Source organism: Pseudomonas sp. GW821-FHT10C09 (assembly GCF_059415465.1).
The window spans coordinates 56,478-111,831 of sequence record NZ_JBWKNG010000023.1 but is presented as its reverse complement, the minus strand read 5'-3'; the positions used below and the strand labels follow the sequence as shown (position 1 = coordinate 111,831).

Genomic DNA, 55,354 nt, shown 5'->3' with positions numbered 1-55,354 from the left:
GGTGGAGAAGACCGTCGGCGACAAAGTCTTTGCCGGCACCATCAATCAGGCGGGGTCTCTGGAATATGCGGTGACCGCAGCGGCCAACAACTCGACTTTGGCGCGCATCATCCACGCGGTCGAACAGGCTCAGGGTGCACGGGCGCCGACCCAGCGTTTCGTCGACCAGTTTTCCAAAATCTACACGCCGGCGGTGTTCATTCTTGCTCTGGCGGTCGCGGTGATTCCGCCGCTGTTCATGGGCGCAGTCTGGTTCGACTGGATCTATCGCGCGCTGGTGTTGCTGGTGGTCGCGTGCCCGTGTGCACTGGTGATTTCTACCCCGGTGACCATCGTCAGCGGCCTCGCGGCGGCGGCGCGCAAAGGGATTCTGGTCAAGGGCGGCGTCTATCTGGAGGGCGGTTACAAGCTCGATTACCTGGCGCTGGACAAGACCGGCACGATCACCCACGGCAAACCGGTGCAGACCGATTACCTGTCGCTCGACTCGACGGCTGACGAATCCGCCCCGGCGATTGCCGCAGCGCTGGCCGGTCGTTCGGATCACCCGGTGTCGCTGGCCATCGCCAACGCGGCTGTGGATAAACAATTCGCGCCGCTGATTGTGGATAACTTCGAAGCGCTGGCCGGTCGCGGTGTTCGCGGCGATATCAACGGTCAGACCTACCACTTGGGCAACCATCGTCTGGTGGAAGAACTGAACCTGTGTTCGCCAGCGCTGGAAGAGAAGCTGTTCGCGCTGGAGAAACAGGGCAAGTCGGTGGTGCTGCTGCTCGACAAGTCAGGCCCGTTGGCGTTGTTCGCCGTGGCGGACACGGTGAAGGAGTCCAGCCGCGAAGCGATCCAGCAACTGCACGACCTGGGCATCAAGACCCTGATGCTCACCGGCGACAACGTCCACACCGCTCAGGCGATTGCCGCGCAAGTCGGCATCGACGAGGCCAAGGGCGACCTGTTGCCGACCGACAAGCTGCAAGCCATCGAAGCCCTTTATGCACAGGGCCATAACGTCGGCATGGTCGGCGACGGCATCAACGACGCGCCGGCACTGGCGCGGGCCGAGATCGGTTTTGCCATGGCGGCGGCCGGTACCGACACGGCGATTGAAACCGCCGATGTCGCCCTGATGGACGACGATTTGCGCAAGATTCCGGCGTTCATCCGCTTGTCGCGCCAGACCTCCAGCATCCTGAAACAGAACATCGCCCTCGCTTTGGTGATCAAGGCGATCTTTCTTGGGGTAACCTTCGCCGGGATCGCTACCATGTGGATGGCGGTGTTCGCCGACATGGGCGTGAGCCTGTTGGTGGTGTTCAATGGTTTGCGCCTGTTGCGCAAATAAGCGATGAGGAGCGGGTGTGCTGAGTGCCGAGCTGAAGGCGTTTTACATGGTGGCCCGGTTGGGCAGCATTACCCTGGCGGCGAAAAAGCTCGGCCTGAGCCAGCCCACGGTGACGACGCAGATCCGCAACCTGGAAAGCCAGTACTCGGTTGAACTGTTCTACCGGGGCGGCCGCCGCCTCAGCGTCAGCGAAGAAGGCGCGCGGCTGCTGCCGATGGTCAAGGCATTGCTGCAGCAGGAAGCCGACATCGAGTTTTTCCTGCGCAACAGCGGCCAGGTCCAGGGCACATTGCGCATCGCGGCTACGGCGCCGTATTACATCCTTGATCTGGTGAAGACCTTTCGCGAGCGTTTGCCGCAAGTGGAGGTGTCGGTGGAAATCGGCAACTCCCAGCAAGTACTCGAAGCGCTGGAGGATTACCGGGTGGATGTCGCGGCGTCGTCGCAATTGCTCGACGATGCGCGGCTGATTCGGCGCGTGCTCGGCAGCGATCCGCTGGTGTTGGCGGTGCATCGCAATCATCCGCTGGCGGTTCATGACCATGTGCCGCTGAGCGCTTTGGCCGGGCATACATTGTTGATGCGCGAATCGGGCTCGACCACCCGGCGTCTGACTGAAGAGTTGCTGGCCGGCACCGGGGTGAGTTTCGGGCCGTTGCTGGAGATTGGCAGCCGTGAATCGATCCGGGAGGCGGTGCTGCGTAACATCGGCATCAGCATCATTGCCCGACAGGAAGTGCCGCACGATCCGCAACTGCGGGTGCTGACCATCGAAAATGCGCCGCAGATCCCCGAGTACCTGTATTGCCTCAAGGAACGCAAAGGCGCACGGCTGCCGGCGGCGTTTCTCGGGTTGGCGCAGGAAATGGCCCCGGCCTGAAATCTCAGGTGTCTATGCCGGCCTCTTCGCGAGCAGGCTCGCTCCCACAGTTGGCCGCATTCCCCTGTGGGAGCGAGCCTGCTCGCGAAGAGGCCAGACCGGGCAACCCAAATCCCTGAATACCACTATCAGCCATTTTTGCCTCACTGCCATATGACGGACGCATTACATCCCTAGGATGGCCTTCATCTGCTTGATGAGGCCTGTCCATGAACCACTCGATCGCAACTGCCCTGACCAACCCCGGCGCCCCGATGAAGGTGCGCGGCGTGCAGAAACGCTTTGGCGCCTTCACCGCGCTGGATAACGTTTCCCTCGACGTGGCGGCCGGTGAACTGGTGTGTCTGTTGGGCCCATCGGGGTGTGGCAAAACCACTCTGTTGCGCTGCATCGCCGGCCTGGAAAAACAGGACAGCGGCGAGTTGTACCTCGGTGATCGCGACGTTTCCCACCTGGCACCCCAGGCGCGGGACTACGGCATTCTGTTCCAGTCCTACGCGCTGTTCCCCAATCTCACCGTCGAAGCGAACATTGCCTACGGCCTCGCCGGCAGTGGTCGCGATGAAGTGCGCAAGCGTGTCGGCCAGATGCTGGAACTGGTCGGCCTGATCGGCAGTGAGAAAAAATACCCCGGCCAATTGTCCGGCGGCCAACAGCAGCGCGTTGCCCTGGCTCGGGCTCTGGCGCCGGCGCCTTCATTACTGTTGCTGGACGAACCGATGTCGGCGCTCGACGCCCGGGTTCGCGAGCATCTGTGCACCGAACTGCGCCAATTGCAGCGCAACCTCGGCATCACCACCCTGATGGTCACGCACAATCAGGACGAGGCCATGCTGATGGCCGACCGCATCGCCGTGATGAACAACGGCAAGGTCGAGCAGTACGCCACGCCGCAGGAAATATACGACCGTCCGGCCACGCCGTTTGTGGCGGAATTCGTCGGCCAGGGTAATTGGCTGCCGTTCCGCCGCAGCAGCGACAGCCACGCCCAGGTCGGCGGGCTGAACATGCGCCTTGCCGATGGCAGCGCTAAAACCGCGTCGGGCCGTTTGTTCTGCCGCCCGGAAGCGATCAACGTCAACCCGCTGGTGCATGAAGAAAACCTGTTCCCGGCCAAGGTTCGCGAGATTACGTTCCTCGGCAACCGCTGCCGCATGAGTTTCGAACTCGACCAATTGCCGGGCCATCCGTTGCTCGCCGAACTGGCGCCGGAAGCCATGCCGCGCCTTGGCGCCCAGCAGATCATGGTCGCCTTGCCGCCGCGCAGCCTGCAGGTGTTTGCCTGATGAGCGCGAACATCGCGCTGCCGATACCGCACAAGCAGGTTCGGCAGACCTCCCGTGCCGAAATCGGCGACCGGGTGTTCGTGGTCGGCGGCAAAATCCTGTTGCTGGCATTGCTCGGCGTCGCTGTATTGATGCCGTTGCTGGCGATCTTCTGGCGCGGCTTCAGCTCCGAAGCCGGGCAGGGCGGTGGCCTGGTGGCTGCACGGGAGTTGGTCACCAGCGAGAATTTTCACTGGCTGTTGGGTAACAGCCTCAAGGTTTCCCTAAGCGTCGCGGCGATTGTCGTACCGCTGGCCTATCTGTTTGCCTACGCCCTGCAACGCACATTGATTCCCGGTAAAGGCATCTGGCGCGCAATTTCGCTGCTGCCATTGATGGCGCCGTCGATGCTGCCGGGGATAGCGCTGGTGTATCTGTTCGGCAATCAGGGAATGTTGCGCGGCCTGCTCTCGGACAATATCTACGGCTTCTGGGGCATTGTGCTTGGCGAGGTGATCTACACCTTTCCACACGCCTTGATGATTCTGCTGTCGGCGCTGTCCCTGGCGGATGCGCGACTGTTCGATGCCGCCTCGAGCATGGGCGCGAGCCCGGCGAAAGCCTTCCGCAGCATTACCTGGCCGGCGACGCGTCAGGCCGTGTTCGCCGCGTTCTGCCTGGTCTTCACGTTGACCATCACCGACTTCGGCGTGCCCGTGGTGGTCGGTGGCGACTACCAGGTTCTGGCGCTGGAAGCTTACAAAGCCGTAGTCGGCCAGCAACAGTTCGGCCGCGGCGCGTTGATCGGCATGGTCCTGCTGTTGCCGGCACTGTTCAGCTTCGGCGTCGATGCGTGGTTGCGTCGACGTCACGGCGACTCCATGAGCGGGCGTGCGCAAGTCTTCAAACCTGCGCCATCGACACTGCGCGACGGCTGCTACCTGGGCATCGTGTTGCTGATCAGCGCGGCGTTGCTGCTGGTGTTCGGCATGGCGATCTTCTCTTCGCTGGTCAAGTTCTGGCCGTACAACCTGTCGCTCTCGCTCAACCACTACCAGTTCAACGACACGGCGGGCGGCGGCTGGCTGGCCTATGGCAACAGCGTGAAGATGGCGTTGTGCACGGCGTTGATCGGCAGCGTGCTGATCTTCACCGGCGCTTACCTGATGGAAAAAACCAAGGGCCAGCGCGGACTGAACCTGACCCTGCGCATGCTCAGTTTCGTACCGATGGCCGTGCCGGGGCTGGTGCTGGGCCTGGGTTACGTCTTCTTCTTCAACCTCACCGGCAACCCGTTGCATGTGCTCTACGGGACCATGACCCTGCTGGTGGTCTGCACCATTGCTCACTATTTGACCACCGCGCAAATGACCGCGACCACCGCGCTGCGTCAGCTCGACGCCGAGTTCGAAGCCGCCGCGCTGTCGCTCAAGGCACCGCTGTATCGGCACTACCTGCGCGTCACCGTGCCGATCTGCCTGCCGGCGCTGCTGGACATCGTGCGCTACCTGTTCGTCTCGGCCATGACCACCGTTTCGGCGGCGATCTTCCTCTACAGCCCCGACACCATCCTCGCGGCAGTGGCGGTGCTGAATATGGATGACGCCGGCAACGTCGGCGGCGCAGCGGCGATGTCGACCCTGATTCTGTTCACTTCGGCGGGCGTGTCCCTGCTGCTGGCCTGGGCCTCGCGCGGTTTGTTGCGCCGCTCCCAAGCCTGGCGGCAGACCGCTCCTGGCCACTGATTCACACCCTCAACTCAACTGCCGGTAAACAAAAGGTAAAACGACATGTTCAAGCCCCTGGCCCTGGCCGCTGCTGTTCTCTCTGCTTTCAGCCTGAACGCCTTCGCGGCGAAAACCGAGTTGACGGTGTACACCGCCCTCGAAGCCGAACAGCTGACCGCTTACAAGGCCGCTTTCGAAAAGACCAATCCGGACGTCGAGATCAAGTGGGTACGTGATTCCACCGGCATCATCACCGCCAAGTTGCTGGCCGAAAAAGCCCGCCCACAGGCTGACGCTGTCTGGGGCCTGGCCGCTTCGAGCCTGGCGATCCTCGATCAACAAGGCATGCTGCAAAGCTACGCGCCCAAAGATTTGGGCAAAATCGGCGGTAACTATCGCGACGCCGCCAACCCGCCAGCCTGGGTCGGCATGGACGTCTGGGCCGCGACCATTTGCTTCAACACCGTCGAAGCCGAGAAGCAGGGCCTGACCAAGCCTGTGAGCTGGCAAGACCTGACCAAGCCTGAGTACAAAGGCAAAATCGTGATGCCCAACCCGGCGTCGTCCGGCACCGGTTTCCTTGACGTCAGCGCCTGGCTGCAAACCTTCGGCGAGAAGCAGGGCTGGCAGTACATGGACGACCTGCACCAGAACATCGGCCAGTACGTTCACTCCGGCTCCAAGCCTTGCAAACTGGCGGCTGCCGGCGAATTCCCGATCGGTATTTCCTTTGAGTACCCAGCCGTTCAGCTGAAGCGCCAGGGCGCGCCGCTGGACATCATCCTGCCGAAAGAAGGCCTGGGCTGGGAGATCGAAGCGACCGCCGTGATCAAGGGCACACCGCACGAAGAGGCGGCGAAGAAACTGGCGGACTTCTCGGCAAGCCCGGCGGCAATGGAGCTCTACAAAGAGAACTTCGCTGTGCTGGCTCAACCGGGTATCGCCAAGCCGCAGACCGAATTGCCGGCCGACTATGAGCAGCGTTTGATCAAGAACGACTTTGCCTGGGCTTCCAAAAATCGCGATGAAATCTTGACCGAATGGCGCAAGCGCTATGACGGCAAGTCCGAGAAAGTGGTTGCCAAGTAAGATCTTCATCGGCTGACAGGGCCTCTTCGCGAGCAGGCTCGCTCCCACAGTAGATCTCCAGTGGATGGAGGTTTGGGATTATCCCCGATCAAATGTGGGAGCGAGCCTGCTCGCGAAAGCGGTCTCGAATTCAGAGCAAAAACTCAATGACACACCACAACGACCTGCTGATCGTCGGCGCCGGCATCCTCGGCCTGTCCCACGCCTATGCCGCCGCCCGACGCGGTCTGAAAGTCACCGTTTTCGAACGCAGCGAAACGCCCTTGGGCGCCTCGGTGCGCAACTTCGGCCAGGCCCTCGTCACCGGCCAGCCACCGGGCCCGATGCTCGAACTGGCCAAGGCCAGCCGCGAGATCTGGGGCCAATGGGCACAACTCGCCGGCCTTCAACTCAAGCGCAACGGTTCTTACCTGTTCGCCCGCACCGAAGCCGAAGAACAGCTGCTGGAAGCATTCTGCGCCGGTCGCGCCGTGGAACACGGTTACCGCGTCGAACTGCTGCGCGGCGCTGCGTTGCGTGATCTGTACCGTGGCCAGTTCACCCATCACCGCGCCGCGTTGCACGGGATGGACGATCAGCAGCTGTATTCTCGCGAAGCCATTCCGGCGCTGATCGACTACTTGCGCCGCGAACTCGGGGTGACCTTTCACTTTTCCACCCTGGTCCGCGACATCGAGCCGGGCCGCTTGCACAGCACCGCCGGCACCTTCAGTGCCGAGCAGATCATCGTCTGTTCCGGCCACGATTATCAGACGTTGCTGGCCGAGCCGATTGCCGCACTTAACCCGCAAATATGTCGCCTGCAAATGCTTCGCGCCCGCCCGCAGATCAACCTCAACCTGCAACACGCGTTGCTCACCGGTTTGAGTTGCGTGCACTACGGCGCCTTTGCCGATCTGCCGGAAGCCGCGGCGGTGCAGGCGCAAATTCTGCGCGACGAGCCGCACCTGCATGACAACGGCATCCATCTGCTGATCAGCCCGACGCCTTACGGCGAATTGATCATCGGCGACTCCCACCATTACGGCAGCGATCCGTCGCCGTTCAACGCCGAGCAAGTGGACGACTGGATGATCGAACTGGCCGAGCAGACGCTGGGCTGCAAGGTGCAAGTGGTCGAACGCTGGCAGGGTGTCTATGGTTCACGGGGGCCGGGGCCGTTTTCGTTCCTGCGTCCGGCACCGGGATTGAGCGTGGCGCTGATGCATACCGGCGTCGGTATGAGCGTCGGGCCAGCGATGGCTGAACGTAATGTGGCGACTTTGTTGGGAGAACATTGATGAGTAACCACGAACAGGTGATTGCCGAAGTGTTCGGTCTGTACGAACGCTTTGGCGACAGCGATTACATCGGAGAACCGGTGTCACAGATCGAGCACATGTCCCAGGCCGCGCAACTGGCGATGGCCGAAGGCTTCGATGATGAAGTGGTGTTGGCTGCGTTTTTTCACGACATCGGACACATCTGCGTCGAAAGCGCCGAGAACATGGGCGGCTTCGGCGTGGTCAGCCACGAACGACTGGGTGCCGATTACCTGCGCCGCGCCGGTTTCGGCGAACGCATGGCGCGACTTGTGGAATACCACGTACAGGCCAAGCGTTATCTGACGCTCAAAGAGCCTGGGTACTACGAGCGCTTGAGCGAAGCCAGCCGTCGCACCCTGGAATATCAGGGTGGGGTAATGACACCGGCCGAGGCTGAAGCCTTCGAGCAGGACCCTCTGTGCGAGGTCAGTTTGCGCATGCGCCAGTGGGACGAATTGGCGAAAGAGATGCGGGTTCCGGTGATCGACCTCGACATTTTGAAGGGCAAGGCTGCCGGTCTGTTATCCCGCGCAATGAGTTGACTTGTCCCACGTGCGATAGAGAACGGGCGCATGGTCCGTAGGACCGAACAGGTCCAGGCTGAGCTTTTCGACCGGAGCGCATGGATGCGTTATCTAAAAGTCATCGCACAGGATCAAAGCGCTAACGGCCAGCCCGATACGCTGTACTTTCGCTTTTATGAAGATGAACAGCTGCAGCGCGAAGCCACGCAAGCGGACCTGCATAAGCTGAAGCGTCTGGGCACCACCTATTTGAAATGTGCCTGGTGCAACGCCGGGGACGATGAGACGCGGCACCTGCGAATCTTCTCGCAAAACCCCAGCGCCGATGGCACCCCGGAAACGGTGCGGTTGCACTTTCATGACGGGGCGCAGATTGCCTATAAGGCGGCGGTTCACGACCTGGATAACGACGGGGCGTACGAGGTGGTGTTGAGTACTGACGTGGACAATGATGGCCGGGCGGATCGCACGGATCGAAACCGGGTCAGAACGTTGGTGCGCGAGTTTTTGAAGGTTGGGTGGTGGTGATCGACGCTTAAACCGAGTCGTGGCCTTCGCGAGCAGGCTCGCTCCCACAGGGGAACGCATTCCAATGTGGGAGCGAGCCTGCTCGCGAAGGGGCCGGTCCAAACACCACAAGCATCAAGGCTTAAAGCTGCTGCGCCAACACCTCAACCTGCTCCTGCCTTTCCGCCTGATTCAACTTCGCCTGCGGATTCAGCGACGACCACTGTGGATGCGCCCGAGCCTTGTTCAGTGCCTCGGGCAACTTGCCTTCGCGCCACGTTTTGTCCTGTGGCGTAGCGACCTGAATGCTGTCCATTGCCGCATGCCCGCGTGCGTTCAGCGCCTGCAACAACTGGCGCTGACGCAACGCCAACAACCGCAGCACACTGTCATCGATGGTCAGTTCTCGCTGGCCTTTGATCTTGCCGATTAACCGGCTGCCATAACTGCGCGCGGTTTGCAGTGCGCCACCGGCAATCGCACCGGCCAATGCTGCCGCACCCAGGGTCAGGCCGCCCACCAGCAAGTCGACCCCGGCCCCTGCTGCCGCGCCGGCCGCGATCCCGCTGCCGACCCGTACTCCGAGCTGCTTCAGGGTTTCCGGGTTAAACAAATCATCGCCCCAACGACCATCGAGCAACGGCAAGTCACTGGCCGCTGCATCCTGTGGGCGAAACGCGTAAAGCTTGAGCAGCGCTTCAACGCAGCGTTGCTCGCGCTGACGCACGGCTTTGTGCAGTTCGCTGATGGCGTGCCGTTCCTGCTCCGCGTCGCTGGCGACACTGCGTCGGCAGGCCGCGCAATCAATCAGCAATTCGGCAATCAACCGGACCGCACTTTGCTGACGGGCGAGACGCTGGGCCTGTTGATCGGCGATCAAGCGTTCAAGCTGTTCACGGGAATTTTCCAGGAGCAGCGCGAGGCTTTCATACAGACGACGTTCGCCATCCTCAGGCGGCGCGACGCTGTCGAAACGCACCAATGCGTGCAAGCCCAGACGGGCCAATGCTTCGCGCCAATCCGGCTCGCGGTGGTTGGCACTGCTGACGAAATTCAGCACCGGCAATAGCGGCTTGCCACAACTGGCCAGCACTTCCAGTTCGTCGCGGTACTTGGCCAGCACCGGTTCGCGGGCGTCGATCACGTAGAGGCCGGCATCGCAGGTGAGCAGTTGGCGCAACACTTTCGCTTCCTGCTCAAAGCGCTGCCGCGCTTCGCTGCCCTCAAGGAATCGCGCCAAGCGGGCCGGGCCGTCGAGGCGTTCGCCGGGACGTTCCAGGCGTTCGAGGTAGTCGAGCAGGGCGATGGCGTCTTCCAGACCGGGCGTGTCGAAGAGGTCGAGCAACGGCTCACCGTCCACCGACAACCTCGCGCCTTCGACATGGCGCGTGGTGCTGGGACGATGGGACACTTCGCCGAAGCCGACATCACGGGTCAGGGTGCGCAGCAATGAGGTTTTGCCGACGTTGGTATGGCCGACCACAGCGAGTTTCAACGGGGCCTTCCAGGCGTTACTCATGACCGGTCTCCAGCCAGTTCATCGGTGCGCAATCGGCGAACGGCAACTCCAGTTGCTGCAATGCGATGTGCCAGTCGCCCAAGCGTTCGGCGTCCAGCGCTTCGCCGGGCGGCGCTTGCAGCAGCCAGACGCGGGTGGCGGCGGCATTGCGCGCCAGTTCGGCGATCAGCGCCAGGCTGCCACGGTCCGGCGAGCGCCGTGGGTCGCAAGCGATTAGCAGGCGTGCGGGCGGAAAGCGGCTCAATTGTTCGAGGAGACGGTGGCGCGATTCACGGCTGTCGAGAATCCCGGCATTGCCCACGGTTTTCGGCAGTTGCGGTGGCCACGGTCGTTGGTCATCGAGTTCGATGGCGACCAACAGGGCGCCGTCGCTTTGCTGGTCGGTGACGCCGCTTTCGACGCGATGCAGTTGCGCCGGTGCCGCATCACTGATGCCCAGGCGTTCGCTGGTGGGCATCAAGCGCTCGCGCAATTGGGCATAGCCGGGCAGGTTCAGGTCCAGATGCAGTTTTGCCTGGCCGGTTTTCCAGCGCCACCGGCAAAACAGCATCAGCAGCAAGCGCGGCAGCACCCCGTAGATCAACAGGACGCCGACCAGCCAAGCGGCCCAGGCCTGTCGAGCGCTTTCGATGTTCAGCGCGGCATCGCCGCTGGCGCGGATCATTTCCACGGTGGGCACGCTGAAGCCGAGCAGGGCTGGAAGCGCGCCGAGTGCCTGGGTCATGGCGACGAAGGTGTCGGCGCTCAGAATGGTGGTTTCCCAGACGAAACCGTAGCGCCGGGTCGCCATCAGCGTCAGCAGAATCACCAGGGCGCTGAGCATCGCCAGCAGCCACAAGCCGTTGACCAGGGTGCCGACCGCCCAGCGATTGAGTTTGTGTCGTTGCAACAGCAGCAACAGGGCCGGGGCCAGTTGCGCGGCTTTGGCATCGCGCGCGAGTTTTTCGCTGAGCCACAACCATAAGCGCCCGAGGGTGGCGCCGTGTTCGCCGGCGAAGACCAGGCCCAGCGCCCAGCTGATCAACAGAATCAGGTTCAGCCCGAGCAGACTGCCCAAGGCCCAGAACACATTCACCGGGGTTTGCCCGTCGCCCATCGCGGCGAAGGCCAGGCCTGCACCGCTGATCACGGCCAGCACCGCCATCACGATCAGCGCCAGTCGCGCACCTTGCAGCCAGTGTTGCAGGGCGTTGGCCAAACCATCGCGTTCGGCCAGCCACACGGCCCGCCGTTGAATCCGTGTCGGCAAGTCACCGCCAGCGCTGCGGGCCAGTCGGTTGGCTTCCATGTCTTCCAGCGGGCCGGCATGTTCTTCACGCAGGCGCACGGTTTCGGTCAGCCAGAGATTTTGCAGTCCAGTCAGTTCAGTCACGCGCGATCCCATCGCTCCATTGAGCTGTGAGCATAACCGCTGTGGCGCTTATCGGGGTACGGATGGCTCTGGTATCCTCGCGGGCATGACTAAATCACTCCCCCTCAGCCTGATCGCAGCCCTCGGTGAAAACCGCGTGATCGGCGTCGACAACAGCATGCCCTGGCACCTGCCGGGGGACTTCAAATACTTCAAGGCCACCACCTTGGGCAAGCCGATCATCATGGGTCGCAAGACCTGGGATTCCCTCGGTCGGCCGCTGCCGGGCCGGTTGAACATCGTGGTCAGCCGTCAGGCGGATCTGGTGCTGGAAGGTGCCGAGGTTTACCCGTCGCTCGAAGCCGCGGTGGTTCGCGCCGAAGCATGGGCGAAGGAGCAGGGCGTCGATGAGCTGATGCTGATTGGCGGCGCGCAGTTGTATGCGCAGGGGATGGCCCAGGCGGATCGGTTGTATCTGACCCGCGTGGCGCTGAGCCCGGAAGGGGATGCGTGGTTTCCGGAGTTTGATCTGGGCCAGTGGAAACTGGTGTCCAACACCCCGAATCCGGCCGAGGGTGACAAACCGGCCTACAACTTCGAAGTCTGGGAAAAAGCCTAAGAGCTTCGCGAGCAGGCTCGCTCCCACAGTGGTTTTGAGGTGAGACTCACATGTGTGAACGCCGCCGAACCCTGTGGGAGCGAGCCTGCTCGCGAAAGCGGTCTAACTGGCGCTACCTAAGCGTGAGCCAGCTCAGAATGCTCATCCGCATCCAGCAACTCTTTATCCGTCTGCTGCATGATCTGGCTGGTAATCGCCCCCGCCGTCATCGACCCACTGACGTTCAGCGCTGTGCGCCCCATATCAATCAGCGGCTCGACCGAAATCAGCAACGCCACCAGTGACACTGGCAAACCCATCGCCGGCAACACGATCAGCGCGGCAAACGTCGCACCACCGCCCACACCCGCCACACCGGCCGAGCTCAGCGTCACAATCGCCACCAACGTCGCGATCCACAGCGGGTCCAGCGGGTTGATGCCCACGGTCGGTGCGACCATCACCGCCAACATCGCCGGGTACAGACCGGCACAGCCGTTCTGGCCAATGGTCGCGCCAAACGACGCGGCGAAGCTGGCGATGGACTGGGGAATACCCAAGCGGCGAGTCTGCGCTTCGATACTCAATGGAATCGTTGCCGCGCTCGAGCGGCTGGTGAACGCAAACGTCAGCACCGGCCAGACTTTGCGGAAGAACCGCAACGGGTTGATCCCGGCGGCCGACACCAGCAGGCCATGCACCACAAACATCAGACCCAGGCCGATGTAGGACACCACGACAAAACTGCCGAGCTTGATGATGTCTTGCAGGTTGGAACCGGCAACCACTTTGGTCATCAGCGCCAGCACGCCGTACGGGGTCAGCTTCATCACCAGGCGCACCAGACGCATCACCCAGGCTTGCAGGGTGTCGATGGCATTGATCACTTTCTGACCTTTCTCGACGTCATCCTTCAGCAATTGCAGGGCGGCGACGCCGAGGAACGCCGCAAAAATCACCACGCTGATGATTGAGGTCGGCTTGGCGCGCGCCAGATCGGCAAACGGGTTTTGCGGGATGAACGAGAGCAACAGCTGCGGCACGTTCAGGTCCGCCACCTTGCCGGCGTAGTCGGTCTGGATGGTTTGCAGGCGCGCCATTTCTTGCGTGCCGGCCACCAGGCCTTCGGCGGTCAGGCCAAACAGATTGGTCAAACCGATGCCGATCAACGCCGCGATGGCGGTGGTGAACAGCAGCGTGCCAATGGTCAGGAAGCTGATCTTGCCCAATGACGACGCGTTGTGCAGGCGGGCCACGGCGCTGAGGATCGAGGCGAACACCAGCGGGATCACGATCATTTGCAGTAACTGCACATAACCGTTACCCACCAGATCGAACCAGCCGATCGAGGCTTTCAACACCGGATTGCCGGCGCCATAAACGGTGTGCAGCGCCACACCAAACACCACGCCCAGCACCAGCGCAAGCAGGACTTTTTTCGCCAGGCTCCAAGTGGTGTGGCGGGTTTGTGCCAGGCCGAACAGCAGGGCAAGGAACACCAGCAGATTGAGGATCAGCGGCAGATTCATAAAAACTCCGATCAGACATGTGCCAGCTACCTTCCGGGGCAGCCGCGAACCGGCAAGCCTAACAGCTTGATATCTAATGAATTAATACCAAAATCGGAGGTGAACTGTCGTTTTTGGAATAAGCCGGTGTCGCTGTCAGGAATGCAGCTGGCGCGATGGGTACGGTAGCGGTCGCTGACAGACGAGGACTGTCACACTTATTTGTTAGCGTGGATGTCTTCCAAATTCAGGGACTTTTAATAAGGAGAAGCAGGTCGATGAAATTCATACCAAAAATACTGGCTGCAGCCATTTGCCTGGGCCTTGCGGGCCAGGCATTCGCCACCGACTTGAAACACTGGCCGGCCGATCAGGCCAAGGCGCTGGACGCAATGATTGCCGCCAACGCCAACAAAGGTAACTACGCGGTGTTCGACATGGACAACACCAGTTACCGCTACGATCTGGAAGAGTCGTTGCTGCCATTCATGGAGAACAAGGGCCTGATCACCCGCGACAAACTCGACCCTTCCCTGAAACTGATTCCGTTCAAGGACACTGCTGACCACAAGGAAAGCCTGTTCAGCTACTACTACCGCCTCTGCGAAATTGACGACATGGTGTGCTACCCATGGGTCGCGCAAGTGTTCTCCGGCTTCACCCTCAAAGAACTCAAAGGCTATGTCGACGAGCTGATGGCGTCCGGCAAACCGGTGCCGGCCACTTATTACGAAGGCGACGTGGTCAAAAAACTCGACGTCAACCCGCCGAAAGTCTTCACCGGCCAGGCCGAGCTGTACAACAAGCTGATGGAGAACGGCATCGAGGTCTACGTGATGACCGCCGCCTCCGAAGAGCTGGTGCGCATGGTCGCTTCCGATCCGAAGTACGGCTACAACGTCAAACCGCAGAATGTCATTGGCGTGAGCCTGCTGCTCAAGGATCCGAAGTCCGGCGAGCTGACCACCGCGCGCAAGCAGATCACCGCAGGCAAGTATGACGAGAAGGCCAACCTCGGCCTCGAGCTGACCCCGTACCTGTGGACCCCGGCGACCTGGATGGCCGGCAAGCAAGCCGCAATCCTGACCTACATCGATGAGTGGAAAAAACCGGTGCTGGTCGGCGGCGACACCCCGAGCAGCGATGGTTACATGCTGTTCCACAGCGTCGACGTGGCAAAGGGCGGCATTCACTTGTGGGTTAACCGCAAGGACAAATACATGACTCAGATTAACGGCATGATGGCCAAGAACGCGGCGGCCCAGGCCAAGGAAGGGCTGGAGGTTACTGCGGACAAGAACTGGGTGATCGTGAAGCCGGAAGAAATCCAGTAAGCCCACACAGATCCAAATGTGGGAGCGAGCCTGCTCGCGAAGACGGTGTGTCAGTTGTCATCTCTGTTTCTGACATACAGCTTTCGCGAGCAGGCTCGCTCCCACAGGGGGTCTACAGTGTTTGGGAGTTTTGATCAGACAAAAAAAATGCCCCGCACTTGGCGGGGCATTTTTATTTCTGCGATTGACGCTTACAGCCCGTCGAGCATCGCCTTGTTACGTACGGCACCCTTGTCGGCGCTGGTCGCCAGCAGGGCGTAGGCTTTCAGTGCGGTGGTCACCTTGCGTGGACGTTTTTCCACAGGCTTCCAGCCTTTCTGATCCTGCTCGGCACGACGCCCGGCCATTTCTTCGTCGCTGATCAACAGGTTGATCGAGCGGTTCGGGATGTCGATCAGCACTTTATCGCCGTCCTGTACCAGACCAATCGCGCCGCCCGCTGCCGCTTCCGGCGAAGCGTGGCCGATGGACAGGCCAGAGGTGCCGCCGGAGAAGCGACCGTCGGTGAGCAGGGCGCAGGCTTTGCCCAGGCCTTTGGATTTCAGGTAAGACGTCGGGTACAGCATTTCCTGCATGCCCGGGCCGCCTTTCGGGCCTTCGTAACGAATGATCACGATGTCGCCGGCCTTCACTTCGTCAGCGAGGATGCCGCGTACGGCGCTGTCCTGGCTTTCGAAGATCTTCGCGTTGCCTTCGAAGACGTGGATCGACTCGTCGACGCCCGCGGTTTTCACTACACAGCCGTCCAGTGCGATGTTGCCGTAGAGAACGGCGAGGCCGCCTTCTTTCGAATAAGCATGTTCGACACTGCGGATGCAGCCGTTTTCACGGTCGTCGTCGAGGGTTTCCCAACGGGTCGACTGGCTGAACGCGGTTTGCGTCGGAATGCCTGCCGGGCCGGCCTTGAAGAAGTGATGCACGGCTTCGTCGTCGGTCTGGGTGATGTCCCACTTGGCGATGCCTTCCGCCAGGGTCTTGCTGTGCACGGTCGGCAGGTCGGTGTGCAGCAGGCCGCCACGGGCCAGCGAGCCGAGGATGCTGAAAATCCCGCCAGCACGGTGCACGTCTTCCATGTGGTACTTCTGGATGTTCGGCGCGACTTTGCACAGTTGCGGCACGTGGCGGGACAGGCGGTCGATGTCGCGCAGGTCGAAATCGATCTCGGCTTCCTGGGCCGCGGCCAGCAAGTGCAGGATGGTGTTGGTGGAACCGCCCATTGCGATGTCCAGCGTCATGGCGTTTTCGAACGCCTTGAAGTTGGCGATGTTGCGCGGCAAAACCGACTCGTCGTTGTCGGTGTAATAACGCTTGCACAGCTCGACGATGGTGCGGCCCGCTTGCAGGAACAATTGCTCGCGGTCGCTGTGGGTGGCCAGGGTCGAACCGTTGCCCGGCAATGCCAGGCCCAGGGCTTCGACCAGGCAGTTCATCGAGTTGGCGGTGAACATGCCGGAGCACGAACCGCACGTCGGACAGGCGCTGCGCTCGTACTCAGCGACTTTCTCGTCAGAAGCGCTGGAGTCGGCGGCGATCACCATGGCGTCGACGAGGTCGAGACCGTGGCTGGCCAGTTTGGTCTTGCCGGCTTCCATCGGGCCGCCGGAAACGAAGATCACCGGGATGTTCAGGCGCAGGGACGCCATCAGCATGCCGGGGGTGATCTTGTCGCAGTTGGAGATGCAGACGATGGCGTCGGCGCAGTGGGCGTTGACCATGTACTCGACGGAGTCGGCGATGATCTCGCGGCTCGGCAGCGAATACAGCATGCCGTCGTGGCCCATGGCGATGCCGTCATCCACGGCAATGGTGTTGAATTCTTTTGCCACACCGCCGGCGCGTTCGATTTCGCGGGCGACCAGTTGGCCCAGGTCCTTGAGGTGGACGTGGCCCGGTACGAACTGGGTGAAGGAGTTGGCAATGGCGATGATCGGCTTTTTGAAGTCGTCATCTTTCATCCCCGTGGCGCGCCACAGTGCGCGGGCGCCGGCCATGTTGCGGCCGTGGGTGGATGTTTTCGAGCGGTAATCAGGCATGAAGCACTCCGGGCGGCTAATCAGGTATCAAAAGGGAAGTGAGCTTCTATTGACGTCTGGAACACTCAGAAATGGCCGTGTGTCCGGAAGTTGCCGATAACTTTGCGGGATCGCCGCGCGCTTCAGCTTGAGCTCATAAACCCGCCGGGGGATGACTGGCGATGAATGTCGCGATTCTACACGGCTGGCGTCAGGAGGGAATGCCGGCAAGCGTTGATCCAGTGCTGACTGCGCGGGCGAGATGACGACTGGCACGTATCACCCGGTATTGAGTGCCTGTTCAGTCTTGTGGTTGATCACGGCGTTCACCCCAAGTCCTGCAACGCTCAGCATCAGGAAGCCCAGGGCCAGAGTCGTGGTCAGGTTGTCGGGCGTCAGATTGATCACCGAACTGATTACACCGCCGAACATGAAAATCAGCATGGCCCCGACCGAGGTGGAGGCACCGGCATTCTCCGGGTGAAGGCTCATCGCCTTGGAGTTGACGATTGGCCTGGCGATAGTGGTGCCGATGGTGCAAACCAGCATCGAAATCAGCACCGTCGCCGTAGAAAGACCGAACTGGCGAGTCAGCCACAGCATGAGCCCGCCTGAAACGGCGATCAGGCCCAGGCCGATAATGATCTGGGTGTTGGCCTTCAGGTATCGATGCAACACGCTGGCTAATACCCCACCGAACACATAAGCCACGCCATACAGCAGCAACGCCCAGGCGAATTCATATGGCGAGAGCGCCAGACGCTCCATGAAAATGATGGGCGAAGAAACGATGAACGAAAAATGGCAAGCGAAGGCCAGGGCTGAAATCAACCAGTAACCCATGAAGCGAACATCCGAACACAAGCGCCAATAAGCACTAAAAACCCCCGTATGCGCAGCCCGGCGCACTGGCGGTATTTGCTTGAGCAGCCGGTAGGTGCCGACCCATGCAACAAATGCCAGTGCCATGAATACATAGAAACTGCCTTGCCAGCCGAGGCACGATTGCAGCCAGGTTCCCAGCAGGGGCGAAATCGAAATGAATACTCCGCCTGCCGTCACCATCCAGATTCTGATGCGCTCTCGTTCACGACCGACGAACAGGTCCTGGATCAGTGCCTGCGACAATGAAAATGATCCGCAGCCGATCGCCTGAACCATGCGAAACGCCAGAAACCAGCGGTAGTCGCTGGCGAACACGCAGCCAACCGCTCCAATTGCCGCGATGGCAATACCTCCCAGCAGCAGCTTCTTGCGCCCCCACGCATCCGACAATGGCCCGACCAGCATCACGGAGAGTGCCAGGCTGATGGCGAACACGCTGACGGACAGGGAAATCCCGGACGACGAGGTCTGAAAGTAATCGCCAAGATCGGGAAAGGACGGGAGCACGACATCGAGGGGAAAGACACCCAGCAGCGTCATGGTCATCAACAGCGTGACCGTGGCCCGGCGTTTGACGCTGGCCGCATCGTTTCCTTCACTCATCAAGAAGCCCGGCCTGGGTGAACAGTTTCCGGTTAGAAGACAGATCGAAGAACCCGGCGTTTTTCAAGGCATCCAGGGTAGCGCTGGCGCCCGAACGGGCCCGTTGCAGAGTGGCTTGCGCATCGGACAGTCCTTCGATGATTTCCAGGCAGGCTGTCTCGCTGAGACCGACACTGCGAAGGCTCGTCCTCAGCCAGCGCTCATCGACCTCAAAGAAAACCCGGATGAGCTCCGGCAGCAGACTGGCGCAGAACAGGCGTTGAGCGCTGGTCAGGTGCAGCCACAGATAATGGAACACTTCGCAGAAATAGCGACTGTGTCGCGCCTCGTCGGCGAGGTGGTCCCTGAGCATTCCCTGAACGCCGTCCACCAACGCATCGCGACAGATGTCGAGCAGATCCTTGGCGATGATCGTCTCGGAGACAAAACCGGTGAGGAACCAGGCCAATGGCTTGTGCCGGTCAGGTGCGCGCTCGAGCAGGGCGTGCAGCCGGCTGATTCGCTGCGGCATGACGGGCCGATCAAACATGCCGTAGAACTTGGCAATCTGCTCGGCGAGGCTGTTGGAAAAGAGCGCGTGATAGCCCTCGTCGGTGTAGAGCTGCAGCGCAGCGTTTTTCATCCGCTGTGGAATGCTCACACCGAGTTCGTCATGGACGATGGTTTCGACCGATCGATTGACGATGCGATGTTCGAGCAAGGTGGTGTAGTCGAGGAAATACACCAGGTGATTGGCTGACAGTCGATGAGTGATCTCCGGGCCGGCGTCTTTGACGGCCAGGTGATTCAAATAAGGCAGGAAGGCCGGCGGGAACCAATGCCGGGTTTCCAGTTGCTGTTCAATATCGGGCGGCAATAAATAGGTGTGTTTGCTGGTTCGCACCGCGGCGCGGTTATCCCAGTCGCCGAGGGTAAAGCGATCGGCCCAGCCAGTGGGAGGCGTTGCCTGTTCAAGGCGCGTGTCGGTCATGATGGCGAGTCCTGACGGTTCAGCAGCGCCTTCAATTCCTTGCACAGCACGTCCCCGTTGCTCTTGCCGCAACCGACAAAAAACAAGGGCTGTTCCGGGCTGTCATTGAGTCCCAGCAGCATTTCAACCTGATCGTCCGTCAGTGCTCCGGTCAGCCAGGTGTTCAGGCCCAGCGAAGTGGCCACCAGCTGAAAGGTCTGGGAGATATGCCCGGCTTCAACGTAGGCCATTCGGTACGCGCGTGAGTGTTCATATTTCCACCACAGCTTGTCGAAACGGCTGGTGATGAATAGTCCCACGGGCAGGTTGTTGATGAAGTGCTGCCCGCACAGAAGTTGCCCCAACGGCCAACCGGGCAGTGGGTTGACGAATCTCAGCGCATGCCCGGTTGGAAGGTAGGCATAAAGCCCGGGCTTCAGGCCGCTGACATTTTGAACAAGCAGGAAGCCTTCACAGGCGTTTAGCCCGCCGCCGGAGGGACTGGTACGCCGGGCGCCAAATCCTTCGACACAGTTTTCGTCAATGGCGTCTTCACGTTCTCGCAAGTAGCCCAGCGACAAGTAGAGCAACGTGCTGACCACTTCAAGCGAGAGGGCGTCCCCGGTGAAGGTGCGGCAGGTTTTTCGGTCGATCAGGGTGTTGGCCAACGTGCCTTCTGGCAGGCATGCAGGTTTTGGCAGCGAAATCAGTTCGCCTGCCAGGCGTTCGGCAAGCCTGTTGCCGGGAACCGGTGTGGCCAGAACTTCGTTGCAATGGTCCAGATACTCTCTCGACCACTCGTGAATATCTTGTGGTGTATGTTGGCAGGGGATGTTCTTGGTGCCGATATGGAATATTTTCGACAGTTCATCCCAGCCCCATTCAATAATGACAGGTGCTGAAGAGGTGAGTATTCCGGCATCAAGAAGTTGTATGTCTATGCTGTTGCTGTTACTGAAGTTGTCGGGGTTGCTGATAAGTTCTGCAAGTCGGGTTGAATACTCTAGATCCAGTTCGTATTGTTTGTGGTTTTTGTAATCCCAGACTATTTGACCGGGCGTGCGTGGAAGTATGAAGAGATGAGGGTTTATCTGCATGATAGGCGGTTTGCTCTGGAGTTTTTTCATGGAAAACGCTGGGTAGCCGGCACTCCCCAGCGCTTCATCTACTTAGCGGGCTTTCGGGGCAACCAGGAAAGACAGGTTGGCGATGGCGTTTGCTTCCAGAGTAATTGCTTTCATGTTTGTAACTCCTTGTCATTGATAATGAGCGTCACTTCAATGTGACAACTCAATCATAGTTGGTAATGAATCCTTATCAAGGAGAAATTGAGTAGGAATATTCTAGTAGTTTTGTCGGATCAGTCGCGGGCACGAGCCGATTTTGTAAGGCGTATTCTCTTAAATAAAAGACACAGGGAAATGTCCTGCATATCGTCCGGATTGCAAGTGTAGGAAGTTGTAGGAATGTATTTCGAATAATAGAACGGGGAGCCGATGGGCTCCCCGTCAAACCGGCGTAATCAGCTGTTTGGCAGCAGGCGGCAAGTGATGCTCTTGATGTAGCGGGTTTCAGCGATGGCCGGGTGAACCGGGTGATCCGGGCCCTGAGCGCCACGCTCCAGCAACTGAATGTTGCGGTCCAGGTGACGGGCGCTGGTCAGCAGGATGTTTTGCAGGTCGTCTTCTGGCAGGTGCATCGAGCACGAAGCGCTCACCAGGATGCCGTCCTTGCTGAGCAGGCGCATGGCTTGCTCGTTCAGGCGACGGTAGGCGCCTTCGCCGTTCTTCATGTCTTTCTTGCGTTTGATGAACGCCGGCGGGTCGGCCACGATCACGTCGAAGCGTTCTTCGCTGGCTTTCAGCTCTTTGAGGGCTTCGAACACATCGCCTTCAATGCAGGTCATTTTGTCGGCGAAACCATTCAGGGCGGCGTTACGCTCGACGCCGTCGAGGGCGAAGGCCGACGCGTCGACGCAGAACACTTCACTGGCGCCGAAGGCGGCTGCTTGTACGCCCCAACCACCGATGTAGCTGTACAGGTCGAGCACGCGTTTGCCTTTGGCATACGGGGCCAGGCGTGCGCGGTTCATGCGGTGGTCGTAGAACCAGCCGGTTTTCTGGCCTTGCATGACCGGGGCTTCGAATTTCACGCCGTTTTCTTCCAGCGCGACCCACTCCGGCACCAGGCCGAACACGGTTTCGACGTAGCGGTTGAGGCCTTCGGCATCACGGGCGGCGGAGTCATTCTTGAACAGAATGCCGCTTGGCTTGAGCACTTGGGTCAACGCGGCGATCACGTCTTCTTTATGAGCTTCCATGGTCGCCGAGGCGATCTGTACCACGAGGATGTCGCCGAAACGGTCGACCACCAGGCCTGGCAGCAGGTCGGAGTCACCGTAGACGAGGCGATAGAACGGCTTGTCGAACAGGCGATCGCGCAGCGACAGGGCGACGTTGATGCGGTGAACGAGCAACGACTTGTCCAGCGGCAACTTGATGTCGCGCGACAGCAGGCGGGCGCAGATCAGGTTGTTCGGGCTCATGGCAACAATGCCCAGCGGCTTGCCGCCGGCGGCTTCGAGGATCGCCTGATCACCGGCCTTGAAGCCGTGCAATGGGGTGGCGGCGACATCGATTTCGTTGCTGTAGACCCACAAGTGGCCGTTTCGCAGGCGACGGTCGGCGTTGGCTTTGAGGCGCAGGCTAGGCAGGGACATGACGTCGCTCCGGAAAAAAGAGCGGGAGTATAGCGTGTTGCGCAAGGCCACGGTTTGGCGGATGGACATGCGGTGAAGGGCGCGCCAAAGATGAAACTTCAGCAGATGCACCCTCCAAGGTGTCGGATCCAACTTTTAGAAGCTAGAATCTGCGCCTGGCCCAGAGTGTGTACTTATGTCCCAAGAGCTGACTACCGAACAGATTCAACAGTCCCTGCAAGGCATCAGCGTGCCCGCCCAGCCGCAAATCATGGTGGATTTGCAGATGGAGCAGTACATGCCCGACCCGGACCTGGAAGTGATCGCGAAACTGATCTCCCAAGACCCGGGCCTCTCTGGCGCCTTGCTGAAGATCGTCAACTCGCCGTATTACGGCTTGAGCAACAAGATCGCCTCGATCCAGCGAGCGGTGAACCTGTTGGGTAGCCGTTCAATCATCAACCTGATCAACGCCCAGTCGATCAAGGGCGAGATGAATGACGACACCATCGTCACGTTGAACCGCTTCTGGGACACGGCTCAGGATGTGGCGATGACCTGCCTGACGCTGGCCAAGCGCATTGGTGCCCAGGCCGGCGACGAAGCGTACGCGTTGGGCCTGTTCCACGACTGCGGCGTGCCGCTGATGTTGCAGCGTTTCCCCAACTACATGACGGTTCTGGAAGAGGCCTATGCCAACGCCAGCGCCGAATGCCGAGTGGTGGACACCGAGAACCGCGAGTTCAACACCAACCATGCCGTGGTCGGTTACTACACCGCCAAATCCTGGCGCCTGCCGGACCATGTGACCGCCGCGATCGCCAATCACCACAACGCGTTGGCGATTTTCAGCGATGAGTCGTCGCGCAATGCCCAGCTCAAGAACCTGCTGGCGATCCTCAAGATGGCCGAACACATTTGTGCATCCTATCGAGTGCTGGGCAACCAGAACGAAGACCACGAATGGAACAGCATCGGGCATCTGGTGCTCGACTATGTCGGCCTCTCGGATTACGACTTCGAGACGCTCAAGCAATCCATTCGCGACCTTGGCGCTCACCACTGAGTCCCGGATAGCCTGATTCGAGTGCACCATGCCTGAACTGCCGGAAGTCGAAACCACCCGCCGCGGAATTGCGCCGCACCTGGAAGGCCAGCGGGTCAGTCGGGTGATCGTGCGTGACCGGCGCCTGCGCTGGCCGATTCCCGAAGACCTCGATGTGCGGTTATCCGGGCAGCGCATCGTGCTAGTGGAGCGGCGCGCCAAATACCTGCTGATCAATGCCGAAGTCGGCACGTTGATCAGCCATTTGGGTATGTCGGGGAATTTGCGCCTGGTGGAAGTTGGCCTGCCGGCGGCCAAGCATGAGCACGTGGACATCGAGCTGGAATCCGGCCTGGCGCTGCGTTATACCGACCCGCGACGGTTTGGTGCGATGCTCTGGAGCCTTGACCCGCTCAACCACGAATTGCTGATTCGCCTGGGGCCGGAGCCGTTGACCGACCTGTTCGATGGCGAGCGCCTGTTCCAGCAATCTCGCGGGCGTTCCATGGCGGTCAAGCCGTTCATCATGGATAACGCCGTGGTGGTCGGTGTCGGCAATATTTACGCGACCGAAGCGCTGTTCGCCGCTGGCATTGATCCGCGCCGCGAAGCCAAGAGCATTTCCCGGGCGCGTTATTTGAAACTGGCGATCGAGATCAAACGCATCCTCGCCGCCGCCATCGAGCGCGGCGGCACCACGTTGCGCGACTTTATCGGCGGTGACGGCCAACCGGGTTACTTCCAGCAGGAACTGTTCGTGTACGGCCGGGGCCATGAGCCCTGCAAGGTCTGCGGCACGGAGCTGCGGGATGTGAAACTCGGGCAGCGCGCCAGCGTCTTTTGCCCGCGCTGTCAGAGCTGAGAACTCCCACGGTCTATAGTCAGTGTTCTCACTGCCTCGCATAAGGACCGTGCCATGAACCTGTTTCGAACCCTTGTCGTTGTCTGCCTGCTGGGCGCCAATGCCTGCGCGCTGGCGGCAAACAACGGCAGCGGCGACCCGCTCTACACCATCCAGAATCCCCCGGCGTACGCCATGATCGGTGATTTGCTGATTGCCCGACCGTTGCTGGTCGTGGCGACGGTGATTGGTGCTGGGGTGTTTGTGGTGTCGTTGCCGTTTACCGCGCTCGGTGGCGGCGTTGGCGATGCGGGGCAGGCGTTGGTGGTTGACCCGGCGAAAGCGGCGTTTGTGCGGTGTCTGGGGTGTATCGGGGAGGGGTTTGAGCAGCGGGAGTGAAGGCAGGTATATCTTGGTGTGGCTGATGACGCCTTCGCGAGCAGGCTCGCTCCCACATTAGACCGCGATCAACTGTGGGAGCGAGCCTGCTCGCGAAAGCGAGAGGGCAGGCTGCAAAAATCTCAAGCCTTACCGGTAATCTTCCGGTACTTCTCCATCAACTCGTCTTCAGTCTCCGGATGCGCTTCGTCCAGCGGAATGCAATCCACCGGGCACACTTGCTGGCACTGAGGTTCGTCGTAGTGGCCGACACACTGCGTGCACAGGTTCGGGTCGATCACGTAGATCTCTTCGCCCTGGGAAATGGCGGCGTTTGGGCACTCGGGTTCGCAGACGTCGCAGTTGATGCAATCGTCGGTGATGATCAGGGACATGCTAACTCCAGCCAGGGCGGCAGGCCCGGGCGCAATAAACCAATGCGCGCAATTGTGCCGCATTGGCGCCCGCAGTGCACGCGGGCGCGACGTTTTGCGGATCGCAGGCTTCGCCAGCTCCTACAGTCGGCGTCCGGCTTTATTTCTTGAAGCGTTCCGTGAGGGCATCCGCCACCGCAGGGTGGACAAACTTGGTGATATCACCGCCCAGCGCCGCGATTTCACGGACCAGCGTCGAGGAAATGAACGAATAACGCTCGGAAGGCGTAAGAAACAGGCTCTCCACATCCGGCGCCAGCTGACGGTTCATGTTGGCCAGCTGGAATTCGTATTCGAAGTCCGACACCGCACGCAAGCCACGCAGGAACACGTTGGCGTTCTTCTCTTTGGCAAAGTGCGCGAGCAGCGTCGAGAAACCGACGACTTCAACGTTCGGCAGATGTTTAGTGACCTCGCGGGCCAGCTCCACACGCTGTTCCAGAGGAAACAACGGGTTTTTCTTGGGGCTGGCGGCGACGGCAATGATCACATGATCGAACAGGCGCGCGGCGCGTTCGACCAAGTCGCCATGGCCCTTGGTAATCGGGTCGAAGGTACCTGGGTACAACACTCGGTTCATCGCGTCGTCCTGGCGGGAGTCCGTTGGGGAGTCGGATGGTATCGCAGCCTTCCCGGTCGGCCAAGTCGCCTGTTGGGTAAGAAAGCACTATAGACGATACGAATATTCTCCCTTTTCATGGGTTTTTCAAACGTTCGGCCAGCGAAGTGGCCAGTTGCGCCGTCAGCCCGTACACCGACAACTGCGGGTTGGCGCCAATGCTGGTGGGGAACAGCGAGCCGTCATGGATCGACAAATTGCTCAGCTGGTGATGACGGCCGAGGCTGTCGGTCACGGCGTTTTTCGGGTCTTCGCCCATCGCACAACCGCCCATTACGTGGGCGCTGCCCAGGCGTGTGCGGTACAACTCAAGGCTCAAGCCATCGATCAACGTGCGCGCTTCCGCCAGGGTTTTCACGTAGCGGGCATCGGCGTGCATCGGCATCACCGCGTTGGCGCCCCCGGCGAACTGGATTTCGGCCATGGTGTGGAAGGCTCGGCGCAATCCGTCCCAGGCATAGGGCGAGACCTGATAGTCGAGCACCGGCGTATTGTCGCCGCGCAATTCGACGCTGCCGCCGGGGCTGTCCGGGTGGAAACCGTCGCGCAACAACGCGAGCATCGCGTGGGTATGGGGCAGGTGCTCCATGTGCTGGGCGTTTTCCTTGCCGAAACCGCCGAGCAGGGTGGTCGCCAGCGCCGGGTGCAGCGGCGGGACTTCGAGTTTGTAGCCCATTTTCCCGGTGGTGCCGTCCTGCCATTGGAAATGGTCGGAATAGATCGACTGCGGTGCGCCGTAGAACGGGTTGATCACTTCGTCGAACAGCCCGGCGGACATGTTCACCAAATGCAGGAATGTGCGTTTGCCCAGACGTTTGTGCGGATCCGGTGTATCAGAACGCAGGAGCAGCGCCGGGCTGTTGATCCCGCCGCCGGCCAGGACGTAATGGCGCGCCTTGACCGTGATCGTGCGCCCGGTCGGCGCGACGCAACGGTCGTCCATCGCCACGCATTGCAGGCCGGTGACCTTGCCATCCTTGATCGACAGCTTTTCGGCGCGGGCCAGGTACAACAGCTCGCCACCTTTTTCCAACGTCGCCGGAATGGTCGTGACCAGCATCGACTGCTTGGCGTTGGTCGGGCAGCCCATGCCGCAATAGCCGAGGTTCCAGCAGCCGCGCACGTTGCGCGGGATGACGTGCCAGCTGTAGCCGAGTTTTTCACAGCCTTTGCGGATCACGTCGTTGTTGGCGTTGGGCGGCACCATCCACGGCGCGACGCCGAGGCGTTGTTCCATTTTCTCGAACCACGGCGCCATTTCGGCGGGAGAGTGGCCTTTGACGTCGTGCTCACTGGCCCAGTGTTCAAGCGTCGGCGTGGGCGTACGAAAGCTCGATGTCCAGTTGATCAGCGTGGTTCCGCCCACCGCGCGGCCTTGGAGAATGGTGATCGCGCCATCCTTGCTCATGCGCCCGATGCCTTCCTGATAGAGGCTGGTGTAGGCCTGGTCTTCGAGCATCTTGAAGTCGCTGCTGGTCTTGAGCGGGCCTTCTTCGATCAGCAGCACTTTATAGCCGGCCGCGCTGAGGATTTCCGCCGTGGTGCCGCCGCCGGCACCGCTGCCGATGATTGCGACGTCCGCTTCGAGGGTCAGGTCTTGGGTCAGTTGCGCGCCGTTGTAGGTTTTCCAGCCACGGGACAGGCCTTCTCGGAACGGGTCGGGTACAGGCATTCTCAGGTTCTCTTTTTTATTTTGTTTTGGGTGGTGAGGCGATGGCATCGACCCGGTCTCAAACCGCAGGTGGACCGGGATACCCGCAATGCACCCATGATTCCGCCCGGGTGTACCACGCCATCATCACCAGTTGCTGCAGCGAGCTATGCCCCATGCGCAACAAGCTCAACGAACTGTTTTCCCAGCGATCAAGAAAACGCCGGATCTCATCACCACTGGCATTTTCCCAACTGCCCCAGATCCCGGTCAGCGGTCCGCGCGTTACGGCCATCCCCAGCACATCGAACAGTTGCTGAGTCAGCTTGAGCATTTCCGGCGACAGGTGATTCAGGCTGTTATCCAGGCAGTGCAAGGTCTGGTCGACCGACGCCGGCATTTTCTCGGCAGCGATAGCGCCCTCGAGCATCACCGGGATCAGTGCGCGCAAAAACAGCAGGTCGCCGCTGCGCAGGATCACGAAACCGTTCGCCGCAGTGCTCGACGAGCAGCCGCTGAGGCTTGCGCCCAACCCGGCCGTGGCCAGGAAGGCGCTGGCGCCGAGGCTGAATTTCAGCAGGCCGCGGCGTGACAGCGCGGGTGTATCGGTCAGGCTTGGGCTCATTATTGTTGTTACCCGGTGGTGGTGATCGTTAGCGGATGAACAGCTTCTGGATCAGTTTCTGGATGGATTTTCCGTACGGTGGGTAGATCAGCTTCGAGGCGTTGAAGCGCTGCTTGATCAACACCCCTTTGGCCTTGCTGAAGGTCAGGAACCCTTCGTGGCCGTGGTAATGGCCCATGCCCGACGCACCGATGCCACCGAACGGCATGTCGTCCTGAGCGACGTGCAGCAGCGTGTCGTTGAGGCAGACGCCACCGGAGTGGGTTTCGTGGAGCACACGGTTCTGTTCGCGCTTGTTGTAGCCGAAGTAGTACAGCGCCAGTGGGCGAGGGCGTTGGTTGATGTAGGCAAACGCCTCATCCAGATGCTTGTACGGCACGATCGGCAGCAACGGACCGAAGATTTCGTCTTGCATCACGGTCATGTCGTCGGTGACGTTGAGCAGCAGGCTGTGACTCATGCGCCGGCCCTGACCCTGGTCGAACAGCGGAATCAGCTGTGCCCCTTTGCCGGTGGCATCGCTGATGTAACCATTCAGACGCGCCAGTTGCCGCTCATTGATGATGGCGGTGTAGTCCGGGTTGTCAGCCAGTGTCGGATAAAACCCGCGAACTACCTGACGATAAGCCTCGACGAAACCCTCGACACGGTCTTCCGGCACCAGTACGTAGTCCGGGGCCACGCAGGTTTGCCCGGCGTTCAGGGTTTTGCCGAAGGCGATGCGTTCGGCGGCGTCTTTCAGCGGCACGTCATGGGACACGATGGCCGGGGACTTGCCGCCGAGTTCGAGGGTCACCGGGGTGAGGTTCTCGGCCGCCGCACGCATCACGTGTTTGCCGATGCTGGTGGCGCCGGTGAACAGCAGGTGATCGAAACGCAGGCGGGAGAACGCGACGCCGACATCGGCTTCGCCCAACACCACGCAGACCAGGTCTTCAGGGAAGACCCGGGCGAGCAATTCCTTGAGCAGCAAACCGGTGGCGGGGGTTGATTCGCTGAGTTTGAGCATCACCCGATTACCGGCCGACAGCGCGCCCACCAATGGGCCGATGGCCAGGTACAGCGGGTAGTTCCACGGCACGATCACGCCGACCACGCCCAGCGGTTGGTAAACGACTTTGGCCGCCGCCGGTTGAAATGCGATGCCGACCTTGCGCCGCGAGGCTTTCATCCAGCCTTTGAGGTGCTGGCTGGCGTAATGAATGCCGTGCAGGCTGGGCATCAGTTCGGCGAGCAGGGTTTCGTCGGCGCTGCGGTGACTGAAATCCTGACTGATCGCCTCGATCAGTGCCTGGCGCTCGCTGCTCAACAGGTCGCGCAGGGCTTTGAGCCATTGCTGGCGCTGGGCGGCCGGCGGCATCGGGTTGGCGGCGTAGGCGGCGCGTTGGGCGTCGAACAGGGTTTGCAGTTCTTCCAGAGGCTGATTCAGGTTCTGAAGGTAGGCGATGTCGGCAGTCATGGTCGGCTCCGGATTTATTGTAATGAGTGACTTTTTAGAGTCTATGCTCTAGAAAGTCAAATGACATCCTGGAACAGCATTGTTTTATCCACTCGCGGATAGGTCGTAAGATGCCTGTCATCGCACTCTGAATTAAAGCTCAAGCCATGGCCCCTCGGATCAAAACCAGCGAGCGCATCGTGCAGAACAGCCTGGAGCTGTTCAATCAGCAGGGTGAGCGCAGCATCAGCACCAACCACATTGCTGCCCACATGGAAATTTCACCGGGCAACCTGTACTACCACTTCCCCAACAAGCAGGCGATCATCGCCGTGTTGTTCAGTGAGTACGAAAGCCTGGTGGACAGCTTCCTGCGCCCGCCTCAGGGGCGTGCCTCGACGGTGGACGACAAGCGCTTCTACCTTCAGGAACTGCTGGCGGCCATGTGGCGCTACCGGTTTTTGCATCGCGATCTCGAGCACTTGCTCGACAGCGATGCGGAACTCGCCGCCCGTTACCGACGGTTTTCCCAGCGCTGCCTGATCCATGGCACGCACATCTACGCGGGCTTCGTCGAAGCCGGCATCCTGCAGATGGACAAGGTCCAGATCGAATCCCTGACGCTGAATGCGTGGATCATCCTGACGTCTTGGGTGCGATTCCTCTGCACCACGCGGGAAAACTCCAATCACCTGAGCGAGCAAGCCATTAAACGGGGCGTGTATCAGGTGCTGGTGCTTGAGGCCGGTTTCGTCACCGATCAGGCGCGCGATGCGGTGGATGCGCTGTACGAAGAGTTTTACGTGCCATTGGCCCAAGCCCTCGAAGAAGTGCAGTAGGATCGAACAACGACTTAGTCACAGGAGCCCGCTATGCCCATTGCGCAACTGATCAGCCCGCAAGCACTGGACCTGAAGAAGGACCAGCCGGGGTTGGTGATTCTCGATTGTCGTTTTGCCCTCGAAGACCCGGATTACGGCCAGCGCAGCTATGCCGAAGGGCACATCGCCGGTTCGAAGTTTGCCGATCTCGAGCGTGATTTGAGCGGGGCTGTGGTCAAGGGCGTGACCGGGCGTCATCCGCTGCCTGAAGCGGATGACTTGATTGAGCGCCTGCAAGCGTGGGGCATCAACGCTGACAGCGAAGTGGTTTTGTACGATGACGGCCCCGGTGCCTTTGCGGCGCGGGCCTGGTGGTTGCTGGCGTGGTTGGGCAAGCGTGACGGCGTGTTTATTCTGGATGGCGGGCTCAAGGCCTGGCATGCGGCGGGTTTGCCGCTGAGTCTGGATGCGTGCGACACCAAGCGTGGCACCTTCAGCGGCAAACCGGATAACGCGCTGATCTTGAGTGCGCAACAGCTTGAGCAGCGTCTCGGCCAACCTGAGTTGACCTTGCTCGATGCCCGTGCCTTGCCCCGCTTCAAGGGTGAAGTGGAGCCGATTGATCCAATTGCCGGACACATTCCGGGGGCACAATGTGCGGCATTTACCGACAACCTCGGCGGTGACGGGCGGTTTTTGCCGGCCGATCAACTCAAGCGGCGATTTGCCGCGAAACTCGGTGATCGTTCGCCGGCCGATCTGGTGGCGTACTGCGGGTCTGGCGTAACGGCGTGCCATAACCTGTTTGCGCTGTGCCTGGCGGGTTATCCGTTGGGGGCGTTGTATGCCGGGTCGTGGAGCGAGTGGATCAACGATCCCGCACACGGTATCGCCATCGGCGAATAAACACAGATCCAAATGTGGGAGCGAGCCACGCTCAATCCCTGAGCGATTGCCGGGCACTTCGATACGCGCCCGGCCCCACCCCGTAAACCTGCTTGAACTGCCGACTCAGATGACTCTGATCGGCAAACCCCAATTGCGTGGCCACTTCCAGCGGCAAACACCCGTTCTGCAACAGCGCCCGAGCCTGGGCGATGCGTTGTTGCATCAGCCAGGTGTGCGGTGGCATGCCGGTCGCTCGGCGAAACACCCTGGCGAAGTGAAAGGGCGAAAGATTCACCGCCGCCGCCAGTTCTTCCAGGGATGGTGGCGCCGCCAATTGCGCATGCAGCAATTCCTTGGCCCGTGTCACCGCGCGGTGCTCCTTGCCGGGCTGGCCGGCAATCGGCACTGCCGCGTGTCGTTGCAGCAGCGACAACATCATTTCCCGCCAGACCGTTTGCTGTTGCAGCGCCGTGGACGGACTTTCCAGCAAACGATGCAGTTGGCAAAAACCCTTCACCAGATCCGGGTCGCGGTACAGCGTGGCGCCAAACATGGGCAAGTGACGGGTCGGCAATTCCAGTTCGGCCAACAGCGACAGTAACTGGCCGCTGTCCGGATAAAACGCCCGATACAGCCAGCCATCCTCGGTGCCTTTGTGGCCGGTGTGCAGTTCATCCGGATTGATCAACACCAAGGTGCCGCTGCCGGCCAGGTGTTCGGCGCCGCGATAGCGATAGCGCTGGGCGCCGGCCATGATCATGCCGATCACATAACCATCGTGCACATGGGGCGCGAAGCGGTGTTCGATGTAACGCGCGGACAGCAACTCGACCCCGGCCAGCGGCGCCGTTTGCCAGAAGCGGATCGACTCGCCCTGATCGACGTCCATCGGCTACTCGCGACCCACGGCGGCCAGCCACTGCGGGATGCGCCGTTCCAGGTAATAACCCGGTTGCCGGAACGAGCCATCGACGAAGCCGACATGCCCGCCCTTGGCCTGTAATTCCAGTTGCGTGCAGGGCGACAATTCATCGGCATGCGGCAGGCTGTGGGGGAAGACAAAGGGATCGTCGGCCGCCTGAATGATCAGGGTCGGTGTGCGAATCTCCCCAAGAAAATAACGGCTCGACGCGCGACGGTAGTAATCGTCGGCATCGATAAAACCATTCAACGGCGCCGTGACCCGGCCATCGAAATCCCAGAAGGTGCGCATGTTCTCCAGCGAGCCCAGCGCCGCCAACGCAGCGAGTCCCTCTTCGCGTCCGTCATGCTGGAACTGGCGCTGTTTGTTCTTGATGTACGCGAGCATCTCGCGCATGAAGTGCGCCTGATAGACCTTGGAAAATCCCTGGCCGATACGATCCGCACACTGGTCGAGGCGAAACGGCACCGATACCGCCACCGCACCGGCCACGCCACTGTCACTGCCAGACTCACCCAGGTGCTTGAGCAGGACATTGCCGCCCAGCGAGTAACCCACCACGTACAGCGGCGCCAACGGACGTTTGGCCCGCAGGTGCCGGATGGTTTCGGCGAGGTCTTCACTGGCGCCGGAATGGTAGCTGCGCGCCAACAGATTCGGTTCGCCCGAACAGCCACGCCAGTTCAACGCGACACTGGCCCAGCCTTCGGTGGCGAGGGACTTTTGCACGCCGGCCACATACGGTGAGTTCGAGGAGCCGGTCAGCCCGTGCAACACCAGCACCAGCGGTGCCGTCGCGCTGTGAGGGCCGTGCCAGTCGAGGTCGAGAAAGTCGCCATCTTCGAGCCACAAGCGTTCGCGCTCGCGCTCGATGTGCGTGGTTTTGCGCCAAAGCGGTCCCCACAAGGTTTGCAAGTGCGGATTGCCAAGGCCCAAGGCGGGGGTGAAGCGGTCTGGCGGATGGGACACGATTGCTCTCGATGCAGCGGTGCGCAACGGGTGCGCACCTTTTCAGGCCGGTCGATTAACCGGCAATCTCTGCCATACGTTGCCACAACGCGTAGTAAACCCGCCCGGATTTCTGCTCACGGTGCAGACGCCAGTTGCCTGGCAAGCCGAGGGACGACGGCGCGTTTTCGCTTTCAGTGTAGATCCAGGCCTCGTCGGCCAGCCACTGACGCTCTTCCAGCAGAGCGCAAACGCCCGGCAGCAGGTTCTGGTTGAACGGCGGGTCGAGGAACACCAGGTCGTACGCCGTGGCGGTCTGTGTTTCCAGATAGCGCAGGGCGTCGGCAGTCTGAATCTGGCCAGTGGTGCAACGCAGTGTACCCAGGTGTTCCTTGATGCTGGCGACCGCGATGTTGCTGGCGTCCAGCGCCTGGCCCATGGCCGCGCCACGGGACAGGGCTTCGAGGAACAGTGCACCGCTGCCGGCGAACGGGTCCAGCACCTTGGCGCCCGCGACATACGGCGCGAGCCAGTTGAACAGGGTTTCACGCACCCGGTCCGGCGTCGGGCGCAGGCCCGGGGCATCGGGGAAGCTCAGCTTTCGGCTGCCCCATTCGCCGCCGATGATGCGCAGTTGATTCACGCCGTTATGGACGTTGTGAACAGGTTTTTTAGGGCGCGTGGCCATTAATGCTCCGGAACCCCGAGCGGCTGCTCGGCAGGTTTATCAGATGGGGCCGGTAACGGCTTTTGTGGCACGGTCGGGCCAGCGCTGACGATGACCATTTTGTCCGTGCTCAAGTGTTTGTTCAGTGCGGTCTTGACCTGGTCGACGGTCAGGCTCTGGGACTCACGCATGAAGTCATCCAGATAATTGAGCGGCAGGTTGTAGAAACCCATGGCACCCAACTGGCCGACGATATCGGCGTTACTGGCGGTGGACAGCGGGAAGCTGCCGGCCAGTTCACGCTTGGCGTCATCGAGTTCTTTTTGCGTCGGGCCGGTTTTAAGGTAGTCGGCCAGCACGTCCTGCACCAGCTTCAGCGTGCCTTCGCTCATCTCGGCGCGGGTCTGCAGGTTGATCATGAACGGGCCGCGCGCCTGCATCGGGGTGAAGCCCGAGTACACGCCATACGCCAGTCCGCGTTTTTCACGCACTTCGCTCATCAGACGGGTGCCGAAACCACCGCCCCCGAGGATCTGGTTGCCCATGGACAGGGCGGCGTAGTCCGGATCGTCACGGTCGATGCCCAGTTGCGCGAGCATCAGGTTGGTTTGCTTGGACGGAAACTCGATGTGGCCGACGCTGGCTTTCGGTTCTTGCGGCTGCGCGATTTTCGCCAGTGCCGGGCCTTTCGGCAGTGCGCTGGAGACTTGCGCGGCAATCGCCTCGGCCTCGGCGCGGGACAAGTCACCGACCAGTGCAATCACTACGTTGCCGGCAGCGTAGGCTTTCTCGTGGAAAGCTTTGAGCTGAGCCAGGGTGATCGCAGGAACGGTTTTCGCCGTGCCATCGCTGGAGTGCGCGTAAGGGTGATCGCCGTACAAACGGTTCATCAGCTCCAGGCTCGCCAATTTGCCGGGGTTCTGTTTCTGGTATTCGAATCCGGCGAGCATCTGGTTCTTGATGCGCGCGAAAGAGTCGGCGGGGAAGGTCGGTTTGCCGATTACTTCAGAGAACAGCTTCAGGGCCGGTTCGCGTTTGTCCTTGGCGCTGAGGCTGCGCAAGGAAGCCAGCGCCATGTCCTTGAATGCGCCGTTGCCGAAGTCAGCGCCCAGGCCTTCGAAACCCTCAGCGATGGCGCCGACATCTTTGCCGGCGACACCTTCGTTGAGCATCGCGTTGGTCAGCACCGCCAATCCCGGCGCAGTGCCGTCCTGGCTGCTGCCGGCGGCGAAGATCAGGCGCATGTCGAACATCGGCAGCTCGCGAGCTTCGACGAACATCACCTTGGCGCCTTCGGCGGTGTTCCAGGTCTGCACGTCGAGCGTGCGGTGGCTCGGTGCCTTGCCGTCGAGTTCGGTCAGCGATTGCAACTTCTGGCTGGACCTGGCTTTGTCCAGGGCCTCGCTGGCCTTGGACTCATCGGTTCTGGACAAGTAGAAAACGGCGGAGCCGATCAGGGCGACAGCGATCAGGCCGATAAGGGCCAGGCGTGGTTTTTTGCGCTCACTCATGAGTCGTCTCCAGTGGCAGGACATGGGCGACGCTGAGACGTTCGCGGGTGAAATACAGCTTGGCGGCGTTCTGGATGTCTTGCGGGGTCACGCTTTCCAGATCGCTGAGTTCGGTGTCCATCAGTTTCCACGACAGGCCGACGGTTTCCAGTTGGCCGATGGACGTGGCCTGGCTGGTGATCGAATCACGCTCATAGACCAGACCGGCAATCACTTGAGCTCGAACGCGCTCCAGTTCTTCGGCGGACGGCGCAGTGGTTTTCAGCTGTTCAAGCAGCTTCCACAGACCGGCTTCGGCCTGGGCCATGGTTTTCTTTTTCTGCGTGTTCGGCGTGGCCGACAAGGTGAACAGGCTGTCGCCACGGGTGTAGGCGTCGTAGCTCGACGAACCGCCAGACACCAGCTCTTCGCCGCGCTCCAGTTGCGCCGGGATGCGACCGCTGTAGCCGCCGTCGAGCAGGGCCGAGATCAGGCGCAAGGCATTCACCGAGCGTTTGTCTTCGGCGGTGGCAATGCTTGGCACGTTGAAGCCCAGCATCAGGCTCGGCAATTGGGTTTGCACGTGCAGGGTGATCAGGCGCTCGCCAGGCTCGGCCAGTTCCAGCGGGATTTTCGCCGGGGGCACGTCGCGCTTGGCGATCGGGCCGAAATAACGCTGGGCCAAGGCCTTGACCTCGTCCGGGGTCACGTCACCGACCACCACCAGCGTGGCGTTATTCGGCACGTACCAGGATTGGTACCAGTGACGCAGTTCTTCGACTTTCATGCGGTCCAGGTCCGCCATCCAGCCGATGGTCGGCGTGTGGTAGCCGCTGGCCGGGTAAGCCATCGCCTTGAAGCGCTCGTAGGCCTTGGACATCGGTTTGTCGTCGGTGCGCAGGCGACGTTCTTCTTTAATGACTTCGATCTCGCGGGTGAACTCGTCAGCCGGCAGGCGCAGACTGGCCATGCGGTCGGCTTCCAGTTCGAAGGCCACGCCCAGACGGTCGCGGGCCAGTACCTGGTAGTAGGCGGTGAAATCGTCGCTGGTGAACGCGTTCTCTTCGGCGCCGAGATCACGCAGGATCAGCGAGGCTTCGCCGGGACCGACTTTCTCGCTGCCCTTGAACATCATGTGTTCCAGTGCGTGGGAAAGACCGGTCTGACCCGGTGTTTCATAGCTGGAGCCGACCTTGTACCAGACCTGGGACACCACCACCGGCGCACGATGGTCTTCGCGCACGATAACTTTCAAGCCGTTATCGAGGGTGAATTCGTGGGTGGGTTGTGGATCGGCAGCCAAGGCTGACAGTGGCAGACAAACTGTGCTGAGCAGCAGGCCTGCAGCGCGGCGGGCTAGAGCATTCATTCGTTTTTTAAACCTGTTGGGCTGCCCGCTTGGTCTTAGCGTCAGCGGGCGAGAGGGTGCTAGGATAACGGTCCGTTTTACTGGCGGCCACGCCTATCAGGCCTTTGATCGGTCTGCAGGTTGTTTGGGTTTGCGGCGCAAGCTATGAGTTTGACAGCTAAACTCTGCGTTTTCGCCGACGATGCCGTTCCAGTCCTTCGTATTAGTCGACCTTTGGGGTGCGAGTTGCACCTCGACAAAATGTTGCGCGTGAACAAGCTGGATCAATCGCAGTCTGTTCTGCATCGAATATTTATTTGCCGAGGCGCTCTTTGGCGCGTCGCTACCGTGAGATAGCCGTCCTCCATGTTTGGTTCCAACGACGACAAGAAAGCCCCAGCTGCGGCTGGCGAGAAGAAAAGCCTGTTCGGATGGCTGCGCAAAAAGCCGCAGGAAACCGTCGTCGAACAGCCACAGCCACTTTCCGAGCCCGCGCCGGCGCCGGTAATAGAAGAAGAGCTCGCGCCGATTGTCTTGCCGATCGCCGAGCCGGTGCTGCAACCGGTGGTCGAGCCTGATCATGTTGCCGAAGCCGTTGCACAACCCACCCTGACCCCGATTGCCGAGCCCTGGCTGACGCTGCCAGTGGCCGAAGAGCCGGTTGCCCTCGTTGAAGACGAGTTGGCACCGCACATTACGCCGCCGATTCCAGCTCCGATTGCGTTTGTGCCGGAGCCTGTTCAGGTTCCGGTGGTTGAACCGGTTATAGCGCCAGTAGTTGTGACCGAACCTGAACCGGTTGTTGCAGAACCGTTGGTTCCTGCTTTCGTTGCTCCGGTTGCTCCGGTTGCTCCGGTTGCTCCGGTTGCTCCGGTTGCTCCGGTTGCTCCGGTTGTCCAGGCACCAGCACCAGTCGTCGCGCCCTTAGAAACGCCCGTAGAGCCGCCGCGTACTGAAGAATCCAAAGCCGGCTTCTTCGCCCGTCTCAAGCAAGGCCTGTCCAAGACCAGCGCCAGCATTGGCGAAGGCATGGCCAGTTTGTTCCTGGGCAGAAAGGCCATCGATGACGAACTGCTCGAAGACCTCGAAACCCGCCTGCTGACCGCCGACGTTGGCGTCGAAGCCACGTCGGTGATCATCCAGCGCCTGACCCAAAAGGTCGCGCGCAAGGAACTGGCCGATTCCGATGCCCTGTACAAATCCCTGCAAGCCGAGCTGGCTGCCATGCTCAAGCCGGTCGAGCAGCCGTTGAAAATCACCTCGCAGAACAAGCCGTTCGTGATTCTGGTGGTGGGCGTCAATGGCGCCGGCAAGACCACCACCATCGGCAAGCTGGCGAAGAAGCTGCAACTTGAAGGCAAGAAAGTCATGCTCGCGGCCGGTGACACCTTCCGTGCTGCAGCGGTCGAGCAATTGCAGGTCTGGGGCGAACGCAACAAGATCCCGGTCATCGCCCAGCACACCGGCGCCGACTCGGCTTCGGTTATCTTCGATGCCGTGCAGGCCGCCAAGGCCCGTGGCATTGATGTGCTGATCGCGGACACCGCCGGTCGTCTGCACACCAAAGACAACTTGATGGAAGAGCTGAAGAAAGTTCGCCGGGTAATCAGCAAGCTCGACGCCGATGCGCCGCACGAAGTGCTGTTGGTGCTCGATGCCGGCACCGGCCAGAACGCTATCAGCCAGGCTAAACAATTCAACCAGACCGTCGAACTGACTGGCCTGGCGCTGACCAAGCTCGACGGCACCGCCAAGGGTGGGGTGATTTTTGCCCTGGCCAAGCAGTTTGGCCTGCCGATTCGCTACATCGGCGTCGGGGAAGGCATCGACGATTTGCGTACTTTTGAAGCAGAACCCTTTGTCCAGGCACTGTTTGCCGAGCGGGAGCGTTCATGATTCGTTTCGAACAGGTCGGTAAACGCTACCCGAACGGTCACGTCGGCTTGCATGAGCTGAGCTTTCGAGTCCGTCGGGGCGAATTCTTGTTTGTGACCGGCCACTCCGGCGCCGGTAAAAGCACCTTGTTGCGCCTGTTGCTGGCGATGGAGCGTCCGACCACCGGCAAATTGCTGCTGGCCGGCCAGGACCTCGCCACCATCAGCAATGCGCAGATTCCTTACCTGCGCCGGCAGATCGGCGTGGTGTTCCAGAATCACCAGTTGCTGTTCGATCGCACGGTGTTCAACAACGTCGCGCTGCCCTTGCAGATCCTGGGTCTGTCGAAGGCCGAGATCGTCAAGCGCGTGGATTCGGCCCTGGAACGCGTGGCGCTCTCGGACAAAACCGATTTGTACCCGGGCGACCTGTCCACCGGTCAACAACAGCGCGTCGGCATCGCCCGCGCCATCGTTCACCGCCCGGCCTTGCTGCTGGCGGACGAACCGACCGGTAACCTCGACCCGCGCCTGGCCGCCGAAATCATGGGTGTGTTCGAAGACATCAACCGCCTGGGCACGAGTGTGCTGATCGCCAGTCACGATTTGGCGCTGATCGCCCGTATGCGTCACCGCATGCTGACCCTGCAACGTGGCCGATTGATCGGCGACGGGGAGGCTGCCGAATGAGCGCGACCCGCAGCCCCAAAGTTGCCGAGCGTGTAGCCCCGAAGGCCGCCGATCCGCAACCGCAGAAGAAAAAACGTGACGATGACGACGGCCCGGACTTCGCGACGTTGTTTCGCGCCTGGGTTGAAAGCCACCGCGCCAGTCTGCTGGACAGCTTGCGTCGCTTGGGCAAGCAGCCGATTGGCAGCTTTTTCACCTGCATGGTGATGGCCGTTGCGCTGAGTTTGCCGATGGGCCTGTCACTTTTGCTAAGTAACGTCGAGCGTCTGGGCGGGTCTTGGCAGCGTGCAGCGCAGATTTCCCTGTACCTGCAACTGGAAGCCAGTCCTGAACAGGGTGAGGCGCTGCGCGAGCAGATCAAAGGCATGCCAGGCGTAGCTGATGCGGAATATGTCGGACGCGACCAGGCGCTGGAAGAGTTTCAGCAGCAGTCCGGCCTGGGCGAGGCACTGAAGGAGTTGCCGGAAAACCCGCTGCCTGGCGTGGTCCTGGTGACGCCGAACGAAGTCGACAAGCCCGCGCTTGAAGCATTAAGACAAAAACTATCCGAGCTGCCGAAGGTACAACAGGCGCAACTTGATCTAGTCTGGGTCGAGCGTCTGGCAGCCATCCTCAAGCTGGGTGACCGTTTTGTCTTCGGTCTGACCGTGCTTCTGGTTTCTGCATTACTTTTGGTGATAGGCAATACCATTCGTCTTCATATTGAAAACCGCCGCACAGAGATAGAAGTGATTAAACTCGTCGGCGGCACGGACAGCTATGTGCGCAGGCCCTTTCTATATATGGGCGCGCTGTATGGCTTCGGTGCGGGGATGCTGTCTTGGGGCGTACTGGCGTTCGGCCTGAACTGGCTGAACGACGCGGTGGTTGGGCTGGCCGGTTTGTACGGCAGTGATTTCGCGCTGGCCGGAGTGCCAGTTGCCGACGGTCTGTCTCTCTTGCTTGGCGCGGTGCTGTTGGGGTATATCGGTGCATGGATTGCAGTCGCACGCCACCTGAGGGAGCTTGCGCCTAAGTAGTATCATTTTGCTCGTATTGACCTTTCAGCGTTTATGGGAACTTGTCTTTCGGTTTCCGGTCAATTTTCGCAGTGCTGAACTGCACGAGTTTGTAAGTCGGAGGTTTTGTCGTATGACCAATTCTTTGCAACCTGCATATGCTCTGGTCCCGGGTGCGAACCTGGAGGCCTATGTGCACACCGTGAACAGCATTCCATTGCTGACGCCGGAGCAGGAGCGTGAACTGGCCGAGAGTCTCTATTATGAGCAGGATTTGGGGGCGGCTCGGCAGATGGTGCTCGCCCACCTGCGTTTTGTTGTACATATCGCCCGTAGCTATTCCGGCTACGGTCTGGCTCAGGCTGACCTGATCCAGGAAGGTAACGTCGGCCTGATGAAGGCCGTGAAGCGCTTCAACCCGGAAATGGGTGTGCGTCTGGTGTCGTTTGCTGTGCACTGGATCAAGGCGGAAATTCACGAGTTCATCCTGCGCAACTGGCGCATTGTGAAAGTCGCGACCACCAAGGCCCAGCGCAAGCTGTTCTTCAACCTGCGCAGCCAGAAGAAACGCCTGGCGTGGCTGAACAACGAGGAAGTCCACCGTGTGGCGGAAAGCCTCGGTGTAGAGCCTCGGGAAGTGCGCGAGATGGAAAGTCGCCTGACCGGCCATGACATGGCTTTCGACCCGGCCGCAGAAGCGGACGACGACAGTGCTTTCCAGTCGCCAGCCAATTATCTGGAAGACCACCGGTACGACCCGGCGCGTCAGCTGGAAGACGCAGACTGGAGCGACAACTCCAACCACAACCTGCACGAAGCGCTGGAAGTGCTGGACGACCGCAGCCGTGACATCCTTTATCAGCGCTGGTTGGCTGAAGAGAAAGCCACGCTGCACGACCTGGCGCAGAAGTACAACGTGTCGGCCGAGCGTATCCGTCAGCTTGAGAAGAGCGCGATGAACAAGCTCAAGCTGTCGATCGCGGCATAACCTGCGAACCGGCAATAAAAAACGCCCCGATCATTGATCGGGGCGTTTTTGTTTGTGCCCGGTTTTCTGCAACACCACAAAACCAATGTGGGAGCGAGCCTGCTCGCGAAAGCAGTGTGTCAGTCGACACCTGTATTGCATGAACCACCGCTTTCGCGAGCAGGCTCGCTCCCACAGGGGATTTTCAGTGTTCGGGAATTGTGTTCGGCTACTGAGCCCAAGGTGCCCGCCGCGAATCATTGAGGCCCAACAGATAACTGTCACCCCCCAACTGACTCATCTGCTGCCGAATCCACCCGGCCCGTCGAGCGACGTAGTTGGTCGGATGGCTCGCGCTCCACACTCTTGGGTTGGGCAACACGGCAGCCAGCAAGCTCGATTGCTGACGGCTCAGGCTTTTAGCGCTCACGCCAAAGTGATGCCGCGCCGCAGCTTCCGCCCCAAAAACCCCGTCATCCCACTCAACACTGTTGAGGTACACCTCAAGAATCCGCTGCTTGGGCCAGAACACTTCGATCAATCCAGTGAACCAGGCTTCCAGGCCCTTGCGCAGCCAACTGCGTCCCGACCATAAAAACAGGTTCTTCGACACCTGTTGGCTCAGCGTGCTGGCGCCACGAATCGAGCCGCCCAGCTCGTTATGAGCCAGTGCCGCCTGAATCGCCCCGAAGTCAAAACCCCAGTGCTCCGGGAATTTCTGATCCTCACCGGCAATCACCGCGACTTTCAGGTCGTCGGAGATTTCATCCCACGGCTTCCAGGTCCGTTGCAGGTCGATCGGCTCGCCGTCGAACCAGGATTCGATCTTGCGTTCGACCATCAACGCCGTTCCCGGCGGAGGCACCACGCGAAAGATCAGCACCAGCAAGACGCTGCCGCCCGCGAACCAGAGCACGGCCTTGGTGAATCGTCGTAAAAATATACGCAGCATAGAGATGGCTTGGCCGAACCCGTTGAGCGGGCCATTATACAGACCCTGTTGATCGAGTCTGACTGGAGTTCTTCATGCTGCGTGGCTTTTTGATGCTGGCCGCTTTCTTCGGCTTCACGGGCGTTGCCCTCGGCGCGTTCGCCGCGCATGGCCTGAAAAACCGTCTGACCCCCGAATATCTGGCCATTTTCCACACCAGCGTCACTTACCAACTGGTGCACACCCTGGCGTTGCTGGGCGTAGCGCTGCTGGCCACGCAGATATCCGGGCGTTTGATCACCTGGGCCGGAGCCTCGTTTGCCATCGGCATCCTGCTGTTTTCCGGCAGTCTGTACCTGCTGACCCTGACCGGCATCAGCAAGCTCGGAATCATTACGCCCTTCGGCGGGCTCGCATTCCTGGTGGGCTGGGCGTGCCTGGGGCTTGCCGCCTGGCGGTTGAGCTGACCGGGTGGTCCATTTCATGACGAATGGCTTGGGTCGCCAAGACTGATCGGGCTAGAATGCCAGCCCCTAAAAATGATGGCGGCATTCGGCATGCGCATTCAGTTGAACGGCGAATCCCTTGAACTGCCCGACGGTGAAACCGTTGCGGCCCTGCTGACCCGTCTGGAACTGACCGGACGCCGGGTGGCGGTCGAGCTCAATCTGGATATCGTCCCGCGCAGTCAGCATGCCGACACCACGCTGAACGACGGCGACAGTGTCGAAGTCGTTCACGCCATCGGCGGCGGCTAGCCTCCCGGCCCGCAAGGGCCCAGAATTCTGCAAGAACCTCACCCCTACAGAGGATTTCCCATGAGCATCGTTCGTAGCGACAAGCCCTTCGTCCTGGCCGGTCGTACTTACCAGTCGCGTTTGCTGGTAGGCACCGGCAAGTACCGCGACATGGAAGAAACCCGCCTGGCCATCGAAGCCTCGGGCGCCGAGATCGTCACCTTCGCCGTGCGCCGCACCAACCTCGGCCAGACCCCGGGCGAACCGAACCTGCTCGAAGTCCTGTCGCCGGATCGCTACACCTTCCTGCCGAACACCGCCGGTTGCTTCGACGCTACCGAGGCCGTGCGCACTTGTCGCTTGGCCCGTGAGCTGCTCGGCGGCCACAACCTGGTGAAGCTGGAAGTGCTGGCCGACCAGAAAACCCTGTTCCCCAACGTGATCGAAACCCTCAAGGCCGCCGAAGTGCTGGTCAAGGAAGGCTTCGACGTGATGGTCTACACCAGCGATGACCCGATCATCGCTCGTCAACTGGCGGAAATCGGCGTTATCGCGGTGATGCCGCTGGCCGGTCTGATCGGCACGGGCCTGGGGATCTGCAACCCGTACAACCTGCAGATCATCCTCGAAGAAGCCAAGATCCCTGTGCTGGTGGATGCCGGTGTCGGCACCGCCTCCGACGCCACCATCGCCATGGAACTGGGTTGCGAAGCGGTGCTGATGAACTCGGCCATCGCCCACGCCCAGCAGCCGATCATGATGGCTGAAGCCATGAAACACGCCATCGTTGCAGGTCGTTTGGCCTACCTCGCCGGCCGCATGCCGAAAAAACTCTATGCCAGCGCCTCCTCGCCGCTGGATGGTCTGATCAAGTAAGAGCCATTGATGACTGAATCAAACGAAACGCCTATCCAGCCGGAAGAAGGCGAAGAGCGCCAACACCGCCGCATCAAGAGCTTTGTGATGCGCGCCGGGCGCATGACCGAAGGCCAGCAAAAAGGTCTGGAGCAGGGCACGCCGCTGTTCGTGTTGCCTCTGGCCGATGCGCCGGTGGACTTCGATCAGGTGTTCGGTCGTTCGGCACCGCGCTCGCTGGAAATCGGTTTCGGCATGGGCCATTCGCTGCTGGAAATGGCGGCAGCCTCGCCGGAACAGGATTTCATTGGCGTGGAAGTTCACCGTCCGGGTGTCGGCGCGCTGCTCAATGGCGTGCTGACGCAGGGCCTGACTAACCTGCGGGTCTACGATTGCGACGCGATCGAAGTGCTCAACCGCTGCATCGCCGATAACAGCCTCGATCGCCTGATGCTGTTTTTCCCGGACCCTTGGCACAAGAGCCGTCACCACAAGCGCCGTATCGTTCAGGCATCGTTCGCTGAACTGGTGCGCAGCAAGTTGAAGGTCGGCGGTGTGCTGCACATGGCCACCGACTGGGAGCCGTACGCCGAGTACATGCTGGAAGTGATGGACGTCGCGCCGGGTTATCGCAACCTCGCCGAAGACGGCAAGTGCGTACCGCGCCCGACCGAACGCCCGATCACCAAGTTCGAACGCCGCGGCGAACGTCTTGGGCACGGCGTGTGGGACCTGAAGTTCGAAAAGCAGTCCTAAGCCTTATCGCAATAAAAACTGTGGGAGCGAGCCTGCTCGCGAAAGCGGTCTGACAGTCAACAGAGATGTTGGATGTTATGGCCTCTTCGCGAGCAGGCTCGCTCCCACAGTTGTTTTCGGTTGTAGCTGAAATCAGCGGCGGTCAGCGACCACGCCGATCAGCACCAGCACCACCAACAACACCGGTGCCAGGCTGTAGTTGTTGAACTGGCTCAGGCCGCGAACAACCCACGGCGTGGCGTAGATCAACGCGGCGCCGCTGCCGACCATGCACAACAGGGCCATCAGCGGGACGCGCAGGGCACCGGCGATGCTGCCCAGGCGTTGCTCGACCCAGGTCTTGAAATCCGAACCGAACAGCACCAGCAGACAGCCCACCAAAGCCAGGGCGATTTCCGACAGGTTACTGCGGCTCCAGCGGGACACGGTGGCGAGCAGGTCGAGTATCAAATCCATTCGTTTTCCCTTAAGGCTGAAATCAGCTCAGAAATGTCTGCAGCAAGTCATTGAGAAACAGCTGTCCGCGCTCGGTGGCCGCCAGACGTGACGGTTCGACCTGCAACAAGCCACTTTGTTCGGCTTCGCGGCGGTGTTCGGCGAGGCTTTCCAGGGTCATCCCGGTGCGTTCCGGATACAGCCGCGATTCGACGCCCTCGGTCAGGCGCAGCGCGTTCATCAGGAACTCGAACGGCATCTCATCGTTGGTCAGTGCTTTCTCGCCGGCCTTGAAGCTTTTCGCCGGGTTGAGATAGTCCTTGGGCAGGCGGGTCTTCCAGGTGCGCACGATGCGCCCGTCCGGATGACTTAGCTTGCCGTGGGCGCCAGCGCCGATGCCGATGAAGTCACCGAAGCTCCAGTAATTGAGGTTATGCCGCGCCGGGCGACCCGGTTGCGCATAAGCCGAGACTTCGTATTGTGCGTAACCGTGATCGGCGAGCAGCGCCTGACCCGCTTCCTGAATGTCCCACAACGTGTCGTCTTCCGGCAGCGTCGGCGGCTGGTTCCAGAACACCGTGTTCGGCTCCAGCGTCAGCTGATACCAGGACAGGTGCGTCGGTTTCAGGGCGATGGCTGTACGCAGGTCGTTCAGGGCATCTTCCAGCGACTGATCGGGCAAGCCGTGCATCAAGTCCAGGTTGAAGTTATCAAACCCGGCCTGACGCGCCATGCCGGCGGCACGTACTGCTTCGTCACCGTTGTGAATCCGCCCCAGCGCCTTGAGTTTCTCTTCCTGAAAGCTCTGGATGCCAATCGACAGGCGATTGATCCCCAGTTTCCGGTACGCCACAAACTTGTCTTGCTCGAACGTCCCCGGATTGGCTTCCAGGGTGATTTCGATGTCGCTGGCAAACGGAATGCGTTGCTCGACGCCTTTGAGCAAACGGCCCAAGGCCTCGGCGCTGAACAGGCTCGGGGTGCCGCCGCCAAAGAAGATCGAACTCAGCTCGCGGCCATACACCGCGTGCAGGTCCTGATCGAGGTCGGCGAGCAAGGCGTCGACGTACTCTTCTTCCGGCAACACCGGGCTGGCGGTGTGGGAGTTGAAGTCGCAATAAGGGCATTTACGCACACACCACGGAATGTGGATGTACAGCGCCAGGGGCGGCAGCACTGGCAGTGCCGCCCGTGGCGATTGGGCGTCGCCGCCGAAAATCAGCGGTGACGCGGATAAGTCGTGGGTCATTTCAGTCCCAGACGCTGGCGCAGCAGATCCATTGCACGGGCGCGGTGGCTGATCTGGTTCTTGTCGCTCGGGCTCAGCTCGGCGCTGGAGCAATCGCGCTCCGGGACCCAGAACAGCGGGTCGTAACCAAACCCGTGCTCGCCACTGGCGGCCCGCAGAATACGCCCGTGCCACAGGCCTTCACAGAGGATCGGCAACGGATCATCGGCGTGACGCACCAGCGCCAGAACGCAGACGAACTGCGCGCCGCGCTCGGCTTCCGGTACGTCTTTCAAGGCGTCGAGCAGTTTGGCGTTGTTCGCCGCATCGCCCTTGCCGTCAGCGTAACGAGCCGAATAGATGCCCGGCGCACCGCCGAGGAAATCCACGGCCAGCCCGGAATCGTCGGCCAGCGCCGGCAAACCGGAAATGCGCGCTGCGTTGCGAGCCTTGAGAATGGCGTTCTCGACGAACGACAGGCCGGTTTCTTCAGGCTCGACAGTGCTGAACTCGCCGATCGAGCGCAGTTGCACCGAGTCGCCGAGCATGGCCTGGAGTTCCTTGAGTTTGCCGGCGTTATGGCTGGCCAGTACAAGTTGCGTGAAATTGATCATTCGCCGGGGAAAAGCTCTTGGTTGAAATTGATGGTGTTGATTTTGTCACCGTTCTGCACCTTGATTTCGAAGGTGCGGATTTCCTGCTGATCCACCGGGTATTGGGCGATGTAGTAAATCGCGCCCTGTTCGGTGATCTGTTTGAAGTTCAACGGCACGGTCTGGCTGGTCAGGTCTTTGACCGAACCGTTCACTTCAGCGGTCAGCGGCTTGCCGTCCTTGATCACGGAGACATTGATCACACCCTGGTTCTTGCTTCGGGTCAGACCGGCCGCTTTAGCGATGTCCGGAGTCAGGTACGTGGAGTTGAAGGTGTTGTAGTGCACCGTCGTGTCGCCGAAGGTTTCCTGGCGTTCGCCCTTGATGACGTCAGCGGCCATGGCGGTGACGCTCAGGCAGGCAGTTAGTACAAACAGCGCTAGACGACCCATGTTCGTTCTCCTTGGAATGTCGTGGTTCAGACCGCGACCTTGTGATCCTGCAGCCCGGGGCTGCTGACGCGGTAAATACCGATCTCACCTAACAGATTAGGCCATAGCTTACTGGCCCACCCGTGCCGATGCTGTTGATCCACGGCAAGCCGATCAATGACCTTGGCTTCACGTTCGCGACACAACGCCTCAAAGTCTTCAAAAGTACAGAAGTGGATGTTCGGCGTGTTGTACCAGGTGTACGGCAGAAACTCGGAAACCGGCATCCGGCCCTTGCTCGCCAGGTACCAGCGGCAGCGCCAGTGACCGAAGTTGGGGAAGGTGATGATGCACTGGCGGCCGACCCGCAGCATTTCGTCGAGGATCTTGTCCGGGTAATGCACGGCTTGCAGCGCCTGGGTCATGACCACGATATCGAAGCTGTTGCTGGCAAAGTTGCCGAGGCCCTTGTCCAGGTCCTGCTCGATGACGTTGATGCCCTTGGCCACGCACTCGGCGATGTTGTCCGGGTCGTTTTCCAGGCCATAGCCAGTCACTTGCTTGTTGTCGCGCAGCCAGGTCAGCAGTTCGCCATCACCGCAACCGAGGTCGAGCACGCGGCTGCCGGCGGGGATCCATTCCTGGATGATTTCCAGATCAGCTCTCATGGCTTTCTCACAACGCAATGCGGTTCATGTAATTGCTGAAGGCCTGCAAGTAACGCGGGATCGGAATCAGGAAGGCGTCGTGGCCTTGCGGAGCATCGATCTCGAGGTAGCAGACGTCTTTCTTGGCCGCCATCAGCGCGTCCACCAGTTCCCGCGAGCGGGCAGGGGAGAAGCGCCAGTCCGTGGTGAATGACATCACGCAGAACTTGGCCTGGGCATTGGCGAAGGTTTTCGCCAGGTCATCGTCGAAATTCGCTGCCGGGTCGAAGTAGTCCAGCGCCTTGGTCATCAACAGGTAGGTGTTGGCGTCGAAACGTCCGGAGAACTCTTCGCCCTGATAACGCAGGTAGCTTTCGACCTGGAACTCGACGCTGTGGAAGTCGTAGTTGAGCTTCTCACTCTTGAGGCCGCGGCCGAATTTCTCGCCCATGGAATCGTCGGACAGGTAGGTGATGTGCCCGACCATACGCGCCAGCATCAGCCCGCGCTTGGGGATCACGCCGGCTTCCTGGAACGAACCGCCGTGGAATTCGGGGTCGGTGAGGATGGCCTGGCGCGCCACTTCGTTGAAGGCAATGTTCTGCGCCGACAGCTTGGGTGCCGAGGCGATGGCCAGGCAGTGACGAATGCGCTCGGGGTAGGTGATGCTCCATTGCATCGCCTGCATGCCGCCGAGGCTGCCGCCAATCACCGCCGCCCATTGGCTGATGCCGATACGGTCGGCCAGTCGCGCCTGGCTGTGCACCCAGTCTTCCACGGTCAGCACCGGGAAATCGGCGCCGAAGGGCTTGCCGGTCTCCGGGTTGATGCTGCTCGGGCCAGTGGAGCCGTTGCAACCGCCGAGGTTGTTCAGGCTGACCACGAAGAATTTGCTGGTGTCGATCGGCTTGCCGGGACCGATGCAGCTGTCCCACCAACCGGGTTTACGGTCGTCGGCGCTGTGAAAGCCGGCAGCGTGATGGTGACCGGACAACGCATGGCAAATCAGCACGGCGTTGCTCGCCGTGGCGTTCAGCGTGCCGTAGGTTTCGTAGATCAGGTCATAGGCTGGAAGCGAACGCCCGCAGGCCAGGGCCAGGGGTTCGCTGAAGTGCACCACTTGCGGCGTCACCAGACCAACAGAATCGGGGGGAAAGGCAGTTGGCATCGACCCTGCTCTCGTTGAAATGAGGCGTAAGTCTAAAGACCGGTGGGGTTAGCGGCAAGCAAAGGGCAGGCCTGATTTCATTCAGTCAGACCGAGGTGCGCCATTCGCGAGCAGGCTCGCTCCCACAGGGGAACGCATTCCATTGTGGGAGCGAGCCTGCTCGCGAAGAACGATGACGTGGTCAACCTGCCGGACGCGCCAGATCAGGCAACTCCGGCAGCTTCTTCGGCGAACAGATCCGCACCCGTTTCTGCCGGTTCAACTCGCCGCTGATCAAACTGACCTGGCTTTTGGAAACCCCAAACGCCTTGGCCAGAAACGCCATCAGATACGCATTGGCCTTGCCTTCAACCGGCGGCGCAGTCAGGCGGATTTTCAGGCGATCGCCGTGCAGCCCGCAGAAATCATCGCTGCGGGCTGCCGGTTGCAGGTGACACTCCAGAATCAGGTCGTCACCTTCCCAGCGAAAGTAGCTCATCAGATCAAGCCGAGCAGCCCCTGCGGCATGAAGGCGAAGTACGCCAGGCGCGGGATCAGCCAGCTTTGCAGCAGCTGGATCACGATGAAGGCGAAGATCGGCGAGATGTCGAGACCACCCAGGTTCGGGATGATCCGGCGGAACGGCGCGAGGACCGGTTCAGTAATCTGCGCAACCAGTTCGGCGCCCGGATTGTGGCTGCCCGGGGCGACCCAGGACAGGATCACGCTGATGATCATGGCGTAGAACAGAATGTTCAAAAACAGCGAGAACAGCGCGATCAGGGCCCACGGCACCAACAGCAGCCAGTCGACCATGAAGCCTTTGAGCGCCAGGATCACCGCGATCAGCAGCATCTGGATGATCAGCGCCAGCACCAGCGACGACATGTCGAGCCCGAACATGCTCGGGATCACCCGACGCAACGGCTTGAGCAGCGGCTGGGTGGCTTTGACGATGAACTGGCAGAGCGGGTTGTAGAAGTTCGCCCGAACCAGTTGCAGGATGAAACGCATCAGTACGATCAGCAGGTACAGGCTGCCAAGGGTTTTAATGATGAAAATGGCAGCGTCATTGAGTCCGAGCATCGTTGATTCCTTTGTAAGAGCTGATTAGCGACCGAGTTGCTCAGCCATCTCGGCCGAGCGATGCGCAGCGGCGCCGAGTGCTGTTTCGACCAGGGCTTCGAAGCCACCGGCCTGGAATGACTTGATCGCAGCTTCCGTGGTGCCCGCAGGCGACGTTACACGACGACGCAGTTCGGCGGCGTCAACATCGCTGGCAACCGCCATGTGTGCGGCGCCCAGCGCGGTTTGCAGGGTCAGTTGCGCGGCGATGTCTGCCGGCAGGCCGAGTTTCACGCCGGCGGCGGTCATGGCTTCGATCAGCAGGAAGAAGTATGCCGGGCCGGAGCCGGAAACGGCGGTGACCGCGTCCAGTTGCTGCTCTTCGTTCAGCCACAGGGCAATGCCCACGGCTGACAGCAGTTCTTGAGCTTGCTGGCGTTGATCGATGCTCACTTGAGCCGTGGCGAACAAACCGCTGACGCCCTGGCGCAGCAGCGCCGGCGTGTTAGGCATGCAACGCACGATCGGCTGGGCGCCGAGCCAGTTGTTCATGCTGGCGCAGGTGATGCCCGCGGCAATCGACACCACCAATTGATTCGGTTTCAGGCTCGGGCGAATCGCTTCACACACGGCTTTCATCGCCTGGGGTTTGACCGCCAATACGACGACGTTGGCATCCTGGATGGCCTCGGCGTTGTCGGCGAAGACTTCGATGCCGTGTTCGGCAGCCACCTTGGCGCGGGTTTCGGCGCCCGGATCGCTGGCGCGGATTTGCGAGGCGTCCAGACCCTTGGCGCGCAGGCCGCCGATCAGGCTGGCGGCCATGTTGCCGGCACCGATAAAGGCAATACGAGTTTTGCTCATGTCAGGTCCTTAGAAAAGAAAGTGGTCAAGGCTGGCTGTAGTCGCGGGCGCCGAACAGGGCCGTACCGATACGGACCCATGTGGCGCCTTGGGCGATGGCCGACTCGAGGTCATGGCTCATGCCCATGGAAAGTGTGTCCAGCGGCAGGTTCAGGCTGGCTTGCAGGCTTTGTACGGCCGCAAAAGCGGCATCCTGTTCGGCACGATCATCGGTCGGCTCGGGAATCGCCATCAACCCGCGCAGATTAAGGCGTGGCAATTCGCTGATGGCCTTGGCCAGGGCCGGCAGGTCGGCCGGGGTGCAGCCGGATTTGCTGGCTTCACCGCTGACGTTGACCTGGATGCAGATGTTCAGGGGCGGCAGATCGGCAGGACGTTGTTCGGACAGGCGTTGTGCGATTTTCAATCGATCCACGGAATGCACCCAGGCGAAGTGCTCGGCGATAGCGCGAGTCTTGTTCGATTGAATGGGGCCGATGAAGTGCCAGATCAAGGGCAGGTCGGCCAGTTCGAGCTGTTTGCCCAGGGCCTCCTGCAGGTAGTTCTCGCCAAAGTCGCGCAGGCCGGCGTCGTACGCTTCGCGCAGGGCTTCGGCGGGTTTGGTCTTGCTCACGGCCAGCAGTTGAACGCTGTGCTCATCGCGCTGGGCGGCCAGGGCGGCGGCACGGATGCGTGAACTAACCTGAGCAATGTTGTCTGCTATCGTGGACATTCAATGTGCGCCAGCGGTCTGAAGGTTCGCGGCATTCTACTGGAATTGAGGGGCGCTATGGATATCACTGAACTGCTGGCTTTCAGCGCTAAACAGGGCGCATCCGACTTGCACTTGTCCGCCGGCCTGCCACCGATGATCCGTGTCGACGGCGACGTGCGACGCATCAACCTGCCGGCCCTGGACCACAAACAGGTGCAAGAACTGATCTACGACATCATGAACGACACCCAGCGGGTGGACTTCGAGAAACACCTGGAAACCGATTTTTCCTTTGAGGTGCCCGGTGTGGCGCGCTTCCGGGTTAACGCCTTTAACCAGAACCGTGGCGCAGGCGCCGTGTTTCGGACCATTCCGTCGAAGGTCCTGAGCATGGACGACCTCGGCATGGGTGAGGTGTTTCGAAAAATCACCGACGCGCCGCGCGGGCTGGTGCTGGTGACGGGCCCGACCGGCTCCGGCAAGTCCACCACGTTGGCGGCGATGATCGATTACCTGAACAACCATCGCCATCACCATATCCTCACCATCGAAGACCCGATCGAGTTCGTCCACGAATCGCGCAAATGCCTGATCAACCAGCGCGAAGTGCATCGCGATACGCGCAGTTTCGCCACGGCCCTGCGCTCGGCGTTGCGGGAAGACCCGGACGTGATTCTGGTAGGGGAGATGCGCGACCTGGAAACCATTCGCCTGGCGCTGACCGCCGCCGAGACCGGGCATCTGGTGTTCGGCACGCTGCACACCACCTCAGCGGCGAAAACCATCGACCGGGTGGTGGATGTGTTTCCGGGGGATGAAAAATCGATGGTGCGCTCGATGCTGTCCGAGTCGTTGCTGGCGGTGGTGTCGCAGTCGCTGGTGAAGAAGATCGGCGGCGGGCGGATTGCGGCGCACGAGATCATGCTCGGCACGTCGGCGATCCGTAACCTGATCCGCGAAGACAAGGTCGCGCAGATGTACTCGTCGATTCAGACCGGCGGGAACCTGGGGATGCAGACGCTGGATATGTGCTTGAAGGACTTGGTGACCAAGGGCTTGATCAGCCGCGAGCATGCGCGGGAGAAGGCGCGGTCGCCGGATAATTTTTGAGATGCGGTGTTCTCACGGGGTCCCTTCGCGAGCAGGCTCGCTCCCACAGGATTGATGCAGTCCATGTGGGAGCGAGCCTGCTCGCGAAAGGGCCATCATGCACAAAAAAATCCCGGGGCAGGCCCGGGATTTTCGGATCAGCGCTGAACGACGCGCATCTGATTCGGTTCTTTCGGCAGAACCCGCTTGGCAACCACGTAGTGGCTTTCCCAGTACGGCTTCTTCAGCGTGTCGATGGTCACCGACTTGCCACGACGGGGTGCGTGGATGAAGCGGTCGTTGCCCAGGTAGATGGCAACGTGATTGACCCGACGGCTCTTGATGTTGAAGAAAATCAGGTCGCCCGGCTTCAAATCGCTGCGATCGACTTTCTCGCCGTGACCGCTGGCCATGGCGTTAGAGGTGCGCGGCAGGTCAAACGTGGCGTCGTTGAACGCATATTTCACCAGTCCGCTGCAGTCGAACCCTTTACTTGGGCTGCTGCCGCCCCAACGGTATGGAGTACCGAGGACGTTTACAGCGCGGCTCAGCACGTTGCTGCTGGTCTTGCTCGCCATCGGCGGAACAAGCTTGCTGTTGTCACTCAGCTGGGCCGAGTGTTTTGCATTTTGTTTGTTTTTGCTCGAAGGAGCAGAAACATGGGATTTTGGGGTGTAACCATTAACGTTTGGAAGACGTTGCTCACGATTGGTGGCGTGGGCGGCCAGTGGCATCAAAAGGCAAATGGTTAGCCATGTCTTGAAAAATGGACGCATTAGGCAGGGCTCGAATAGGTGAACGCGCAACTTTATAACAGCTTTTTTTGCCCTTCCGAGGCCGTTGGTCGATTCAACCTGGTGGTCAATGGAACCAAACAAGCGGCAAATGGACGCAATTGTCGGACAGAAGTCAGGTGCTATAAGGCTTTGACGGACATCAAGGTAGCATCTGCCATACGTCGGCAACCTGTAAAAAAGTCACAAAGATTTAAAGAATATTTATCTATCGTGTGAATCGAGGTGCTCCATGAACAGCTATCAACAGTCCGCCGCGCATCAAGATACGCACAGCAAAGTGATCGGATATCTGCTGTGGATTTTCGGCTTTACCGGCGCTCATCGCTTCTATTACGGCAAGCCTGTGACCGGGACGATCTGGTTCTTCACCTTTGGCTTGCTGGGAATTGGCTGGCTGATCGACCTGTTTCTGATTCCGGCAATGGACCGTGAAGCGGATCTTCGGTTCACCGCGGGGCCGATCGAATACAACGTGGCGTGGATTCTGCTGACGTTTCTCGGGGTATTCGGCGTACACCGGATGTATCAGGGGAAGTGGATCAGCGGGTTGCTGTACCTGGTGACGGGCGGGTTGTTCTTTGTCGGGGTGCTCTATGACTTCTGGACGCTGAATGACCAGGTATCCCTGCGCAACGCCCAGAACAGAGGCGCTTTCCAGTAAGCCTTCGCGAGCAGGCTCGCTCCCACAGGGGATTTGTGAACGACACAGATCCAGTGTGGGAGCGAGCCTGCTCGCGATTGAAGGCAACTCGGTTACGCCTGGTGGCTAATCCGCCCATCCACCAAGGTGTAGCGCACCACGCCCGGCAGGCTATGCCCAATGAACGGGCAGTTCTCACCCTTGGACAGCCAGGTTTCACCCGCCACGGTCGACGCCGCAGGGTCGAACAGCACGATATCCGCCGGCCCACCCACCGCCAACTTACCGGCCGGCAAGCGCAATGCTTCGGCAGGCCCGGCACTCAAGCGCGCGAGCAACGTCGGCAGGTCCAGCAAACCATCCTCCACCAGCGTCATTGCCAGCGGCAGCAGCAGTTCAACACTGCTGATGCCCGGCTCTGTCGCGCCGAACGGCGCCAGTTTGGCATCCCGCTCATGCGGTTGGTGATGGCTGGAAATGGCCGAGATCACCCCCGATTTCACCGCCGCACGCAGGCCGTCGCGGTCGGCGCGGGTGCGCAGCGGCGGCTGGACGTGGTAGAGGCTGCTGAAGTCGATCAAGGCTTCGTCCGTCAGGATCAGCTGATACAGCGCGACATCGGCGGTCACCGGCAGCCCACGGGCCTGGGCCTGAGCGATCAGGGCCACGCCGCGAGCGCTGGTGAGCTGGCTGAAGTGCGCGCGTACGCCGCTTTGCTCGACCAGCAACAGGTCTCGGGCCAGGGCCACGGTTTCAGCGGTTTCCGGAATGCCCGGCAAACCGAGAAAACTGGCGGTCGGGCCTTCATGGGCCAGGCCACCTTCGGCCAGGTCGTGGTCCTGCGAGTTGAAAATCACCGTCAGGTCGAACGTCGCCGCGTATTCCAGCGCCCGGCACAGGGTGCGGGTATTGCGGAAGCTGTCCAGGCCGTTGCCGAAGGCCACGCAACCGGCATCGCGCAAGGCCACGAGCTCGGCCAGTTGCTCGCCGTCCAGGCCTTTGCTCAGGGCGCCGATCGGGAAGACTTTGGTGTTGCCGGCTTCACGGGCGCGGTCGAGGATCAATTCGGCCACGGCCGAGGTGTCCAGCACCGGTTTGGTTTTCGGCGGGCAGCACAGGCTGGTCACGCCACCGGCGGCCGCGGCGCGGGTTTCGCTGATGATCGAGCCTTTGCGGCTGTAGCCCGGCTCGCGCAGGGCGACGTTCAGGTCAACCAGCCCGGGAGCGGCCACCAGGCCTTGGGCGTCGAGGGTGTCGACGGCGACAAAACCGGCTGGGGCGGCGCCGAGGGCGACGATCTTGCAGGCTTCAATGTGGATGTCAGTCACTTTATCCAGGCCAGAGGCTGGATCAATTACGCGTGCGCCGAGAATGCTGAGCTTCACTGGGCGTTCTCCTGCTCGAATTGACGTTGCGCAGTCTGCCCGCTCATGGCCATGGACAGCACGGCCATACGAATCGCAATACCGTAGGTGACCTGGTTGAGGATCACCGAGTGCGGACCGTCGGCCACCGCCGACTCAATCTCCACCCCGCGGTTGATCGGCCCCGGGTGCATGACGATGCAATCCGGCTTGGCCCCGGCCAGGCGCGCGGTGGTCAGGCCGAACAGGCGGTAGAACTCGCCCTCGCTCGGCAGCAGGCCACCGGCCATGCGCTCGCGTTGCAGGCGCAACATGATCACCACATCGACGTCTTTGAGGCCT

The 55,354-nt window shown here is 60.7% G+C and carries 57 protein-coding genes (2 of these 57 only partly in view); 25 read left to right on the top strand and 32 right to left on the bottom strand.

Going from position 1 to position 55,354, the window contains the following annotated elements; all coding sequences use genetic code 11:
- From AC07N8_RS22970 to AC07N8_RS22935, 8 genes are all read left to right on the top strand, one after another.
- Positions 1-1,342 carry the 3' portion of a heavy metal translocating P-type ATPase gene (locus AC07N8_RS22970; RefSeq protein ID WP_493145921.1) on the top strand. Its footprint begins 920 nt before the window's first position, so the window shows 1,342 of its 2,262 coding nt (coding positions 921-2,262); its start codon lies beyond the left edge, outside the window; its stop codon occupies positions 1,340-1,342.
- Between the two features lie 16 nt (positions 1,343-1,358).
- On the top strand, positions 1,359-2,222 hold the full coding sequence (locus AC07N8_RS22965) for a LysR family transcriptional regulator (RefSeq protein WP_493145920.1): 864 nt from the start codon (positions 1,359-1,361) through the stop codon (positions 2,220-2,222).
- Positions 2,223-2,431: 209 nt separating this feature from the next.
- A complete protein-coding gene (locus AC07N8_RS22960) occupies positions 2,432-3,508 on the top strand; it encodes a putative 2-aminoethylphosphonate ABC transporter ATP-binding protein (protein WP_194940457.1) in 1,077 nt (358 codons plus the stop codon).
- Entirely contained in the window at positions 3,508-5,232 is a 1,725-nt protein-coding gene (locus AC07N8_RS22955) for a putative 2-aminoethylphosphonate ABC transporter permease subunit (protein WP_493145919.1), read from the top strand. The genes AC07N8_RS22960 and AC07N8_RS22955 overlap by 1 nt, the downstream gene beginning before the upstream one ends.
- A gap of 45 nt (positions 5,233-5,277) precedes the next feature.
- On the top strand, positions 5,278-6,303 hold the full coding sequence (locus tag AC07N8_RS22950) for a putative 2-aminoethylphosphonate ABC transporter substrate-binding protein (protein WP_483843354.1): 1,026 nt from the start codon (positions 5,278-5,280) through the stop codon (positions 6,301-6,303).
- A gap of 146 nt (positions 6,304-6,449) precedes the next feature.
- A complete protein-coding gene (locus AC07N8_RS22945) occupies positions 6,450-7,583 on the top strand; it encodes a TIGR03364 family FAD-dependent oxidoreductase (protein ID WP_483843355.1) in 1,134 nt (377 codons plus the stop codon).
- A complete protein-coding gene (locus tag AC07N8_RS22940; protein WP_493145918.1) occupies positions 7,583-8,149 on the top strand; it encodes a phosphonate degradation HD-domain oxygenase in 567 nt (188 codons plus the stop codon). The genes AC07N8_RS22945 and AC07N8_RS22940 overlap by 1 nt, the downstream gene beginning before the upstream one ends.
- Positions 8,150-8,233: 84 nt before the next feature.
- Positions 8,234-8,659, top strand: a complete 426-nt coding sequence (locus AC07N8_RS22935; protein WP_493145917.1) for a hypothetical protein — start codon at positions 8,234-8,236, stop codon at positions 8,657-8,659.
- Positions 8,660-8,780: 121 nt separating this feature from the next.
- Here the strand turns inward: AC07N8_RS22935 and AC07N8_RS22930 are convergent, their stop codons facing one another.
- Together AC07N8_RS22930 and AC07N8_RS22925 are read right to left on the bottom strand one after the other, a co-directional pair.
- Positions 8,781-10,157: a GTPase/DUF3482 domain-containing protein gene (locus AC07N8_RS22930; RefSeq protein WP_493145916.1), complete on the bottom strand. Its 1,377-nt coding sequence runs from the start codon at positions 10,155-10,157 to the stop codon at positions 8,781-8,783.
- A complete protein-coding gene (locus AC07N8_RS22925) occupies positions 10,150-11,529 on the bottom strand; it encodes a DUF2868 domain-containing protein (RefSeq protein WP_493145915.1) in 1,380 nt (459 codons plus the stop codon). The genes AC07N8_RS22930 and AC07N8_RS22925 overlap by 8 nt, the downstream gene beginning before the upstream one ends.
- Before the next feature lie 85 nt (positions 11,530-11,614).
- Here AC07N8_RS22925 and AC07N8_RS22920 point away from each other — a divergent pair, with 85 nt between their 5' ends.
- The gene (locus AC07N8_RS22920; protein ID WP_483843360.1) at positions 11,615-12,127 is read left to right on the top strand and encodes a dihydrofolate reductase; all 513 of its coding nucleotides are present in this window, start codon (positions 11,615-11,617) and stop codon (positions 12,125-12,127) included.
- Positions 12,128-12,243: 116 nt separating this feature from the next.
- On the opposite strand, the gene AC07N8_RS22915 is transcribed toward AC07N8_RS22920, so the two are convergent.
- On the bottom strand, positions 12,244-13,635 hold the full coding sequence (locus AC07N8_RS22915; RefSeq protein WP_059182009.1) for an L-cystine transporter: 1,392 nt from the start codon (positions 13,633-13,635) through the stop codon (positions 12,244-12,246).
- 257 nt (positions 13,636-13,892) lie between these two features.
- On the opposite strand from AC07N8_RS22915, the gene AC07N8_RS22910 reads away from it, so the two are divergent.
- Positions 13,893-14,948: an HAD family hydrolase gene (locus tag AC07N8_RS22910; RefSeq protein WP_483843362.1), complete on the top strand. Its 1,056-nt coding sequence runs from the start codon at positions 13,893-13,895 to the stop codon at positions 14,946-14,948.
- A gap of 191 nt (positions 14,949-15,139) precedes the next feature.
- On the opposite strand, the gene ilvD is transcribed toward AC07N8_RS22910, so the two are convergent.
- The 5 genes from ilvD to AC07N8_RS22885 form a co-directional block, all read right to left on the bottom strand.
- Positions 15,140-16,981 carry a dihydroxy-acid dehydratase gene (gene ilvD / locus AC07N8_RS22905; RefSeq protein ID WP_214379546.1) on the bottom strand — a complete coding sequence of 614 codons (1,842 nt, stop codon included), beginning with the start codon at positions 16,979-16,981 and terminating at the stop codon, positions 15,140-15,142.
- A 258-nt stretch (positions 16,982-17,239) separates the two neighbouring features.
- Positions 17,240-18,448 carry an MFS transporter gene (locus tag AC07N8_RS22900; RefSeq protein WP_483843363.1) on the bottom strand — a complete coding sequence of 403 codons (1,209 nt, stop codon included), beginning with the start codon at positions 18,446-18,448 and terminating at the stop codon, positions 17,240-17,242.
- Complete coding sequence (locus tag AC07N8_RS22895) at positions 18,441-19,418, bottom strand: diiron oxygenase (RefSeq protein ID WP_493145914.1); 978 nt, start codon at positions 19,416-19,418, stop codon at positions 18,441-18,443. Before AC07N8_RS22895 ends, AC07N8_RS22900 begins: the two co-directional genes overlap by 8 nt.
- Positions 19,415-20,494: a SagB family peptide dehydrogenase gene (locus AC07N8_RS22890; RefSeq protein ID WP_493145923.1), complete on the bottom strand. Its 1,080-nt coding sequence runs from the start codon at positions 20,492-20,494 to the stop codon at positions 19,415-19,417. The genes AC07N8_RS22895 and AC07N8_RS22890 overlap by 4 nt, the downstream gene beginning before the upstream one ends.
- Positions 20,495-20,919: 425 nt before the next feature.
- The gene (locus tag AC07N8_RS22885; protein ID WP_007945535.1) at positions 20,920-22,116 is read right to left on the bottom strand and encodes a class I SAM-dependent rRNA methyltransferase; all 1,197 of its coding nucleotides are present in this window, start codon (positions 22,114-22,116) and stop codon (positions 20,920-20,922) included.
- Positions 22,117-22,345: 229 nt separating this feature from the next.
- On the opposite strand from AC07N8_RS22885, the gene AC07N8_RS22880 reads away from it, so the two are divergent.
- From AC07N8_RS22880 to AC07N8_RS22870, 3 genes are read left to right on the top strand one after another with little or no spacing between them, the layout of a single operon-like run.
- Positions 22,346-23,161, top strand: coding sequence for an HDOD domain-containing protein (locus tag AC07N8_RS22880; RefSeq protein WP_483843427.1), 816 nt, complete (start codon positions 22,346-22,348; stop codon positions 23,159-23,161).
- A 28-nt stretch (positions 23,162-23,189) separates the two neighbouring features.
- Positions 23,190-24,002, top strand: a complete 813-nt coding sequence (gene mutM, locus AC07N8_RS22875; RefSeq protein WP_483843365.1) for a bifunctional DNA-formamidopyrimidine glycosylase/DNA-(apurinic or apyrimidinic site) lyase — start codon at positions 23,190-23,192, stop codon at positions 24,000-24,002.
- 54 nt (positions 24,003-24,056) lie between these two features.
- The gene (locus AC07N8_RS22870; RefSeq protein ID WP_493145913.1) at positions 24,057-24,380 is read left to right on the top strand and encodes a multidrug transporter; all 324 of its coding nucleotides are present in this window, start codon (positions 24,057-24,059) and stop codon (positions 24,378-24,380) included.
- 122 nt (positions 24,381-24,502) lie between these two features.
- Here AC07N8_RS22870 and AC07N8_RS22865 read toward each other — a convergent pair whose 3' ends face one another.
- From AC07N8_RS22865 to AC07N8_RS22845, 5 genes are all read right to left on the bottom strand, one after another.
- Complete coding sequence (locus AC07N8_RS22865; RefSeq protein WP_007945532.1) at positions 24,503-24,754, bottom strand: YfhL family 4Fe-4S dicluster ferredoxin; 252 nt, start codon at positions 24,752-24,754, stop codon at positions 24,503-24,505.
- A 139-nt stretch (positions 24,755-24,893) separates the two neighbouring features.
- Complete coding sequence (gene coaD, locus AC07N8_RS22860; RefSeq protein WP_007945531.1) at positions 24,894-25,373, bottom strand: pantetheine-phosphate adenylyltransferase; 480 nt, start codon at positions 25,371-25,373, stop codon at positions 24,894-24,896.
- 115 nt (positions 25,374-25,488) lie between these two features.
- A complete protein-coding gene (locus AC07N8_RS22855) occupies positions 25,489-27,084 on the bottom strand; it encodes a GMC family oxidoreductase (RefSeq protein WP_493145912.1) in 1,596 nt (531 codons plus the stop codon).
- A gap of 58 nt (positions 27,085-27,142) precedes the next feature.
- Complete coding sequence (locus AC07N8_RS22850) at positions 27,143-27,688, bottom strand: twin-arginine translocation pathway signal protein (RefSeq protein WP_483843368.1); 546 nt, start codon at positions 27,686-27,688, stop codon at positions 27,143-27,145.
- Positions 27,689-27,716: 28 nt separating this feature from the next.
- Positions 27,717-29,147, bottom strand: a complete 1,431-nt coding sequence (locus AC07N8_RS22845) for a coniferyl aldehyde dehydrogenase (RefSeq protein ID WP_493145911.1) — start codon at positions 29,145-29,147, stop codon at positions 27,717-27,719.
- 146 nt (positions 29,148-29,293) lie between these two features.
- Here AC07N8_RS22845 and AC07N8_RS22840 point away from each other — a divergent pair, with 146 nt between their 5' ends.
- Positions 29,294-29,965 (top strand): TetR/AcrR family transcriptional regulator, encoded by a 672-nt coding sequence (locus AC07N8_RS22840; RefSeq protein WP_483843370.1) that lies wholly within the window; start codon positions 29,294-29,296, stop codon positions 29,963-29,965.
- A gap of 33 nt (positions 29,966-29,998) precedes the next feature.
- Entirely contained in the window at positions 29,999-30,853 is an 855-nt protein-coding gene (locus AC07N8_RS22835) for a sulfurtransferase (protein ID WP_493145910.1), read from the top strand.
- A 31-nt stretch (positions 30,854-30,884) separates the two neighbouring features.
- On the opposite strand, the gene AC07N8_RS22830 is transcribed toward AC07N8_RS22835, so the two are convergent.
- Genes AC07N8_RS22830 through AC07N8_RS22810 form a run of 5 tightly spaced genes read right to left on the bottom strand, consistent with a single transcriptional unit; the run spans position 30,885 to position 36,231 of the window.
- Positions 30,885-31,724 (bottom strand): AraC family transcriptional regulator, encoded by an 840-nt coding sequence (locus AC07N8_RS22830; RefSeq protein ID WP_493145909.1) that lies wholly within the window; start codon positions 31,722-31,724, stop codon positions 30,885-30,887.
- Between the two features lie 3 nt (positions 31,725-31,727).
- A complete protein-coding gene (locus AC07N8_RS22825) occupies positions 31,728-32,726 on the bottom strand; it encodes a hydrolase (protein ID WP_483843373.1) in 999 nt (332 codons plus the stop codon).
- Between the two features lie 55 nt (positions 32,727-32,781).
- Positions 32,782-33,393: a 16S rRNA (guanine(966)-N(2))-methyltransferase RsmD gene (gene rsmD, locus AC07N8_RS22820; RefSeq protein WP_033060498.1), complete on the bottom strand. Its 612-nt coding sequence runs from the start codon at positions 33,391-33,393 to the stop codon at positions 32,782-32,784.
- Positions 33,393-34,883 carry a M16 family metallopeptidase gene (locus tag AC07N8_RS22815; protein ID WP_483843374.1) on the bottom strand — a complete coding sequence of 497 codons (1,491 nt, stop codon included), beginning with the start codon at positions 34,881-34,883 and terminating at the stop codon, positions 33,393-33,395. The genes rsmD and AC07N8_RS22815 overlap by 1 nt, the downstream gene beginning before the upstream one ends.
- Positions 34,876-36,231 carry a M16 family metallopeptidase gene (locus AC07N8_RS22810; RefSeq protein WP_123434745.1) on the bottom strand — a complete coding sequence of 452 codons (1,356 nt, stop codon included), beginning with the start codon at positions 36,229-36,231 and terminating at the stop codon, positions 34,876-34,878. The genes AC07N8_RS22815 and AC07N8_RS22810 overlap by 8 nt, the downstream gene beginning before the upstream one ends.
- Before the next feature lie 345 nt (positions 36,232-36,576).
- On the opposite strand from AC07N8_RS22810, the gene ftsY reads away from it, so the two are divergent.
- The 4 genes from ftsY to rpoH all read left to right on the top strand — a co-directional run bounded on the left by ftsY (position 36,577) and on the right by rpoH (position 40,760).
- Entirely contained in the window at positions 36,577-38,106 is a 1,530-nt protein-coding gene (gene ftsY, locus AC07N8_RS22805; protein WP_493145908.1) for a signal recognition particle-docking protein FtsY, read from the top strand.
- Complete coding sequence (ftsE, locus tag AC07N8_RS22800; protein ID WP_123434743.1) at positions 38,103-38,774, top strand: cell division ATP-binding protein FtsE; 672 nt, start codon at positions 38,103-38,105, stop codon at positions 38,772-38,774. The genes ftsY and ftsE overlap by 4 nt, the downstream gene beginning before the upstream one ends.
- Positions 38,771-39,793: a permease-like cell division protein FtsX gene (gene ftsX, locus AC07N8_RS22795; protein ID WP_483843376.1), complete on the top strand. Its 1,023-nt coding sequence runs from the start codon at positions 38,771-38,773 to the stop codon at positions 39,791-39,793. Before ftsE ends, ftsX begins: the two co-directional genes overlap by 4 nt.
- 112 nt (positions 39,794-39,905) lie before the next feature.
- Positions 39,906-40,760 carry an RNA polymerase sigma factor RpoH gene (rpoH, locus tag AC07N8_RS22790; RefSeq protein WP_007897890.1) on the top strand — a complete coding sequence of 285 codons (855 nt, stop codon included), beginning with the start codon at positions 39,906-39,908 and terminating at the stop codon, positions 40,758-40,760.
- A gap of 208 nt (positions 40,761-40,968) precedes the next feature.
- Here rpoH and mtgA read toward each other — a convergent pair whose 3' ends face one another.
- Positions 40,969-41,691, bottom strand: coding sequence for a monofunctional biosynthetic peptidoglycan transglycosylase (mtgA, locus tag AC07N8_RS22785; protein WP_027926549.1), 723 nt, complete (start codon positions 41,689-41,691; stop codon positions 40,969-40,971).
- Between the two features lie 74 nt (positions 41,692-41,765).
- Here mtgA and AC07N8_RS22780 point away from each other — a divergent pair, with 74 nt between their 5' ends.
- The 4 genes from AC07N8_RS22780 (at position 41,766) to trmB (ending at position 44,018) form a co-directional block, all read left to right on the top strand.
- Entirely contained in the window at positions 41,766-42,137 is a 372-nt protein-coding gene (locus AC07N8_RS22780; RefSeq protein WP_483843377.1) for a DUF423 domain-containing protein, read from the top strand.
- A 90-nt stretch (positions 42,138-42,227) separates the two neighbouring features.
- Positions 42,228-42,428 (top strand): sulfur carrier protein ThiS, encoded by a 201-nt coding sequence (thiS, locus tag AC07N8_RS22775; protein WP_008026157.1) that lies wholly within the window; start codon positions 42,228-42,230, stop codon positions 42,426-42,428.
- A 60-nt stretch (positions 42,429-42,488) separates the two neighbouring features.
- Positions 42,489-43,283: a thiazole synthase gene (locus tag AC07N8_RS22770; protein WP_483843378.1), complete on the top strand. Its 795-nt coding sequence runs from the start codon at positions 42,489-42,491 to the stop codon at positions 43,281-43,283.
- Positions 43,284-43,292: 9 nt separating this feature from the next.
- Positions 43,293-44,018 carry a tRNA (guanosine(46)-N7)-methyltransferase TrmB gene (gene trmB, locus AC07N8_RS22765; RefSeq protein WP_493145907.1) on the top strand — a complete coding sequence of 242 codons (726 nt, stop codon included), beginning with the start codon at positions 43,293-43,295 and terminating at the stop codon, positions 44,016-44,018.
- Positions 44,019-44,150: 132 nt separating this feature from the next.
- Here the strand turns inward: trmB and AC07N8_RS22760 are convergent, their stop codons facing one another.
- The 10 genes from AC07N8_RS22760 to AC07N8_RS22715 form a co-directional block, all read right to left on the bottom strand.
- Entirely contained in the window at positions 44,151-44,474 is a 324-nt protein-coding gene (locus AC07N8_RS22760) for a DUF3392 domain-containing protein (protein WP_140671083.1), read from the bottom strand.
- 22 nt (positions 44,475-44,496) lie between these two features.
- Complete coding sequence (hemW, locus tag AC07N8_RS22755; RefSeq protein WP_493145906.1) at positions 44,497-45,702, bottom strand: radical SAM family heme chaperone HemW; 1,206 nt, start codon at positions 45,700-45,702, stop codon at positions 44,497-44,499.
- Positions 45,699-46,295: an RdgB/HAM1 family non-canonical purine NTP pyrophosphatase gene (gene rdgB / locus AC07N8_RS22750; protein ID WP_483843381.1), complete on the bottom strand. Its 597-nt coding sequence runs from the start codon at positions 46,293-46,295 to the stop codon at positions 45,699-45,701. Before rdgB ends, hemW begins: the two co-directional genes overlap by 4 nt.
- On the bottom strand, positions 46,292-46,726 hold the full coding sequence (locus AC07N8_RS22745) for a DUF4426 domain-containing protein (RefSeq protein ID WP_483843382.1): 435 nt from the start codon (positions 46,724-46,726) through the stop codon (positions 46,292-46,294). The genes rdgB and AC07N8_RS22745 overlap by 4 nt, the downstream gene beginning before the upstream one ends.
- Before the next feature lie 26 nt (positions 46,727-46,752).
- On the bottom strand, positions 46,753-47,373 hold the full coding sequence (gene metW, locus AC07N8_RS22740) for a methionine biosynthesis protein MetW (protein ID WP_027926558.1): 621 nt from the start codon (positions 47,371-47,373) through the stop codon (positions 46,753-46,755).
- A gap of 7 nt (positions 47,374-47,380) precedes the next feature.
- Positions 47,381-48,520 (bottom strand): homoserine O-succinyltransferase MetX, encoded by a 1,140-nt coding sequence (gene metX / locus AC07N8_RS22735; RefSeq protein ID WP_493145905.1) that lies wholly within the window; start codon positions 48,518-48,520, stop codon positions 47,381-47,383.
- A gap of 181 nt (positions 48,521-48,701) precedes the next feature.
- Entirely contained in the window at positions 48,702-48,998 is a 297-nt protein-coding gene (locus tag AC07N8_RS22730) for a DUF167 domain-containing protein (RefSeq protein WP_483843384.1), read from the bottom strand.
- Positions 48,998-49,585, bottom strand: a complete 588-nt coding sequence (locus tag AC07N8_RS22725; RefSeq protein WP_027926561.1) for a YggT family protein — start codon at positions 49,583-49,585, stop codon at positions 48,998-49,000. The genes AC07N8_RS22730 and AC07N8_RS22725 overlap by 1 nt, the downstream gene beginning before the upstream one ends.
- 24 nt (positions 49,586-49,609) lie before the next feature.
- Entirely contained in the window at positions 49,610-50,428 is an 819-nt protein-coding gene (proC, locus tag AC07N8_RS22720; protein ID WP_493145904.1) for a pyrroline-5-carboxylate reductase, read from the bottom strand.
- A 25-nt stretch (positions 50,429-50,453) separates the two neighbouring features.
- On the bottom strand, positions 50,454-51,140 hold the full coding sequence (locus tag AC07N8_RS22715) for a YggS family pyridoxal phosphate-dependent enzyme (protein WP_483843386.1): 687 nt from the start codon (positions 51,138-51,140) through the stop codon (positions 50,454-50,456).
- 57 nt (positions 51,141-51,197) lie between these two features.
- On the opposite strand from AC07N8_RS22715, the gene AC07N8_RS22710 reads away from it, so the two are divergent.
- A complete protein-coding gene (locus tag AC07N8_RS22710; RefSeq protein WP_483843387.1) occupies positions 51,198-52,232 on the top strand; it encodes a type IV pilus twitching motility protein PilT in 1,035 nt (344 codons plus the stop codon).
- Positions 52,233-52,369: 137 nt separating this feature from the next.
- Here AC07N8_RS22710 and AC07N8_RS22705 read toward each other — a convergent pair whose 3' ends face one another.
- The gene (locus tag AC07N8_RS22705) at positions 52,370-52,987 is read right to left on the bottom strand and encodes a C40 family peptidase (RefSeq protein ID WP_123434727.1); all 618 of its coding nucleotides are present in this window, start codon (positions 52,985-52,987) and stop codon (positions 52,370-52,372) included.
- Positions 52,988-53,237: 250 nt separating this feature from the next.
- Between AC07N8_RS22705 and AC07N8_RS22700 the strand changes: the two genes are divergently transcribed.
- Positions 53,238-53,669, top strand: coding sequence for an NINE protein (locus tag AC07N8_RS22700; RefSeq protein ID WP_483843388.1), 432 nt, complete (start codon positions 53,238-53,240; stop codon positions 53,667-53,669).
- A gap of 92 nt (positions 53,670-53,761) precedes the next feature.
- On the opposite strand, the gene AC07N8_RS22695 is transcribed toward AC07N8_RS22700, so the two are convergent.
- Positions 53,762-55,033, bottom strand: coding sequence for a dihydroorotase (locus AC07N8_RS22695; protein ID WP_059182019.1), 1,272 nt, complete (start codon positions 55,031-55,033; stop codon positions 53,762-53,764).
- Positions 55,030-55,354 carry the end of an aspartate carbamoyltransferase catalytic subunit gene (locus AC07N8_RS22690; RefSeq protein ID WP_046029744.1) on the bottom strand. 680 nt of this gene lie beyond the right edge of the window, so 325 of the gene's 1,005 nt are visible here — the last part of the coding sequence; its start codon lies off the right edge, out of view; it ends in the stop codon at positions 55,030-55,032. The genes AC07N8_RS22695 and AC07N8_RS22690 overlap by 4 nt, the downstream gene beginning before the upstream one ends.

Bases quoted from the DNA above. Each gene is read 5' to 3' on its own strand.
- AC07N8_RS22945 (WP_483843355.1), top strand. From the start codon at position 6,450: ATGACACACCACAACGACCTGCTGATCGTCGGCGCCGGCATCCTCGGC.
- thiS (WP_008026157.1), top strand. From the start codon at position 42,228: ATGCGCATTCAGTTGAACGGCGAATCCCTTGAACTGCCCGACGGTGAA.
- AC07N8_RS22900 (WP_483843363.1), bottom strand. From the start codon at position 18,448: ATGAGTGAAGGAAACGATGCGGCCAGCGTCAAACGCCGGGCCACGGTC.
- AC07N8_RS22930 (WP_493145916.1), bottom strand. From the start codon at position 10,157: ATGAGTAACGCCTGGAAGGCCCCGTTGAAACTCGCTGTGGTCGGCCAT.
- AC07N8_RS22730 (WP_483843384.1), bottom strand. From the start codon at position 48,998: ATGAGCTACTTTCGCTGGGAAGGTGACGACCTGATTCTGGAGTGTCAC.
- AC07N8_RS22910 (WP_483843362.1), top strand. From the start codon at position 13,893: ATGAAATTCATACCAAAAATACTGGCTGCAGCCATTTGCCTGGGCCTT.
- AC07N8_RS22705 (WP_123434727.1), bottom strand. From the start codon at position 52,987: ATGCGTCCATTTTTCAAGACATGGCTAACCATTTGCCTTTTGATGCCA.
- AC07N8_RS22815 (WP_483843374.1), bottom strand. From the start codon at position 34,883: ATGAGTGAGCGCAAAAAACCACGCCTGGCCCTTATCGGCCTGATCGCT.
- AC07N8_RS22895 (WP_493145914.1), bottom strand. From the start codon at position 19,418: ATGACCGACACGCGCCTTGAACAGGCAACGCCTCCCACTGGCTGGGCC.
- ilvD (WP_214379546.1), bottom strand. From the start codon at position 16,981: ATGCCTGATTACCGCTCGAAAACATCCACCCACGGCCGCAACATGGCC.
- AC07N8_RS22725 (WP_027926561.1), bottom strand. From the start codon at position 49,585: ATGCTCGGACTCAATGACGCTGCCATTTTCATCATTAAAACCCTTGGC.
- AC07N8_RS22865 (WP_007945532.1), bottom strand. From the start codon at position 24,754: ATGTCCCTGATCATCACCGACGATTGCATCAACTGCGACGTCTGCGAA.
- AC07N8_RS22920 (WP_483843360.1), top strand. From the start codon at position 11,615: ATGACTAAATCACTCCCCCTCAGCCTGATCGCAGCCCTCGGTGAAAAC.
- AC07N8_RS22770 (WP_483843378.1), top strand. From the start codon at position 42,489: ATGAGCATCGTTCGTAGCGACAAGCCCTTCGTCCTGGCCGGTCGTACT.
- AC07N8_RS22960 (WP_194940457.1), top strand. From the start codon at position 2,432: ATGAACCACTCGATCGCAACTGCCCTGACCAACCCCGGCGCCCCGATG.
- metW (WP_027926558.1), bottom strand. From the start codon at position 47,373: ATGAGAGCTGATCTGGAAATCATCCAGGAATGGATCCCCGCCGGCAGC.
- rpoH (WP_007897890.1), top strand. From the start codon at position 39,906: ATGACCAATTCTTTGCAACCTGCATATGCTCTGGTCCCGGGTGCGAAC.
- AC07N8_RS22835 (WP_493145910.1), top strand. From the start codon at position 29,999: ATGCCCATTGCGCAACTGATCAGCCCGCAAGCACTGGACCTGAAGAAG.
- AC07N8_RS22760 (WP_140671083.1), bottom strand. From the start codon at position 44,474: ATGGATTTGATACTCGACCTGCTCGCCACCGTGTCCCGCTGGAGCCGC.
- mutM (WP_483843365.1), top strand. From the start codon at position 23,190: ATGCCTGAACTGCCGGAAGTCGAAACCACCCGCCGCGGAATTGCGCCG.
- AC07N8_RS22700 (WP_483843388.1), top strand. From the start codon at position 53,238: ATGAACAGCTATCAACAGTCCGCCGCGCATCAAGATACGCACAGCAAA.
- AC07N8_RS22830 (WP_493145909.1), bottom strand. From the start codon at position 31,724: ATGGACGTCGATCAGGGCGAGTCGATCCGCTTCTGGCAAACGGCGCCG.
- metX (WP_493145905.1), bottom strand. From the start codon at position 48,520: ATGCCAACTGCCTTTCCCCCCGATTCTGTTGGTCTGGTGACGCCGCAA.
- trmB (WP_493145907.1), top strand. From the start codon at position 43,293: ATGACTGAATCAAACGAAACGCCTATCCAGCCGGAAGAAGGCGAAGAG.
- ftsY (WP_493145908.1), top strand. From the start codon at position 36,577: ATGTTTGGTTCCAACGACGACAAGAAAGCCCCAGCTGCGGCTGGCGAG.
- AC07N8_RS22885 (WP_007945535.1), bottom strand. From the start codon at position 22,116: ATGTCCCTGCCTAGCCTGCGCCTCAAAGCCAACGCCGACCGTCGCCTG.
- AC07N8_RS22890 (WP_493145923.1), bottom strand. From the start codon at position 20,494: ATGCAGATAAACCCTCATCTCTTCATACTTCCACGCACGCCCGGTCAA.
- ftsX (WP_483843376.1), top strand. From the start codon at position 38,771: ATGAGCGCGACCCGCAGCCCCAAAGTTGCCGAGCGTGTAGCCCCGAAG.
- AC07N8_RS22710 (WP_483843387.1), top strand. From the start codon at position 51,198: ATGGATATCACTGAACTGCTGGCTTTCAGCGCTAAACAGGGCGCATCC.
- AC07N8_RS22840 (WP_483843370.1), top strand. From the start codon at position 29,294: ATGGCCCCTCGGATCAAAACCAGCGAGCGCATCGTGCAGAACAGCCTG.
- mtgA (WP_027926549.1), bottom strand. From the start codon at position 41,691: ATGCTGCGTATATTTTTACGACGATTCACCAAGGCCGTGCTCTGGTTC.
- AC07N8_RS22940 (WP_493145918.1), top strand. From the start codon at position 7,583: ATGAGTAACCACGAACAGGTGATTGCCGAAGTGTTCGGTCTGTACGAA.
- rsmD (WP_033060498.1), bottom strand. From the start codon at position 33,393: ATGGCCACGCGCCCTAAAAAACCTGTTCACAACGTCCATAACGGCGTG.
- AC07N8_RS22850 (WP_483843368.1), bottom strand. From the start codon at position 27,688: ATGAGCCCAAGCCTGACCGATACACCCGCGCTGTCACGCCGCGGCCTG.
- hemW (WP_493145906.1), bottom strand. From the start codon at position 45,702: ATGACCCACGACTTATCCGCGTCACCGCTGATTTTCGGCGGCGACGCC.
- AC07N8_RS22870 (WP_493145913.1), top strand. From the start codon at position 24,057: ATGAACCTGTTTCGAACCCTTGTCGTTGTCTGCCTGCTGGGCGCCAAT.
- proC (WP_493145904.1), bottom strand. From the start codon at position 50,428: ATGAGCAAAACTCGTATTGCCTTTATCGGTGCCGGCAACATGGCCGCC.
- coaD (WP_007945531.1), bottom strand. From the start codon at position 25,373: ATGAACCGAGTGTTGTACCCAGGTACCTTCGACCCGATTACCAAGGGC.
- AC07N8_RS22845 (WP_493145911.1), bottom strand. From the start codon at position 29,147: ATGACTGCCGACATCGCCTACCTTCAGAACCTGAATCAGCCTCTGGAA.
- AC07N8_RS22780 (WP_483843377.1), top strand. From the start codon at position 41,766: ATGCTGCGTGGCTTTTTGATGCTGGCCGCTTTCTTCGGCTTCACGGGC.
- AC07N8_RS22955 (WP_493145919.1), top strand. From the start codon at position 3,508: ATGAGCGCGAACATCGCGCTGCCGATACCGCACAAGCAGGTTCGGCAG.
- AC07N8_RS22810 (WP_123434745.1), bottom strand. From the start codon at position 36,231: ATGAATGCTCTAGCCCGCCGCGCTGCAGGCCTGCTGCTCAGCACAGTT.
- ftsE (WP_123434743.1), top strand. From the start codon at position 38,103: ATGATTCGTTTCGAACAGGTCGGTAAACGCTACCCGAACGGTCACGTC.
- AC07N8_RS22745 (WP_483843382.1), bottom strand. From the start codon at position 46,726: ATGGGTCGTCTAGCGCTGTTTGTACTAACTGCCTGCCTGAGCGTCACC.
- AC07N8_RS22855 (WP_493145912.1), bottom strand. From the start codon at position 27,084: ATGCCTGTACCCGACCCGTTCCGAGAAGGCCTGTCCCGTGGCTGGAAA.
- AC07N8_RS22915 (WP_059182009.1), bottom strand. From the start codon at position 13,635: ATGAATCTGCCGCTGATCCTCAATCTGCTGGTGTTCCTTGCCCTGCTG.
- AC07N8_RS22950 (WP_483843354.1), top strand. From the start codon at position 5,278: ATGTTCAAGCCCCTGGCCCTGGCCGCTGCTGTTCTCTCTGCTTTCAGC.
- AC07N8_RS22715 (WP_483843386.1), bottom strand. From the start codon at position 51,140: ATGTCCACGATAGCAGACAACATTGCTCAGGTTAGTTCACGCATCCGT.
- rdgB (WP_483843381.1), bottom strand. From the start codon at position 46,295: ATGATCAATTTCACGCAACTTGTACTGGCCAGCCATAACGCCGGCAAA.
- AC07N8_RS22935 (WP_493145917.1), top strand. From the start codon at position 8,234: ATGCGTTATCTAAAAGTCATCGCACAGGATCAAAGCGCTAACGGCCAG.